We start from the raw sequence: 57,671 nt of genomic DNA, 5'->3' as shown, positions 1-57,671 counted from the left end.
CAGGCGTGCACCCGCTCCTGCAGGCCTTCATGGCTCCCCCCCGCATTTCATTCGGTTTTCCGAACGCACTACCCCTCAATGATTCGGCTTTCCGGCCCGAGCATGTCGGCCCGACCCTGATTAAAAAATATAACTCTTTTAAAATCATAAACTTAGACTTAAGTTTCGGGTCTGGCACGACTCATGCTCTACACTCAGAGCCGAATGCTTAAACAGAGCGTTTAGCCTGTTGAGACGTTCTGAGTACAAAAGGGCCCACAAACGGGTTCAATAAAAAAAACAATGTCGAGGAAACATCGATGCGCATCGTTCCGCAACTTTTGGGCGCAGCAATTGCTGCAGCTCTGATTAGCACTCCAGTTTTTGCAGCCGAATTGACCGGCACACTGAAGAAAATCAAAGAATCCGGCACCATCACCCTTGGGCATCGTGACTCCTCCATTCCGTTCTCCTACATCGCGGACGCATCCGGCAAGCCGGTTGGCTACTCCCACGATGTACAGCTGGCAATCGTTGAAGGGCTGAAAAAACAGCTCGACATGCCGGACCTGAAAATCAAGTACAACCTGGTTACCTCCCAGACCCGCATCCCGCTCGTGCAGAACGGCACCGTTGACGTTGAGTGCGGCTCCACCACCAACAACGTTGAACGCCAGCAACAAGTCGACTTCTCGGTCGGCATCTTCGAGATCGGCACACGCCTGCTGTCCAAAAAGGACTCGCCTTACAAGGACTTCGCTGACCTGAAAGGCAAGAACGTCGTGACCACCGCCGGCACCACCTCCGAGCGCATCCTCAAGGCGATGAACGCCGACAAGCAGATGGGCATGAACGTGATCTCGGCAAAAGACCACGGTGAAGCCTTCAACATGCTGGAGTCGGGCCGTGCTGTCGCGTTCATGATGGACGACGCCCTGCTGGCAGGTGAAATGGCCAAGGCCAAGAAGCCAACCGACTGGGCCGTGACCGGCACTCCACAGTCTTACGAAATCTATGGTTGCATGCTGCGCAAGGGCGACCCGGACTTCAAAAAGGCCGTGGATGACGCCATCGTTGCCTATTACAAGTCGGGCAAGATCAACGACACCTACAAAACCTGGTTCGAGTCGCCAATCCCGCCAAAGGGCCTGAACCTGATGTTCCCCATGAGCGATGAGCTCAAGGCGTTGATTGCCAACCCTACCGACAAGGCAGCAGACGACAAGCCGGCTGAAGAAAAGAAATCCTGATTTCAGCCGTCTGAAACTCCCGGGCGCGAGCCATTGCGCCCGGGGGTGTCGACCACCTTTGGACTAAGCTTCTTATTGCATTAGAGAGCACTCGAACCGCTGGTTATCGAGCGGGTTTTGTGTGCCCGGCGACCCTGCCGGGTGAGAACGGATTCCCTGCAGCAAGTGCTTGTTTATAGACCCACCTGAGGGGAGACCCTGCATGAATTACAACTGGGACTGGAGCGTGTTCTTCAAGTCCACCGGCGTAGGCAGCGAGACGTATCTCGACTGGTTTATTTCCGGCCTGGGCTGGACCATCGCTATTGCTGTTGTCGCCTGGATTGTCGCGCTGATCCTGGGTTCGCTGCTGGGCGTGATGCGCACCCTGCCGAACCGCTTTATCGCGGGCATTGCCACGGTTTATGTCGAAATTTTCCGTAACGTTCCGCTGCTGGTGCAGCTGTTTATCTGGTACTTCCTGGTGCCCGATCTGCTGCCGCCCAACCTGCAGGAATGGTACAAACAGGACCTCAACCCGACCACCTCGGCCTACCTGAGCGTTGTCGTGTGCCTGGGCCTGTTCACCGCCGCACGGGTTTGCGAGCAGGTACGCACCGGTATCGAGGCGCTGCCGCGCGGCCAGGAAGCTGCGGCCCGCGCCATGGGTTTCAGCATGGCGCAGATCTACTGGAACGTGCTGCTGCCCCAGGCCTACCGGATCATCATCCCGCCGCTCACCTCAGAGTTCCTCAACGTGTTCAAGAACTCGTCCGTGGCCTCGCTGATCGGTTTGATGGAACTGCTGGCACAAACCAAGCAGACCGCCGAGTTCTCCGCCAACCTGTTTGAAGCCTTCACCCTGGCCACACTGATCTACTTCACCTTGAACATGAGCCTGATGTTGCTGATGCGCCTGATCGAGAAAAAAGTAGCCGTACCCGGCCTTATGTCTCTGGGGGGCAAATAATGGACTTCTTCGATTTCAGCGGGATTGTCCCTGCCCTGCCTGGCCTGTGGAACGGCATGGTCATGACCCTCAAGCTGATGGTCATGGGCGTAGTCGGTGGCGTGGCGCTGGGTACCGTACTGGCCCTGATGCGCTTGTCGTCAAGCAAGTGGATGGCCAACCTGGCCGGCGCTTATGTGAACTATTTCCGTTCGATTCCGCTGCTGCTGGTGATTACCTGGTTCTACCTGGCGGTACCGTTCGTGCTGCGCTGGATCACCGGCAAGGACACCCCGATCGGGGCTTTCGAGTCGTGCCTGGTCGCATTCGTGATGTTCGAAGCGGCGTACTTCTGCGAAATCGTTCGTGCTGGCGTACAGGCCATCCCGAAAGGCCAGATGGGTGCCGCCAAGGCCCTGGGCATGAGTTACGGCCAGGCCATGCGCCTGATCATCCTGCCCCAGGCCTTTCGCAAAATGACCCCGTTGCTGCTGCAACAGAGCATCATCCTGTTCCAGGACACCTCGCTGGTGTACACCGTAGGCCTGGTGGATTTCCTCAATGCCTCGCGTTCCAGTGGCGACATCATCGGCCGCTCCAATGAGTTCCTGATCTTCGCCGGTCTGGTGTATTTCATCATCAGCTTTTCCGCCTCGCTGCTGGTCAAGCGTCTGCAAAAAAGGTTTGCCGTATGATCTCGATCAAGAACATCAACAAGTGGTACGGGGACTTCCAGGTACTGACCGATTGCAGTACCGAAGTCAAAAAAGGCGAAGTGGTTGTAGTCTGCGGGCCGTCCGGCTCGGGCAAATCGACCCTGATCAAGTGCGTCAACGCCCTTGAACCGTTCCAGAAAGGCGACATCGTGGTTGACGGCACATCCATTGCCGACCCGAAGACCAACCTGCCAAAGCTGCGCTCGCGGGTTGGCATGGTGTTCCAGCACTTCGAGCTGTTCCCGCACATGACCATCACCGAAAACCTGACCATTGCCCAGGTCAAGGTATTGGGCCGCAGCAAGGCCGAAGCCACCAAAAAAGGCCTCGAGCTGCTGGAACGCGTCGGGCTGTCGGCACACGCCCACAAGCACCCAGGCCAGCTTTCCGGTGGTCAGCAGCAGCGAGTAGCGATTGCCCGCGCCCTGGCCATGGACCCGATCGTCATGCTGTTTGACGAACCTACCTCGGCCCTCGACCCGGAAATGGTCAACGAAGTGCTCGACGTGATGGTGCAACTGGCCAACGAAGGCATGACCATGATGTGCGTGACCCACGAAATGGGGTTTGCGCGCAAGGTGGCCAACCGGGTGATCTTTATGGACCAGGGCAAAATCGTCGAAGACTGTGAGAAAGAAGAGTTCTTCGGTGATGTATCGGCCCGCTCCGAGCGTGCCCAGCACTTCCTCGCCAAGATCCTGCAACACTAAACACCCGCTCAGCTCCCACCGGCTTGGGTGGGAGCGGGCTTGCTCGCGATGGCAGCGATCCTGTTTAACTGATCAACCGCGCCGCTCCCATCGCGAGCAAGCCTGCTCCCAGTGGATCTCCGTGAACGGTCAACCACTGCACAGTGGTTGACTCAAGGCATCTGTGATGAAATGCGACCCCACTCTTTATCGCGGTGCTCCGCCCTCACTTGCCGTGAAACCCCGTCTGCTCCGTCATTTCCTGCTGCCGCTGCTGATCATCCTGCTGACGATCGGCCTGGGTTACGCGGGCTATCGCATCAGTGAACACTTCGGTATTCGCACCCTGAGCGAAACCGGCGAACGCCAGTTGGAACTGCATGCCCGCACCGTCGAGAGTGAACTGGGCAAATACACCTACCTGCCCAGCCTGCTGGAGCTGGAATCCAGCGTCTCGCGCTTGCTGGCCGACCCCTCCGTGCAGAACCGGGTCACCGTCAATCAATACCTCGAAGGCCTCAACCGCCGCAGCCGCAGCCGGGCCATCTATGTGCTCGACACCACTGGCCGCGTAATGGCCACCAGCAACTGGCGGGATACCGACAGTTACCTGGGTGAAGACCTGTCATTTCGCGCCTACTTCCAGGATGCCGTGCGCGGCCAGCCCGGACGTTTCTATGGCATCGGCAGTACCTCGGGCGAACCCGGCTACTACCTGGCCCACGGCCTTGAAGAGCAGGGCAAGATCATTGGCGTGGCCGTGATCAAGGTGCGCCTCGAGGCCCTTGAAGAACGCTGGCAACGCGCCCGTCTCGAAGCCTACGTCAGCGACGAGAACGGCATCATCATTCTGTCCAGCGACCCGACCCGGCGGCTCAAGTCAATCCGCCCGCTCAGCGCCGACACCAAGGAGCGCCTGGCCCGCAGCCTGCAGTATTACTGGTGGCCACTTAACGAGCTGGAGCCGCTGGAGCGGGAAAACCTGGCCGACGGTGTCGAAAAAGTCACCTTCGCCAGCAGCAGCGAAGTGGTGACTGACCACCAGGAAGTCAGCTACCTGGCGCAAAACCGCAGGCTTAACGACACCCCCTGGGACATCACCCTGCTCACCCCCCTGCAGGACCTGCGCCGTGAAGCGGCGAATCAGGGAACCCTGGTGGCGGTGGCCTTTGCCTTGCTGGCCTTTTTGCTGATTGCCTGGAACGAGCGGCGCAAAGTGATCGCCACCCGCCTGGCCGCACGCGAAGCCCTGCAAGAGGCCAACAACCAGCTGGAACGCAAGATCACCGAACGCACTACCCACCTGCGCGCCAGCAACGAACGGCTCAAGGGGCAGATTCGCGAACGGCGCCAGGCTGAAGACACGCTGCGCCGTGCCCAGGATGAACTGGTGCAGGCAGGCAAACTGGCCGCCATCGGGCAAATGTCCACCAGCATTGCCCATGAACTGAACCAGCCGCTGGCAGCCTTGCGCACGCTGTCAGGCAATACCGTACGCTTTCTTGAACGGGGCGATCTCAAGGTTGCCGCAGACAACCTCAGCACCATCAACAATCTGGTCGACCGCATGGGGCGTATCACCGCCAACCTGCGTTCATTTGCCCGCCGTGGCGACGATCAAGGCCAGGCCAGCCTGGGCAAGGCTGTCGACGCCGCCCTTCAACTGCTTGCCAGTCGCCTGGAAGAGTCGGGAGTGCAACTGCATCGCGACTTTACTGATGTGCAGCTCAAAATTGATCAGACCCGGCTTGAGCAGATCCTGGTCAACCTGATTGGCAATGCCCTGGACGCCATGCAGGGCCAGGCTACGCCGCCGCAACTGTGGCTGACGGGAGAATTCAGCGACGCCAAATACCGCCTGCGTGTGCGCGATAACGGCCCCGGCATCGAGCCGCAAGCACGCAAGCATCTTTTCGAACCCTTTTTCACCACCAAACCCGGCGAACAGGGCCTTGGCCTTGGCCTGACCTTGTCGGCCAGCCTGGCCGCTGCTGCCGGCGGCAGCCTGAGCGTCGAGTTCCCGGTCATTGGTGGTGTCGCATTTGTCCTTCTTTTACCGCTGGTGCAACCCGCCAAGGCCGAGCCGATATGAATAACGACCTGACCGTCCTGATTGTTGAAGACGATCCCCATGTTCTGCTCGGCTGCCAGCAGGCGCTGGCACTCGAAGATATTCGCAGCGAAGGCGTCGGCAGTGCCGAACAGGCCCTGGCGCTGGTGGGCGATAACTTTCCCGGCATCGTTATCAGTGACATTCGCTTGCCCGGGATGGACGGTCTTGAGCTGCTCAAGCAGCTCAAGGGCCGCGACCGCACCCTGCCGGTGGTACTGATTACCGGGCACGGCGACATTTCCATGGCCGTTGGGGCCATGCGTGATGGCGCCTATGACTTCATGGAAAAACCGTTTTCGCCCGAGCGCCTGGTGGACGTGGCCAGACGTGCGCTGGAGCAACGCAGCCTGGCGCGGGAAGTCTGGTCGCTGCGCCGTCAGCTGGCCGAGCGCGACTCCCTGGAGGGACGCATAATCGGTCGCTCGCCAGCCATGCAACAATTGCGCGAATTGATCGCCAACGTCGCCGATACCTCGGCCAACGTGCTGATTGAAGGCGAAACCGGCACCGGCAAGGAGCTGGTTGCCCGCTGCCTGCACGACTTCAGCCGCCGCCAGCCCCAGCAGTTTGTCGCCCTGAACTGCGGCGGCCTGCCAGAAAACCTGTTTGAAAGCGAAATTTTCGGCCACGAAGCCAATGCCTTTACCGGCGCTGGTAAACGCCGTATCGGCAAGATCGAACACGCCCATGGCGGTACGCTGTTTCTCGACGAAGTCGAAAGCATGCCCCTCAACCTGCAGATCAAACTGCTGCGGGTATTGCAGGAGCGCACCCTGGAGCGCCTGGGCTCCAACCAGAGCATCGACGTTGACTGCCGGGTGATCGCGGCGACCAAGTCCGACCTCGACCAACTGAGCAAGGCCAGCCAGTTTCGCAGCGACCTGTATTACCGCCTGAACGTGGTCACACTGGAGCTGCCACCGTTGCGCGAACGTCGCGAAGACATCCTGCAACTGTTCGAGTACTTCCTGCAGCAATCGTCCCTGCGATTCGACCGCACCGCCCCTGAGCTGGACAACCAGACGGTCTCCAGCCTGATGAGCCACGACTGGCCGGGCAATGTGCGCGAACTGCGCAACGTGGCCGAGCGCTTCGCCCTGGGCCTGCCTGCTTTCAAAAAACCGGGCAGTAACGCTGCCCAGGGCCTGGGGTTTTCCGAGGCGGTGGAGGCCTTTGAACGCAACCTGCTCACCGATGCCCTGCAACGCAGCGGCGGCAACCTGACCCAGGCCAGCCAGGAGCTGGGCATGGCCAAGACCACCCTTTTCGACAAAGTCAAAAAATACGGGCTGACACACTAATGGACCTGATACTCAAAGCGGCCCTGGGCGCTGGCGTGGTGATCATTCTGGCGATGCTGGCCAAGACCAAAAACTACTACATTGCCGGCCTTGTGCCGCTGTTCCCGACCTTTGCCCTGATTGCCCACTACATTGTCGGCAAAGGCCGATCGGTGGACGACCTGAAAACCACCATTGTCTTCGGCATGTGGTCGATCATTCCCTACTTTGTTTACCTTGCCGCGCTGTATGTACTGGTCGACCGCATGCGCCTTGAAGCGTCATTGGCGCTGGCCGCGGTGGCCTGGCTGATGGCGGCGACGGTACTGGTCAGTGTGTGGGTGCGCTTGCACTGACAGCCACCCCATCACCTGCGGGGCAGCGTTAGAACTTGTAACTCACTGCCGTTTGTACTGCTCCCTGATTCACCTCCCCGACCTCTTTGACAATGCTGCTCTGCGCCGCCGAACCCAGCAGATGGGTCAAGCCGGCGCTGGCCACCAATGACCAGTGTGGCGCCAACGGGATATTAACGTTCTGGGTCAGGGTCAAACTCTGAAAGCCACCCCCCGCCTTGCAGGCTGAAATACCCGACGCTTGCGCCTCACTGTCACTCACAGCAAAGAATGTCGACATCTGCCGCCCATCCGCAAAGTGCGCTGCCAACTGGCTGCTGCCGACAATGCCCCGCCCCAACGGGTAGCCCAACTCCCCGCCCACCTGCCCCAACAACCCGCCCTGACCGCCTGCACCACCCACTGCCTGGCCAAGCTGCGCGTACACACGCCAATACTCGGCAGGGCTGTACTGCACAAAGCCGCCGACCTGCGCCATGTCCGGCACATCACGCAACCCGCGCAACGAACCATTGGCATTGCGGCCCGACAGGTAGTTGAGAAACGGCCCCGCGCTCCAGCCATCAACCTTCAGGGCGCTCCAGGTCAGGCCATCATCGGTATCGAGGCTGACATCCCCCCAGTCCACATCGAAGTACGGCAGCGGCACTGTCTGATAGCGACTGCCACTGGGATCGTAGGGCTGATAGCCAAGCCCAACCCCCGCCTCACCACGCGGGCCGTCCGCAGCATGGGCACCGGCCCCCAACACTGCGAGCAACAAAAAAGCACAGACAGAGGTTTTCATGGCCAGGGTTCCACAGGGATTCATGCGCGCATCAATCCCTTTTTCATACGCTTTGCGCAAGCACTGATGTTGTTTGTAGCAAGCTACAAATTTTGTAGCTTCACCCGCCGAAATATTCGTGAAAGCCCGTAAACAGGGGGCCTGGCCGATTGGCACAGTCAATGCAATGACCTGTCGCAAGCGCAAAAAGGCGCGTCTTTTCGACAGGACAATGCAGATGATGCAATGGCATATCGTGTGTGATTTCGACGGGACCATTACCCGCACCGACGTCATCGACAACATTCTTCAACGCTTCGCCGCCCCCGACTGGGAAGCGATTGAAGAACAATGGCTGCAGGGTGAAATCGGCTCGCGGGAATGCCTCAGTCGCCAGCTGTCGCTGGTCAAGGCTACGCCGGCCGAGCTGCTGGCCTATTTCGACACGGTCGAGATTGACCCCGACTTCCCGGATTTCGTCGACCACGTGATTGGCCTGGGCGCCTCCCTCGAAGTGGTCAGCGACGGCATCGAGCAAGGTATCGCCCGCATCCTGGCTCGCAACTATGTGAGCCTGCTGCCGATCCTGGCCAATCGCCTGCGCCAGGTCGACCACAACAGCTGGCGCATCGACTTCCCCTATTCCAGCGACGCCTGCCGCGCGGCCTCGGGCAACTGCAAATGCAAGTCCACCCCCGGCGGCAAACGCGTACTGGTTATCGGCGATGGCCGCTCCGACATGTGCGTGGCCGCCAGCGCCGATTTCGTCTTTGCCAAGGACAGCCTGGCCGAGCACTGCGAGCGCAATGGCATCCCTTACGCGCGCTTCGACTCATTCGCCGAACTCCCGGCCCTGCTCGCCAAATTGCCGAGCCACGCCGCCAACGCTCCCCACTATTCTCGTGAACAGCAGGAACTCTTCAATCATGTCTGATATTCGAATCGCTACCCCTGAAGACCAGATTCTTCTGGAAAAAGAAGCCAAGTATTGCTCCTACGGCGACACCGTTCACTACATCGAACCGCCACGTATTTTCAGCCGCTGCGAAGGTTCCTACGTCTGGGACACCGAAGACCAGGCCTACCTCGACCTGCAAATGTGGTACTCGGCGGTCAACTTCGGCTATTCCAACCCGCGCCTGAACAACGCCCTGAAACAACAGATCGACACCCTGCCGCAGATCGCCAGCCAGTACCTGCACAAGGGCAAGATCGAGCTGTCGGAGCGCATCGCGGTCGACGCCAAGAACAAGTTCGGCCTCGACGGTCGCGTGCATTTCAACGTCGGCGGCTCGCAGTCCATCGAAGACTCGCTCAAGGTGGTGCGTAACGCCAGCAACGGTAAAAGCCTGATGTTCGCCTTCGAAGGCGGCTACCACGGCCGTACCCTCGGCGCCTCGTCGATCACCTCCAGCTACCGCTACCGTCGGCGCTACGGCCACTTTGGCGAGCGCGCCAATTTCATCCCGTTCCCGTACCACTTCCGTGGGCCAAAAGGCATGACCAAGGAAGAATACGGCAGCCACTGTGTGCAGCAATTCGCCCGCCTGTTCGAGACCGAATACAACGGTGTGTGGGACCCGAAAGTCGGCCAGAGCGAATACGCAGCGTTCTACGTCGAACCGATCCAGGGCACCGGCGGCTATGTGATTCCGCCGATGAACTTCTACAGCGAACTCAAGCACGTGCTGGATCAGCACGGCATCCTGATGGTGGTCGATGAAATCCAGATGGGCTTCTGGCGCACCGGCAAGCTGTGGTCGATCGAGCACTTCGACGTCAAGCCCGACGTGATCGTGTTCGGCAAGGCGCTGACCAACGGCCTCAACCCGCTGGGCGGCATCTGGGCGCGTGAAGAGCTGATCAACCCGAAAGTATTCCCGCCAGGCTCGACCCACTCCACGTTCGCCTCCAACCCGCTGGGTACCGCTGTGGGCCTGGAAATGTTCAAGATGACCAGCGAAGTCGACTATGGCGCGATGGTCATGGCCAAGGGCAAATACTTCCTCGACGGCCTGCAAGACCTGCAGAAACGTTACCCGATCATTGGCGACGTCGACGGTCTGGGCCTGGCCCTGCGCTGCGAAATCTGCGGCCCGGACGGTTTCACCCCGGACAAGGCGACCCTCGACTTTATGGTTGAAGAAGGCATGAAGGGCGACATCGAAATCGACGGCAAGCGCCTGGGCCTGATTCTTGACGTGGGCGGCTATTACAAAAACGTGATCACCCTGGCACCGTCGCTGGAAATCAGCTACGCCGAAATCGACCTGGGCATCGCCCTGCTCGATCGCCTGCTGGCCCGGGCCATGAAACGATGAACAGCGCCGAGATCGATCTGGGCGAAGGCGACGCCGGTTTCGTTCTCGGCACGGGTGAGGTCGGGGTCCTGTTGATCCACGGCCTCACCGGCACCCCGACGGAATTGCGCCGGGTGGCCCAGGGCCTGGCCAGGGACGGGACATGTACGGTGTACGTCCCCACCCTGGCCGGGCACTGCGGTGACAACAGCGACCTGCAAGCCACCGGCTGGCGGGACTGGTACGAGGGGGTGCGCAAAACCTTTGCCGGGATCCGCCAGCGCCACCGGCAGGTGTTCGTCGGCGGGCTGTCGATGGGCGCTGTAATGTCGATGTATCTGGCATCCGAACACCAGGGCCAGGTCACCGGGTTGCTGATGTACTCCACCACCTTGCGTTACGACGGCTGGAGCATCAACAAACTGGCCTTTATGACCCCACTGCTGATGAAGATCCCCTTTGGTGTGCACCTGTGCAGTTTTGCGGAAAAACCGCCGTACGGCATTAAAAACCAGCGATTAAGAGCCATTGTCGAACGCCAGATGAAAGCCGGTGAAAGCAGCAATGCCGGGTTGTTGACGATGGAAGGCATCACCGTGCGCGAATTGCACCGGATGAACGCGGTGGTGAAAAAACGCATGCCGTCCATCACCACCCCGGCACTGGTTGTGCACTCCATCGAGGATGACATCACCAGCCGCTGGAACGCTGATTACGTCGAACGCCATCTGGGCGGGCCAGTAACCAAAGTGCTGCTCGACAACTGCTACCACATGATCACCGTCGACCTGCAATACCGCCGCGTGATCGAATTGAGCGATGCCTTTATCAAGAACAACAGCAGCGTGGCCACTGCCCGTCTCCCGGAGGTTGCGCATGCGGTCTAGACTCGACGGGCACCTGCGGATCAATACACACTGTTGATCCGCCCTTGCGGCTGCACCCAGAGATCATTGATGCCCAATACCCCAGACCCATCACGCCAGCCCTTCAAAGTGTCGCGCTGGACCGTACAGCGCAAACTGGTGCTGGCGTTCTGGCTGGTCAGCGTGATCCCGACCATGATCGCCGCCGAACTGGCGGCGACCACCCTGTCGCAGATTTTCGACAGCAACGTGCGGGTCTGGCTGCAGGAGTCGACCAAAATCGTCAAGGACGAGATCAGCGAGACCCTTGCGGACAACGCCCGTGCCGCCAAGTTGTTTCTGCAATACACCCACCCGCCTTCCTCAAGCAAAGCCGTGCGCCATGACCGGCTGAGCACAGATATTGCCGACGCCATGGGCATCGACGTGGTGGCACTGATTCGCGACAGCGACCACAAGGTGGTGTACAGCACCGTCAGCGACAATATCGTCGGGCAGATCAGCCTTGCACCCAACGCTGTGCTGCAAACCATCGATGTGGACGGCGTACCTACCGGCACGGTGGTATCAACCTTTGCCACCCGCCAGGATGGCGAGGACTATCAACTGCTGGTCGCCACCTACATGGACAGCAGCTTCCTGACCAGCGTGGCTGACGTGCATTCCCTCGACTTGCGCCTGTACCTGTCCAACCCCAAGGGCTTTGCCGAAATATTCTCCAGCCAGCGCTTCGAAGACCGCCAGCCCGTGGTGCCCCATGCCATCGAACAAATCCTGCGCACCACGCGCCAGCCCAGCGAGCAGTTCACCAGCCGCTACAGCGGCTTGTACTGGCCGATCCTCAACGACACCGGCGAGCTGCAAGGCGTGATCTACAGCGGTTTGCTACGCCATACCAGCCTGGTGGGGCTGGTCAACCAGACCAACCTGTTCGCGCTGATCTTCCTGCTCGGCTCGGTGCTGTCCCTGACTGTTGGCTGGCTGGTCTCCGAGCGCCTTACCCGGCCGTTGCGCGGTCTGTCCGAAGGCGTGCGCGCGGTGATTGCCGGGGACTACAACCAGCGCGTGGCAGTGTCGGGCAACGACGAGTTGGCCGAACTGAGCAGCACCTTCAACCATATGACGGCGCGTCTGGGCCAACTGCATCATCTTGAAGCCCAACTGCGCCGCCGCGACCGCCTGCATGCCCTGGGCGAAGTGGCTATGGGCCTGGCCCATGAAATCCGCAATCCGCTGGGCATTATCAAAACCGCGACCCAACTGCTGCACCGTCGTGCCGACCTGGGCGAAACTGACAAGCGCCATCTGGAATATGTGGTCAGCGAAGTGACCCGTATCAACGACCTGATTACCGAGTTTCTCGACTTCGCCAAACCCAGCGCCCCAGTGCGTGCGCAGCAGGCCGCACGGCCTCTGGTGGAAGACATCCTGGGCTTCTGCAAACCGGAGCTGGAAAGCCACAGCATCGAGGCCCATATCGACGATCAGGCACCCGGTGCCACCCTGTATGCCGATGCTGGCCAGTTGAAACAGGCGTGCCTGAATCTGATCCTGAATGCCATCGACGCCATGCCCGACGGCGGGCACCTGACCGTACGCATCAACCGCGAAGATGACTACACGATCATTGGTATTGCCGACACCGGAGAAGGGATCGCAGCCGATATGCTTGAACGTATTTTCACCCCCTTTGTAACCACCAAGGCCTCAGGCACAGGCCTGGGGCTGGCCAAGGTCTTTTCCATCATGGACAGCCATGATGGCCGTATCGAATGCATCAGCGAAAAAGGCGCCGGCGCTACCTTCAACCTGTATATCCCGGCCCACGGAGGGGATCAGACATGAGTCATAACGTGCTGGTGGTCGACGACGAACCGAAACTCTGCGACCTGCTCAGCTCGGCACTGAGCCAGAACGAGATCGAGGTTTATACCGCAGGCAACGGTTTACAGGCACTGGCCATTCTGGAGCAGGAAGCTATCGACCTGGTGATCAGCGACTGGCGCATGCCCGGCATGGATGGCCCGCAGCTGCTGGCCGAGGTCAAGCTGCGTTACCCCCATGTGCCAGTGATCGTAATGACGGCCTACAGCACGGTAAAAAATGCCGTGCAGTCCATGCGGAACGGTGCCTACGACTACATATCCAAACCCTTTGATATCGACGAACTGGATATCACCGTCAGCAAGGCCCTGCAGTTTCGCGACATCCTGTGCGACAACGCGCGCATGCGCGCCGAACTGGACGAACACCAGCACATCGACAGCCTGGTGGGCGACAGCGCCAGCTTTCGTCGGGTGCTGCAGGCCATCGACTCGGTGCGCGAGAGCAATGCCACCATCCTGCTGACCGGCGAAAGCGGCACCGGCAAAGAGATGGTCGCCCGCGCTATCCACAAACACGGCAGCCGCGCCGACAAACCTTTTGTCGCGGTCAACTGTGCGGCGATTCCTGAAGGGCTGCTGGAAAGCGAGATGTTCGGCCATCGCAAAGGCGCGTTTACCGGAGCGGTGGCGGACCGCGTCGGGCGCTTTATGCAGGCCGACAAGGGCACGCTGTTTCTCGATGAGGTCGGCGATATGCCCCTTGCGTTGCAGGCCAAGATCCTGCGGGCGCTGCAAGAGCGGGTGATCGAACCCGTGGGCGACCCGCGTGAGCGCAAGGTGGATGTGCGGGTTATCGCGGCCACCAACAAAAACCTGCTGCAGGCGGTGGCCAACAAAGAGTTTCGTGAAGACTTGTACTACCGCCTGAACGTATTCCCCATCCCCCTGCCCGCCTTGCGCGAGCGGGTCGAAGACATCACCCCGCTGGCGCGGCACTTTGCCCACAACCTGGGGGCGACTGCGGGCAAGCGCATCAGCGGCTTCAGCCCCAGCGCCCTGCAGGCGATGGCCCGATACCACTGGCCGGGCAATATTCGCGAACTGCAAAACTGCGTCGAACGCGCCATCATCGTAGCCACCAGCAGCACCATCCAGGACAGCGATCTGCCGCCCTACCTGTTCAGCGCACAACCTGGCCAGGGCAGTGCCCTGCTCGCCCCGGGGCCGGGCGTTCCCCCCGATCTGGAGGCAGCCCTGGCCGAAGTCGAAAAAGCCTACATTTTAAGCGCCCTGCAACAAGCCAATGGCGTACAGGCGGCGGCAGCGCAACTGATCGGGATTTCAGAACGCAGCTTCTGGTATCGCCTGAAAAAGCTCGACATTCATGTCGATAAAATCGTGCGCTAAACCCAAAAAGAGTGGGAGCGAACCTGCTGGCGAAAAGCTCGCCGCGGTTATCTGGTTGAACCGCGGTGTTCCCGTCGCGAGCAAGCACGCTCCCACATGAACAGCGTTTACAACCTTTGCCCTCCTGTATTTGCGGTTAACGAATCGTGTAATTAATGTGCAGAATAATGTCGTTCAAACTGAGCAACATCGCATTCTGGCTACTGTGAGCATTTGGAAATATCAGAGAAAACGTGCCGGTATTGATCGGTAAGCCTTCAAACGGCAGGTACTGCCCATCGTTGAAGTCCAGCTGAAACTGCCCGCTGTCATCCAGACCATGGGACAACGCCACCGCCTTGCAGCCGTTTGCCAACTCTGTGCTGCTGTTGTAACGCAACAGCGCCTGCACGTTTTCATAAGGGCCCAGCAGTGCTGGCAGGGACACACTGATGCTCTTGATCAAACGGCTATTGCCCAAGTTGAGGCTCAATGGGTAGTCAGCCTGGATGTTCAGGTCATCAAGCCTGAAGGTCAGCACCAGGTTATTGGTGCTGTCCCGTTCAACCACCACAAACTGAGCGGTTTTTTCAGCGGCCATGAAGGCCACACTATCCGACGTCAGCAATTGTTTGATGGTATCGATCAGCGTGGGCTCCAGGGTTCGCAGCGAAGCCGTTTTACGCACTTGCAGTGCACGCTGATCCCAATTCAGGTATGCCACTTCCATCTGTTGCAGGCTAAGCAACAGGCTCTCACCTGCCAGCAAGCCTTGATACAGGTCGCTCCAGTTGCCGGGGCGCAGGTATTTACGGTTGTCACCGGTTTCCCAGCCATAACTTTTTTGGGCCTGAGAGCACAGCGAGGACACCGTGTCGTAAAGCTGGTAATACAGCGTGGACATGCGCCCGGCCTGCCAGTTGAACAGCGCCTGACCGGTGAAGCGGGTGGTCATTACTTCAAGCACCGCATCGCTGTAGGCCTGTTCCATCTCGGTTTGCTGGCGTTGTTTATCTGCCATCGCGATCTGCTCGTTGAGCGAGTCGATCTGAGTGCTGATGACTTCACCTTCACGCCGCGCCTGGTCGCGCTGCAAGTCCCATTCCTGGCGCCGGCGCCGGTACATCTCGGACGTATCTATCTTGGCCGCCTGGCCCTGGTTCATGCCTGCCTTTACACGCAACACATCGCTGCAGGCATCGACAAGGCCACCTACTTCACCCCATCCGACAGCCACCCCGGCCACATTAGGCAGCAGATTCAGGCTCCCGGCGACCACCCGCAAGACGCCCGCCGAGTCCTCGAGGAATGTCGCCTCACTGCGCAAATCCATTGCCAGTTGCTCTTGCACGGAAATATTTTCCAGGTACAGCGCATCATAATGTTGCTGACGCGCAAGGGTCGTGGCTCGGGTGTTTTGCAACCCGCTCAGGGTGTGTTGCAGCGAGGCCACATTGGCCGAATGAGCTTCGCCCATCAAGGCCAGCAATCCGCCCTGCTGGGTTTGTTGAAGCACGCTCAAGGCATCGGCGTCGCGGCGCTCAAGTACACCCTGCAAATTGGAGCCAAACTGGATCACCTGCTGCACCGCATTACGCGCGCGCTCGAGCAACACCATAAAGCGTTGCGGCCACAGGGCCTGTGTACCGTCTGCCTGCATGCCACCTGCGCCATCTCCGGCCTGACGTGCCAGTTGCAGCGCTTTGGGGTCCGCAGGGGCCTCGAATAACTCCAGCGCCAGCGGTTGACCATCAATGGACAGATGATGTCGCAGGTTGTAGAGCCGCCCTTCAAAACGATCCCAGTAGGCCAGCACCGCAGTATCGACCGGTGGACGAAATGGCCCGTTGGTAATGGCTATCTGCCGGGGGGAAGCGGGGGCAAGCACAGCCAGTTGCTCTTCGGCCACGCCTTCCAGATCAAGCAGTCGCACATTGGACGTAGTGCTTGCTGCCTGCAGTGTCGGTGCGTTCCATCCCTGCGCTAACGGAAGTTCAGGGCGTACCCCGAGCAATTGCAGGGCCTGCACGTACCACATTTTCGCCTCGCTCAGGCTGTCACGGGTTTGCTGGCGATACAGCTGGTCACCGCGTGCTGCCAACAGCTCCAGTCCGCGCAGGAACACCGCCAATTTGTAATTCATCGGGTCGGCCGTAGCGATCGCGTCCGGGTCATCGGTATCGATCGGGGATGACGAGCCCCAGGCCACGTCGTTCTGCAACGGTTTTACATTCCAATAGCGCGTGTTACTGCCAACTTTTTGCAATACACCGTCAGCATTTCGATAACCCGCCGGGTCGAAAATACGCTTGAACCAGAGATCGGCCTCGGCGAAGCGTTGCTCGGCCAACAGGCGGTTGGCAATCAGAAACGGCGCATGGAAGAACAGCTCCCAGGTATAGAGCCCCACACCGCCCTCAAAGCTGATAGCACGATCTGTTGTCCCTCCTGCGTACCCGTTCGGATCGATCAGCACCTGCTGCACATCCCATGACAACAGTGAATCCACACCATTGAGCATTTTTTGTTCGAGCATTGGACCGGCCAGTGTGGTGAGCACGTACTCCTTAGCATTGGCAGGTTTCGTATATAGCATTTGGGTGCGGCCGACACTGTTATAAGAAGTAGGTATCCACAAGTTACGGGTGGCGTCGAAGCTGGTAACTGCTGCAGGAGTGCCAGGACTGCTCCTTAGCAGAGGAATATCATCTGAAAATGCGGCTAAAATATAACGTACACTGTATTGAGTATTTGTCACAAAATCAGCAAACAAAAAGGGAGAGTGAATTTCATAGTCGTTTTCGCTTGAGGCTGCATTGACATAGCGGCTATAAATCCTAAAGCCAGATATGTAAAAGCCAATCGCAATGGGCGGGTAAACACTTCCACTTTGAGCCGCCAGCACCTTAACAGTAACTTTTCCGTTGTTACTGATAAAACGCACATTTTTAAGTTTAACAAAAGAATTACCAGTCGACGACTCAAAGGAAAATGTACTCGTCACAGCAAATACACCGGGGGGTACCGGAGGTTGCCAAACTAACGGTTGCAATACAGGAATATCATAATAATTACCAAAATTTTTATTATCATAGGAAACACCCGAAATGGTTATATTTTTAGGTGAATCTATTACTTGCAAGATTTTGCTGAAACGAATTAAATTTATGCCCTCTGATGTACGAGTAAAAACACCTAACCTGGGGTCAGGGTCTTGAAGGTTATTGCGCAGTTCGGCCGCAATAACCCTGTCCACATTAATTCCAACTGGCCAATTCCGGATATCCCACTGACCATTGGGCCTAAGTGTAGCGATCTGCAGCTCCCGTATATTTTTCGCCTGAGCCAGAGTCCCAAGCTCGGAGCCGACGTTAATGGCGTCACTGGGATATTCATGGATGCACAAAACATGCAAGCGATTGGCAAAGTACACAATCGACGGCACGGTGCCTTTCATCGGTTGCAGCGGCGCATCAATCTTCAGCCATTGGCTCCACGAGGCCGGATTTCGAACCCTTGAATTGTTGCCGTAATCGGTTTTATCAACACGCCGCCAATAATATTCACCGGGGATGCCAGGAATACTGCCCAGGAAATACGCCACGCCCTGCTCACCGGCAGGCTCAACTTGATAGCCCGCGTCATAGCGGATATCCAGCACTTTGCGCAGGCCGCTGACATATTGGCTGAACGCTTGCTCGACTCGTTCCTCGGTGATCCGGCCTTGATTGATGGCAGTCTCAAGCTCTTCAAACAACTGGGTTTTGCTGTAGCGCAGCTCGGGATCGATATAACTTGCCGGGTAGTACAACAACCGCTGCAAACCGGCCCATGTTGAATAACGCTTGTTATAGGCATTCCAGCGACTGAAATAACCGTTTTCCCGTGAAGCGTTCTCCATCGCTGACTGAACCGTTTCGGGCTCCAGTTGCTCGCGGCAACGGTGCAAATACAGTTGGGTACTGGCCACGGCTTCAGCAATGCGGCTGGTCTTGATCTGGCCAGACACCTTGGGGTCGAGCAACAGGTATTCGTATAAGTCCTCGGCAGTCTTGATTTTGCTCGCCTGAGCGCCCAGGCCACGCCCGGGGATCACATGATGAAGGTAATAAGGCATCAAAGCATCACGTTGGGCTTCGTTAAGACCGGCCAGTAATTTCTTGTTCATAGCGGTTTCTCCCGGGTTAGCCGTGTGCGGCGGCCATGACTTTGGCGGCGATCAAGGTGAGCGTGGCCTGATCAACAGTGGCAGATTCAGTGAGTTTGCCGACCCAGGACAAATCGCTCGGGGACAGGCCAAGGCGCTGGCCTAGTTGCATTTTTTGCAGCAAGGGCAATAGCGCCGCAAAGCTGCGCGGTACGTTGCCATTCATCAACACAAGGGTTTGCGCCACATCCCAGCCATGCAGATCGCTGATCTGTTGTGCAGCGACGTCCAGGGTCAGCGTCGGGTCCAGGGCCGCGGCGCGCTGCAGATAACTGCGGGCCTCGGCGGTGTCTGCGACCTGCGTGCGCAACCACTTGCTATAGCGCGACAGCAACAGCAACAACGCCAGGGTCAAGGGAGGGGATTTCTGTTCGCCCGTCAGCGCAGAAGGAATGGCAGAGCTCACGGGCAGCAACACGCCCAGATCCTGCTCAGCCAACTGTGCCCAGTGGCACACCTGAGCCAATTGGCGCATCAGGTAGGCGTACTGGACGGCCCGGGGCTGGCCGTCCAGTGTCGTCTCCCCTTGGCAGATACGTTCAATATCTGCCCAGAAGCTCATCAAGTCATAACCCTCAAGGGTTGGGGCCATGTCCTTGGCAACCGCATCGACCCAAAGCAGGGCAGCAGCGGCGATATTGGCCTTGAGGTTAAACTCGGCACCGATATGGCGCGCCATAAGCGCCCGCAGTTCGGCGATCTCGCTGGCCTGGCGCGCCGCATCCACTGGCGCGCGGCCGGTCAGGGTGCTGTAGATATTTTCGATAAACACTTTGAGTTCAGGTGTGCCCTGCACCGGGTAGCGACGGCTGGTCAGGGCGACCAGTTGCCCCGGTTCCAGCTTGGCTGTGTGCATCCAGTCCACCAGATAACCGGTGCGGATCAACACACCCAGGGCGATCTGGTTTGGTCGCGGCTCGGCCAGCGCGCGGACAATCGCATCGGGTGCGGCGAACAAATCCCAGAAATGCAGGGCCTCGGCCACACTCAAGCCGAACAGGCGAGGGATGGCTACTATCCGGTACAACGCCGAAATCTGCTCCAGCCCCAACATTGCCAGCACCCTGTTGGCGTTCATGCCTGGCAGGAACTGCGCCAGTACGATCAGTGTGCCATCGTCAATCTTCAATCCTTGGCACAGCTGTGCCCGTACGTGCAGTGATGCCGGGCTTTGTGTGGTTTGATGGAAGTCGACATCGGTCTGGCCGATCAGGTCACTGCTACCAAACAAGGAGGTATAGAACGAGGCTTTGCCAGCGCTGTGAAAGGTGTTAAGCACGCCCAGGCAGGCGCCGAAATTGTCAACTGTCATGCCATAGCGCTGGCGCAGAGGCAGGTAAACCGCCAGAGCTTGCAGGGGTTTTGTCAGCGAGTATTGACTGATATCGGTACAGGCTTGAGCGATCAGCCAGTCCAGCTCCTCGAAAGACAGCACATTCACATGACGGTGCAGGCGCAGGATACGATTAAGACGATCATAGGCCGCATTGGTGCGGTTGAACAAATGACTGTCCGCAGGGTTATTGACCGGACGCGGTACTGGATGCCCCAACGTGGCGCCTATATACCAGTACAATGGTTTTATCGTTTGATCGCCACCAACCCAACCGTTGATATAACGAGCGCCATAAACCTGGGGTGAAACAATCTCCGGTGAAGCCCCAGACTGATTAGAGACATCATAGTAAGGCCCTGCCCCCAACACTTTCAGAATGGTATCCGTCGGTAGCTTAACGGCATCACGCAGATCTGCTTCTCTTAACATGAATTCAGTTTTGGATTTTCCATAGTAACGACCGACACTTTCGTAACTACCATAGAATGGCCCATAGAGGATTAGGAACAACTCTGGCGACATCCCCAGCGCATTCTGCGCATAAACAGCGGGCATTAAGTCTGCCCAACGGTTCAGGTTATTATCCTGCCTTAGTGCCTGCCCCTCGAAATCACCCAGCACCGACCACAGTTCAGCAGAGCTGCTTTTGCGAGCTTGCAACCCTTGGCGGATTTGTTCGCTTACATGGTTGTAAGGTAAGCCCATCGGATATACAGACGTGCGCAGCAACTCGTCAACGTTGCCCGTGACACCGGCTTTCAACACTTCAAGGGTCAATTCCAGTGTGCTGATTTCTTCATTCAGATTGGCATCACTGAGCACCAGCGCGCCCAGATCCGGGCGTCGCTGGTTCAGTTGCAAGCCGTTAGAAGACGGGTGCAGCGGCTTGGCAGCGCGATACAGATCGGTCAGATAACTGGCCGGGGAAAACAAGGAGCCCGCCGAAGCCGGATGGGAAAAGCCGTCGGGGCTGGTTCTGCTAAACCACTGCTCATAACTGCCGCCACTGCCCAGGGAGCGTGCTACCGGGAGGGTGTCATCCACGGGGGCTTCAAGTTTGGCCACCGAGCATACGGCAGGATCGCTGCGCGCGCACAGTTGCGTATAAAGCCGGGTCAGGCCCGCGGCACGAGCCTCTGCCTGATTAAAGAAAGTGTTTGCCTCTTCCTCCGTTATTGTCAGCCCCGTCTGCTCTTGTATTCGAGCATTCAACCCTGATGGGCCATCTCGGACGACATCGAACACGGAGCTGAAACCGAAACTTGCCAGCTGTTGATGCAGCGTAAGCAAGGCCTCGCGCGCGGCGATATCGCTTTCATTTTCCAGGTCTTCAGGCGGCTCATCGCCCACGGGAGGCTTGTCGTCGACAGGTGGTTCATCGCCGATCACGATGACCTCTGGCACAATTTCCTCCTCGGGCGATTTGGGGACGTTACTTGTGTCGTCCGCGCCTGGGGGGCTATCAGTTGTATCGGAAGATTTGTTGATTGCCATGACCATAACCTCAAGCTAATTGCTGATTCGCTGTACCAGGAACCAATCCAGCCATCCGCCACGGCAGTGGGCAGATTTCCGGGGTTTATTGAGCCAGGGACTGGCTCTGTTGAGGTCAATTACGCGCTTGGAAAGGGAGGTTGCCTACTGTCATAACTGACAGAGATGAAGTCCGCTTATCAGAAAACACCGGCGAACTAGTAGGCATTTATGGCAATGAAAAAAGGAGGAAGGGCACGAAAAAAAGCTGCAAGCCGCAGGTCAATACCTGCAGCGTGCAGCTTGTAGAGGGTTAACTTAAATCGCCGTTCAGGCTGCTTGCGTGCGTAACTGCCGTGCCGCCGCGACCATGTTGACCAGCGCTGCTTCCGTCTCGGCCCAGGCGCGGGTTTTAAGGCCGCAGTCGGGGTTGACCCACAAGCGTTCGGCCGGAATGCGCCGGGCAGCCTTGCTCAGCAACTTGACCATTTCAGCCGTGTCCGGCACCCGCGGTGAGTGGATGTCATACACACCCGGGCCGATGTCATTGGGGTAGTCGAACGCTTCAAAGGCCTCCAGCAGTTCCATGTTCGAACGGGAGGTTTCGATGGTGATGACGTCGGCGTCCATTTCGGCAATCGATTTGATCACGTCGTTGAACTCGCTGTAGCACATGTGGGTGTGGATCTGGGTTTCGTCACTTACACCTGATGCGCACAGGCGGAAGGCCTCTACCGCCCAGTCCAGGTATTCCTGCCATTGTGCTCGACGCAGCGGCAAACCTTCGCGGAACGCAGCTTCGTCGATCTGCACAATCTTGATGCCGGCTTGTTCCAGGTCCACCACTTCATCGCGGATGGCCAGCGCCAGTTGTTGCGCCTGCACCTTGCGTGACACGTCTTCGCGGGGGAAGGACCACATCAGCATGGTCACCGGGCCGGTCAGCATGCCCTTCATCACCTTGTCGGTCAGGCCTTGGGCGTATTTGATCCACTCCACGGTCATGGCCTGCGGGCGGCTCAGGTCGCCGAAGATGATCGCCGGTTTAACGCAACGCGAACCGTAGCTCTGTACCCAGCCGTATTGGGTAAATACATAGCCGTCCAGCTGCTCGGCGAAGTACTCGACCATGTCATTGCGTTCGGCCTCGCCGTGTACCAGTACATCCAGGCCCAGACGCTCCTGTACCTGGACGGCATTGCGGATTTCGCTGTGCATCGCGTCGGTGTATTCGCTGGTCGACAATTTGCCTTGTTTGTAGGACTGACGCGCCAGACGAATCGAAGCAGTCTGCGGGAATGAACCAATAGTGGTAGTCGGAAAAGCCGGCAAATTCAGACGGGCACGCTGCAATTCAATGCGCGTGGCAAACGGCGACTGGCGCTGGCTGTCGGCCTCGGTGATGGCGTCAAGCCGGGCCTGCACGGCTGCCTTGTGAATGCGCGGCGAGTTGGCCCTGCTTTGCTGTACGGCGCGGCTTTGGGCCAGGGCCACTTGCACGTTCGGGGCTTGCGGGATATTCAGGGCATCACGCAGCACGGCGATTTCCGCACACTTCTGTTTGGCAAAGGCCAGCCAGCTAATCAGCTCGGCATCCAGTTTGGTTTCGCGATCCAGATCCACCGGGCTGTGCAACAGCGAACAAGAGCCCGCCACCCACAGGTTGTCGCCAAACCGCTCTTCGGCTTCCTGCAGTTGCGCCAGGGCGTTTTCCAGGTCGCAGCGCCATACGTTGCGACCATTGACCAGGCCCAGGGACAGCACTTTGTAAGTAGGCAGACGATCTAGAATGGCATGCAACTGGTCGGGAGCCCGCACCAGGTCTACATGCAGGCCATCGACCGGCAGGCCCACGGCCAGGCCGAGGTTGTCTTCCAGGCCGCTGAAATACGTGGCTACCAGTTTCTTCAGTGGCGAGTACTGAAGGATGTGATACGCACGCTCGAAGGCGTTTTTCCACTCCTGGGGCAGGTCAAGCGACAGGATCGGCTCGTCCAGCTGTACCCATTCCACGCCCTGCTCCGCCAGACGGGAGAGGATGTCCGCGTACACCGGCAGCAGGTTTTCCAGCAGCTCAAGCTTGTCGAATGCATTGCCCTTGGCCTTGCCCAGCCACAGGTAGGTGAGCGGGCCGATGATCACGGGCTTGACCTTGTGGCCCAGGGCCAGGGCTTCGGCGGTTTCTTCGAACAGCTCGTGCCAGCTCAGTTCAAAGCGCTGGTCGAGGCTGAATTCAGGTACCAGGTAGTGGTAGTTGGTATCGAACCACTTGGTCAGCTCCTGGGCGTGCTGGCCTTTGCCGTGCTCACCACAGCAGCTATGGCTGGCACCGCGGGCCATGCCGAACAGGGTGTCCAGGGTCGGGCGGCGCTGCTCGTCGAGGGTGGCGACGAAACGCGGAGGGATCACGCCGAAGGTCAACGAGTGGGTCAGCACCTGGTCGTACCAGGCGAAGTCCCCCACCGGCAGCAAGTCGATACCGGCGTCTTTTTGCAGTTGCCAGTGTGTGGCACGCAATTGGCGGCCAACGTCTTTCAGCGCGGCCTGGTCGATATCGCCTTTCCAGTAGGCTTCGAGGGCTTTTTTCAGCTCGCGGTCTGCGCCGATGCGGGGGAAACCAAGATTGTGTGCCAGGGCCATAACGACATTCCTTCGTGTAAGTAATGACGCAATTATCGACAGCCACAGCAACATGAGACAAACTCAACGTTTTCGTGTTGATCATCAAAATTACTCATGGAGCCACTGTGCTGGAAATTCGTCACCTCAAAACCCTGCACGCGTTGCGCGAATCAGACAGCCTGGTGGAAGCAGCCGAGCGCCTGCATCTGACCCAGTCCGCGTTGTCCCACCAGTTCAAAGAGCTTGAAGAGCGCATGGGCATGCCCCTGTTTGTGCGCAAGACCAAACCGGTACGCTTCACCAGCGGCGGCTTGCGCCTGCTGCAACTGGCCGATGCCATGCTGCCGTTGCTGCGCGGGGCCGAGCGTGATATCGCCCGCTTGGTGGGCGGTACGGCCGGGCGTCTGCATATGGCGATTGAATGCCACAGTTGCTTTCAGTGGTTGATGCCGACCATCGACCAGTTCCGTGATGCCTGGCCTGAGGTGGAGCTGGATCTGGCGTCCGGCTTCGCCTTCGCCCCGTTGCCGGCACTGGCCCGGGGTGATCTGGACCTGGTGGTGACGTCCGACCCGCAGGAAATCGCCGGGCTGACCTATGTGCCGCTATTTACCTACGAAGCCATGCTGGCAGTGGCCAATCAGCATCCGTTGGCCAGCAAGCCGTTTATCGTGCCTGAAGACCTGAGCACTGAAATCCTGATCACCTACCCGGTGGAGCGCGATCGCCTGGATATCTTTACCCGATTCCTGGAACCGGCCGATGTGGAACCGGCCCAGGTTCGTACCTCGGAGCTGACGGTGATGATGATGCAGCTCGTAGCCAGCGGCCGAGGGGTATGCGGGATGCCGCACTGGGCGCTGCATGAATACAGCTCGCGCGGTTATGTGAAAGCCAAGCGCCTGGGCGAGAAAGGCCTGTTTGCGACGCTATACGCCGCAATCCGCGCCGATATGCTGGATGCCCCGTACATGCGCGACTTCTTGCTGACCGCCAAGGACACCTCGTTCTCGACGCTGGATGGGGTGAGTGCGGTGCGTTAACCAGACCTGACCGAAGCCCCTGCATCGCGGGCAAGCCCGCTCCCACCGATTAAGGGGCGCCCACTCAATCCTCTGCCAAGCCCAATCCCCTGTGGGAGCGGGCTTGCTCGCGATAAGAGCGCCGCGGAGCAACAGGTGCCCCCAGGTCTGGCCATCGCAGGCAAGCCCGCTCCCACCGATTAAGGGGCGCCCACTCAATGCTCTACCAAGCCCAACCCCCTGTGGGAGCGGGCTTGCTCGCATAAGAGCGCCGCGGTGCAACAGGTACGTCCAGTTCTGGACATCGCGAGCAAGCCCGCTCCCACCGATTATGGTGCGCCCACTCAATCCTCTGCCAAGCCCAACCCCCTGTGGGAGCGGGCTTGCTCGCGATAAGAGCGCCGCGGAGCAACAGGTGCGCCCAGGTCTGGCCATCGCAGGCAAGCCCGCTCCCACCGATTAAGGGGCGCCCACTCAATGCTCTACCAAGCCCAACCCCCTGTGGGAGCGGGCTTGCTCGCGATAAGAGCGCCGCGGTGCAACAGGTACGTCCAAGTCTGGCCATCGCGGGCAAGCCCGCTCCCACCATAAGCCTCGGTCAGTTCTCTTCTACATTAACCAACCGACGCATATGCACGCGGTCGTAGTACGCCTCCCCCACCCGGATCGCACTGTCTTCCAGACCCGACTGCTCAAACCCGCAGCGCTGGTACAACGCCAGCGCCGCATCGCTGCCGGCACTGACGGTCAGTTCGATCACCTTGATTTCAGGCTCTTGCTCAGCCAATGACAGCACCGCCTGCACCAGATCCTCGCCCAGCCCCTGGCCGCGAAAAGCTCGGGTCACATACAGGCCAAACAACGTGGCCTTGTGCCGGGCATCTTCCCAGGGTTCGAAGGCCAATCCGACCATGCCCACCAGTTGCGAATCGACAAAAGCACCAAACAGGGCGCTGAGTTCATCATCCAGTTTGGCTTCCCACCAGCTCAGGGGTAATTGCTCGCGTCGGGCAATGGTCGACACAAATGCTTCAGGGTGCAGCGCATAAGCCTCAAGCATCAGGTGGCGATATGCCTTGGCGTGTGAGGGGTCAAGCAGTTCTATAGCCATTACGGGTCCAGGTCATACGATTTTACGTTGTTCCAGCATCAGCCTCACGGCCAGTGCAGCCAGCACTGCGCCCATCACATAACGCTGCACGGCCAGCCATAGCGGGTTGCGCACGAACCACACGGCGATACCGGAGGCGAACAGGGCGATCAGCAGGTTGACCGTGAAGCTGACGCTGATTTGGGTCAGGCCCAACACAATACTCTGGGTAAACATCGAACCGTGTTCCGGGGTGATGAATTGCGGGAAAACCGATAGATAGAACACCGCCACCTTGGGGTTCAATACGCTGGTCATAAAACCCATCATCATCAATTTCGAGGTGGAATCGGGCGCCAGCTCCTGAGCCTGAAACGGCGACCGGGCTCCCGGACGCACCGCTTGCCAGGCCATCCACAACAGGTACAGGGCGCCGGCCCACTTGAGCGCCTCATAGGCCATAGGTACAGCCATAAATACAGCCGTCAGCCCCGCAGCGGCGGCAAACATGTGCACGAAAAAACCCGTAACCACACCGATCAACGACGTGACCCCGGCCCTGCGGCCCTGACAGATCGAACGCGAAATCAGATAAATCATGTTCGGCCCCGGCGTCAGCACCAGCAGCAGGCAGGCCGCAGCAAAAATCAGCAGATCATGGGCTGGAATCATCAGGCCGTCCGGGTTTGCAAGGTTTGGCGATAGAACGGCAGGACCAGATCCCGGGTCAAGGGCGCCAGAACCAGGCCGCCATCGCCTTGAGGATCAATCCACTGCACCTCTTCAATTTCTGCCGTGGCCACTACTGGCTGACTGATATGCACCAGAAACAGCTCGGCCTGCACTTCAAAACCTGGCTCATTGACCGCTGGCGCGGCGAAATGGCCCAGCCAGGTGGCGCTGGCAGGGTCGATCACCAGCGCCAGTTCCTCTTCCAGCTCGCGGGCCAAGGCTTCAACCGGCTGCTCACCGGCATCGATCTTGCCGCCGGGCTGCATAAAGGCCCGGGTGCCGCGTTTACGCACCAGCAGGGTTCGGCCATCGGGGCCGATCAATACGGCAGCGGCAATACGGATGATGTTGCAGGTTACAGGTTCAAAAGAAGTCACGGATGTCGGCCAACAGAACAGGAAGGCCTGGAAGGATTGCATGACCCGAGCCCCCTGAAAATACACAGATGTCACTTTTACCCGAGCCATCTGTATGAAGTGCCCGACTTTGGTCGGGATGCCACCACAGATGAAATCCCGTTCAATGAATAATCTGACAGGGAGTTGGCATTTGCGTGATAGATGACCAACACTCCCCCTGCAAACCTCCGACCTGAAGAGAGGGTGCCAATGTCCTTTTTCTGTTCTTGACCACGTCAGGCATCGCCGCCTGACGGAACAGACCCGCCTGAAACAGGAAACCGTATGAGCCTGTCACTGCTAAGCCGTTATGCGTTTTTTGCATTCTGCGTCATCTTCACCCTCGCCAGCCTGCCCTTTATGCACCACGAGTGGTTATGGCCCTTTACCGCCATCACTCTGGCCTTGAGCCTGCTAGGGATTTTCGACCTGCTGCAAAGTCCCCATGCGGTACGCCGCAACTACCCGATCCTGGGCAACATTCGCTATCTGGTGGAGGCCGTCCGCCCGGAAATTCGCCAATACCTGCTGGAGTCTGACAGCGACGCGCTGCCCTTCTCACGGGCACAACGCTCGCTGGTGTACTCCCGCGCCAAAAACGAAAGCGCCGACAAGCCTTTTGGCACTCTGGTTGACGTGTACCAGCCGGGTTTCGAATTTATCGGCCACTCCATGCGCCCGGCCCCCTTGACCGACCCCGCCAGCTTTCGCGTGGTGGTCGGTGGCCCGCAATGCAGCCAGCCGTATTCGGCGTCGATTTTCAATATTTCGGCCATGAGCTTTGGTTCATTGAGTGCCAACGCGATCCGCGCCCTGAATCAGGGTGCAAAACTCGGTAATTTTGCCCACGACACGGGTGAAGGCAGTATCAGTTCCTATCACCGCGAACATGGCGGCGACCTGACCTGGGAACTGGGCAGTGGCTATTTCGGCTGCCGCACCTCTGACGGGCGTTTCGACCCTGAGCGCTTTGCCGCCCAGGCCCGCACCCCGCAAGTGCGCATGATCGAAATCAAGATGAGCCAGGGTGCCAAACCGGGCCACGGTGGCATCTTGCCCAAGCACAAGGTCACCCAGGAAATCGCCGAAACCCGCGGTGTACCGATGGGCGAAGACTGCATTTCGCCTTCGCGCCACAGCGCATTTTCGACCCCCATCGAACTGATGCAATTTATCGCACAGTTGCGTGAACTGTCGGGTGGCAAACCCGTAGGCTTCAAGTTTTGCCTGGGCCATCCGTGGGAGTTCATGGGCATTGCCAAGGCCATGCTGGAGACGGGCATCCTGCCGGATTTTATCGTCATTGATGGCAAGGAAGGCGGCACCGGCGCCGCGCCCGTAGAGTTCACCGACCATATCGGCGCACCGCTGCGCGAAGGTTTGCTGTTCGTGCACAACACCCTGGTGGGCCTGAACCTGCGGGACAAGATCAAACTCGGCGCCAGCGGCAAGATTGTCAGTGCCTTCGATATCGCCAGCGTACTGGCCATTGGTGCGGACTGGGCCAATTCGGCCCGCGGTTTTATGTTCGCCATTGGCTGCATCCAGTCGCAGAGTTGCCATACCAATAAATGCCCCACCGGCGTGGCCACCCAGGACACCTTGCGCCAGCGCGCCCTGGTAGTACCGGACAAGGCCCAGCGAGTGTTCCAGTTCCACCGCAACACCCTCAAGGCCCTGGCCGAAATGCTCGCGGCGGCAGGCCTGGAGCACCCGGCGCAGCTCAAGGCCAAGCATCTGGTGCGACGCATGTCGGCCACCGAGATCAAACTGTTCTCGCAGTTGCATGTGTTCCTCAAGCCCGGTGAACTGCTGACCGGCGAGGTGAATGGCGAGTTCTATTCGCGCATGTGGCAAATGGCCAGGGCGGACAGTTTCGAAGCCAACGAAATCGCCGCCGCCTGACAAACCGCCCCTGGCAGCGCTGCACTACGGTGCTGCCAGGCAACCTGCCAACGCCTTACACCCTTAAACTGATCCAACAACACTACATAACTAATACTTGCACTTGAATAACCGTTGCTTCTGCTCTTTCTAGATCAAGTTTTTGAACTTTCAGCGCAACTTCATCCTTTCTAGACTGAGTCTGGTATTCAACTCAAGGATGTTATTCCATGCCCACACCCTCACTGGCCGAGTCTGCTGCGAACTTGCATGAACTCGGCATTCATCATGACTTTATAACCAGCCGTTCCAGCGCAACATTACCGGCGCTGTCTGCAGACTTCGCCCGGCGCTTGAGCAGCCATCAGTTGCAACTGCCGGACTGGTATACCGACGCACCACTGGCGCAGCGCCAGGCGTTGCATGCCTCCCGCGCCCTCAGCCAGCAGTCCCTGCAAGCGGTGCAAAAGGTGCTGGAGCAGATCGGTTCGGTCGAGTCATTTGCCGTGCCCTTGCTGGAGCAGGCACTGCTCAAGGAGTTCGGCATCGCCTGCAACGTCAGGCAGAACGTCATCGGCCTTACCACCCTCAATGCCTTTACCGACGAGGTAGAGCGCACAGATACCCTGACCCTGCTGCAGGCGGCCTTGCACAACTTTGCGCAGGAGCAGGCCAGCCCCGGCGGCATCCCCCGGGGTTCGTACCTGTGGAGCCATCAATCCAACAGCTTTCGCGACCCGCTGCCCAGAACCCTGGCCATCGAGCCCACGGCCTTTGCCAGCCTGTGCCGCAGGCTGGATATCGGCGGGCGCTACCAGCAGCACCTGGAATCCATCTTCAGCCCGCCCAGAGTCGTGGATAAGTACCGGCTGGACCAACTATTCATTCAACATGAACGCAATACGCTGCGGGTGCAGGCCGATATTGCACTAATGAAAAACCATATAACTGCCAGCACCCACGCCACATTGGTTGATTATTGCCGGGGCAATGAAGGCGCACTGTTCAATGGCCGGGCGCTGGCCTTTGAGTCCATGACCCTGGACGCCATTGAATTGAACGCCCTGGTCATTCTGCACGCCCCTGCACTTGAAGAGGATCCGCGCTGTGTGGTGTATATCCCCGGCGATCCCGTCAGTTGCGTCAAGCAATACGCGTCCCTGCGTGCCGCCGGCGCCGATCTGAAGGCAAAAATGCAACTGGACGGTTATCGGCAGTTCTTTCTCCATCTGGCGCCCCAGGCGCAAAAACTGGCGTTGAAAAAACGCCTTGATGCAGGGTTCCGGGAACTGGCCGCTGACCCGTTCTATATGCAACCCTCGCCGATCCAGGGCAGCCTGTTCCAGCACCTGCATGAGCGCAGGTGCCGCCAGTTGCTGGCCGATGCGCAATTTCTCGCCGTGCCCACCGCGCAGATCAATCGCCTGACGCTGCTCGACCGGCTGGAGCACTATCTGGATGCCGCCCTCACCATCCTCAATGTCGAGGCGTTGTTTGTGCCAGGGCTAGGCGAGGTGATGATGGTGGTTTTTGCGGCGCAAATGATGACCGAGATTTATCACGGCATCGAAGCCTGGGAACAATCGGAAAAAGGCCTGGCCTGGGGCTACACAAAGGACGTGCTGTTGAACCTGGCCTTTACCGCAGCAGCGGGCAAGCTGGCCAGCGGTGTGCCCCGGCCGGCGCCGGTGGCGGTGTCGCCATTTGTCGAGGAACTGCAGCTAATCGAGTTGGCGGATGGCCGTAAACATTTGTGGAAGCCCGACCTCGGGCCTTTTGAAAGCGCCATCCACTTCGAACCATCAGCCAGTGCCGATGCAATGGGCCTGCTGACCCGCAACGGCGAATCCTGGCTGGCGCTCGAAGGCAAGCACTACAAGGTGCAAAAGAGCGCAGACAGCCGCTGGCGCCTGCCACACCCTACCGACCCAGGCCACTATGCGCCGCATATCGCTACCAACGGCCACGGAGCCTGGATCCATGAAGCCGAAGAACTCGCACAATGGCCCGACACCAGCTTTGTCCGTCGCCTGGACCCGGCTCTGCACGGCCTGAGCGACGAACAGGCACATGCCCTGCTGTTTGCCAGCGACACTGACCTGTCGCACCTGCGCCGCACCCACAGCGAACTGGAACCGCCGCCCGGCTTGCTGGCCGACGGAATCAACCGCTTCAGGGTCAACCGCGACCTGGACATCTTTATCGACAAAATGCAGGCCCACGATGGCTCCGCCGACCCGTTGCTGCAACTGCAAGTGCTGGTGGATGTCGAGTTCTGGCCCGCGTCCAAGGCCTTGCGCTGCCTGGACAGCGAGGGCCGGACCATCATCGAATACGTTAATGGCGGCACCGCCAAGGTGCCGGTGATTCAGGTGCTCGACAGCCAGGTCCAGCGCGGCGAGCTGCTGCAGACCGTGCTCCAGGCCCTGGACGAACACGAGGTAGAGGCACTGATTGGCCGTGATTTTGCCGATACCCTGGCGCAGAAGGCGCAAAAACTCGGCAGCAAAATTGCCCGGCGTGCCCGGCAGCAGCGCGAGCAACTGTTCGGTGCCCACTATGCCAGGGCCAACCGCAGCCACGACCCGCTGGTCAGGCAACTGACCACGGCCTGGCCGAACCTGCCCGCCCCTGCAGCCAGGGAAATAATCGATGCCGCCACCTCGGCCGAGCGCGAAGCCTTACAGGAGGGCGTCGGCATTCCGTTGCGGCTGGCCGAGGAAGCCCGGCGCCTGGTCGACCAGGCCCGCCTGGCCCACGCCTATGACGGCTGGTTTTTTGATTACGGCATCAGCCCGGATACCCAGAAGCTGATCATGCACAGTCTGGAGCGCATGCCCGGGTGGCCGGCAAACACCCGGATCGAGATCCGCGAGCACACCCCGGGCGGCCTCTTGCTGGATCACATCGGTGCGCAGGATGCACCGATCCGCAAAGTGCTGGTTAAGCAGGGCAGCCACTACCAGACCTACAACGGCCACGAGCAGATGCTGCACGGGCTGGACGATATCTACGCCTCGGTGCTGCATGCCTTGCCGGACCCGGAACGGGCAGCGCTGGGCTTCCCCCATACCGGCCAGGGCCGGGCGCTCAAGGATGCGCTGTTGCAACGGCCCGCCAATCGCCAGGCGCTCCGAGCCCTGCTGGGCATGCCCGAACCCCGTGGCCCCTCGCCTTTGCGCCTGGCCCAGGGCCGCCCGGGTTATCCGCCCTTTGCCCGCGAAGCCCGGCTGTGTGCCCGCGCGCCCATCGGCTGCCTGCAATCGAAGCCGCGCAGGATCCGCTACCTGCTGCAAAAACTGTTTCCCATGCACCACCCCCAGGTGGTGGAGGACTTTCTGGGCCTTGAAAACCTCAACAGCCGCGCTGGCATCGCGCGCCTAGAAGCACTCAACCTTGAGTACAAAACCCAGATTGGCCTGCTCAGGCAATGGATCGCCGAGCCCCTGGAGCTGATCCGGGTTTCCGAGGGCCACTCGCGCCCCGTGCATATTCGCGACAAGGAGCGGGTGGCACAAAAACTGATGAAATGCTGGCGGCGCTCTGTCGAGGGCGGCCAGTTATCCGTGGATTACGCACTCAACCTCAGCGGTTTCAATCTGGGCCGGCTGCCCGCCCTGAGCGCCGATTTCAGCCATGTCACCTCGCTGCACATCAGCAACGTATATCTGGACGCCAGCATTGGCGCATTCCTCAGCCACTTCCCGAACCTGAAAGTGTTGCGCCTTGAGTCGGCGTACCTGCGCCAGCTCCCCGAAACCCTGTTCGACCTGGAACACCTGCAGCAACTGCATCTGGGCAACAACCGTTTGCGCCTGACGCCCCGGGTCGCTGCCAGGCTGGGTGAAATGACCCAGCTTAATGTGATCGACCTGAGCCGCAACACCCTGACCGCGGTTCCGGACTTCACCCGTTTCGCCCAACTGCGCAACCTCAACTTGCGCGATACCGGGCTCACGCAATGGCCTGCGGGGCTTGAGCAACTGGCGCAACTCAACTCGCTGGACCTGCGCGACAACGCCATTGTCGCGCTGCCCGACGGCTTTTACACAATGCCCCGCGAGCGCCTGGCAGGTACCCGGCTGCACGATAATCCGCTGCAGGCCAGCAGCGCCGAGCGGGTGGACGAACTGCGCGAGCGCCTGGGCCTGCCCCGGGAGATACGCGACCACGGCGCGCCTGTGGCACAACCGGTGAACAACTGGCTGAGCATCGATTTGCCTGCACCCCAGCGCGCAGCCAGGACGCAACTGTGGCATGCACTGCAAGCCAGCCCCGGCCACACGCCGTTTTTCAGGGTGATCAATGATCTGGTGGCCAGTGCCGATTTTGTCCACGACCGCCAGGTACTGACCGACAAGGTCTGGCGCATCCTCGAAGCCGCCCGGGACGAGGAATTTCGCGAAGAGCTGTTTGTCGGCGCCACCCAGCATGACAACTGCGTTGACCGCGCGTCCACGGTATTCAGCCGCTTCGGTTTCAAGCTGCTGCTGCGAGAAGCCGAATCATTGCAGGGCGCAGCCAGGGAGGCTGCATTGTTGAAACTCATGAAAGGCCGGGTGCGCCTGCTGGAGCTGGATGACATCGCCCGCAGCCAGTTCGATCTGCAGACCCTGGCCTACCACGAAGCCCTGGCCAACCCCGAGCTGACACAGGCGCAGCGCTCGCGGCTCAAGCCCGACCTGCTCGAAGTGCAACTGATCTATCAAGTCGACCTGGGGCAACGCCTTGAGCTGCCCTGGCAGCCGACCCATATGCAGTTCCGTGCCCAGGCCATGACCTCGGCGCAACAGGTCGAAGCGGCCTGCCAGATTGTGCTCAACAATGAATCCCGGCCCGGCTACCTGGCCAATAAACTGGTGCAGGAAGGCACCTGGCGCGACTATCTGGAATCAGCCTACAACGACGAGATCCAGCGTGATAACGCGCCCTACACGCAACGCTACGAAAACATCGAGACCCTGCAGGAAAAACAGCAAGCCTGGGCTGACACCCACGACAGCACCGATACCCTGGCCCGCGAGCGCCTGCAGGGCGAGCTTCAGGCCCTGGCCCGCACGCTGGATATCGATGAGCAACAAATCTTCACCGGCCAGCCCATGACCGAAGCCACCTACCAGCAAGAACTTGTCCAGATAGAACGCATGAAAAGGCGCACCCTGGAGCTGATCACCCAGCGGATTCTGGAGCGCAAGGCCCTGCCGGGCAGCCCCGGGCAGTAGTTGAGACATTATGTAATAGCCAACCTTTGCATTTGCTCCGCAATACCCGCACCCTGCGCGCCGCCGATACCCGGCGCGCAACCTCTGCTGCGCCATTCGGTCTTAATTAAACCTCTTGTTTGAGTACTCGCCGTGATGCAGACCGGACGCGACCAGCGCATTGATTTTTTTCGCGGGCTGGCGCTGATTTTTATTCTCTGGGACCACATCCCGCACAACCCGCTGGCCGAATTGACCGTGCGCAATTTCGGCCTCAGTGATGCGGCGGAGATCTTTGTGTTTCTGGCCGGTTATGCCGCCGTGCTGGCCTACGGCAAAATCGCCCGGCGCGACGGTTTCCTGCTCGCCAGCGTAAAAATCCTGCGCCGCGCCTGGGTGCTGTATGTGGTGCATATCTTCCTGCTCGCGGTGCTGATGGGCATCGTGTTTTTTGCCAACAGCCACGTCGAAACCCGTGACTTGGTGCAGGAAATGGGCTTGCAGTACTTCCTGAGCAACCCGCAACAGGCGCTCACCGACGAACTGCTGCTGCGCTTCAAACCCAACCTGATGGACCCGCTGCCGCTCTATATAGTGCTGTTGCTCGGCCTGCCGCTGGTGCTGCCAATGCTGCTGCGCAAGGCGGGCTATGTGGTTGCCGTGTCCCTGGCCCTGTACTTGCTGGCGCCGGTGTGGAACCTGGCCGCGCAGGAAGGCGGGGTGTGGTTTTTCAACCCGATGGCCTGGCAGTTCCTGTTTATTCTGGGCGGAGCGGCGGCGCTCCATGCGCAGCGGAGCAATGCGCCTGCAAGCCGGCCGTTATGGCGCCAGCCGCTGTTTGTGGGGGCCACGGTTTATCTACTGATCACCGGATTGCTGGCGTTGTCATGGCGATGGCCGCAACTTCACGATGCCATCATGCCGCTATGGCTGGGCGAACACCTGTACCCGATCAGCAAGACCAACCTGTCCCCGGTGCGCTTGCTGCATTTTCTGGCGCTGGCCTATGTCGTGGCCAAGGTGGTGCCCCACGGCGACTGGCTAAACAACTGGTTTGCCCGCCAGGCTTGCCGCATGGGTCGGTATTCGCTGGAAGTGTTCTGCCTGGGGGTGATCCTGGCACCGCTGGCCGACATGCTCAATGCACTGGGCGGTGACAGGTTGGTGATGCAAGTGTTCAGCGCCCTGATGGGCGTCGGGATCATGGCCGTACTGGCGGCCTGGCTGGACTGGAACAAGCGCCTGAACCGCAAATAGCGATAGCTGTTGTGGGAGCGGGCTTGCTCGCGATAGGAACGCCGAGGTGGGTCTGCCCCACCGCGGTGTCTTTATCGCGAGCAAGCCCGCTCCCACCTGATCAGTTGGTCTGTGTGCGCTGAGTCGGTTGCAACTTGAACACATAGAACAGCACGGTCAGCAGAATCAAAAAGGCCGGGCCGACGAACAAGGCGATTCGGGTTTCCTCGAAGTAGGCCATCAGACCTACCACCATCAGCAAGAACCCCAGAGCCGCGTAGGAACTATACGGGTACAACCACATGCGGTACTTCAGGGCTGCGGCTTCCTGCGGGCTCAGGTTCTTGCGAAAGCGCAGTTGCGCCAGCAGGATCATCAGCCAGGTCCAGATCGCGCCGAAAGTGGCAATGGCCGTCACCCACACAAACACCTTCTCCGGTGCCATATAGTTGAGCACTACGCCCAGCAACAGCACGGCGATCGACAGCAGCAAGGCCTGACGCGGCACCCCGTTTTTCGCGGTGGTGGCGAAGTTGGCCGGGGCCTGGCCGTTTTGCGCCAGGCTGTAAAGCATGCGCCCGGTGCTGAAAATACCGCCGTTGCACGACGACAGGGCCGCCGTAATCACCACAAAGTTGATGATGCCGGCCGCGGTCTTGATGCCCAGACGCTCGAAGGTCATCACAAACGGGCTGCCCGAAGTGCCGATCTCGTTCCACGGGTAGATGGACAGAATCACGAACAATGCGCCGACGTAGAACAGCAGAATGCGCCAGAACACCGAGCCAATCGCACTCGGGATGGTCTTTTGCGGGTTCTTGGCTTCGCCTGCAGTCAGGCCGATCATCTCCACGCCCAGGTAGGCGAACATCACCATCTGCAGGGACATCAACACGCCCTGGATGCCATTGGGCAAGAACCCGCCGTGGGTCCAGAGGTTGGAAATACCCAGCGCGACGCCGTCATTGCCGAAGCCGAACGCGATAATGCCGATACCGCCGAACACCATCGCAATGATGGTGACGATCTTGATCAGGGCAAACCAGAACTCGAACTCGCCAAATGCCTTGACCGCGATCAGGTTGATCGAGCCCATGCTGATCAGCGCCGCCAGGGCCCAGATCCAGCGCGGTACATCGGGGAACCAGATGCCCATGTACACCGCCACGGCGGTAATTTCTGCGACGCAGGTCACCAGCCACAGGAACCAGTAGTTCCAGCCGGTCAAAAACCCGGCCAACGGGCCGAGGTAATCCTGGGCGTAGCGGCTGAACGAGCCGGCCACAGGGTTGTGCACGGCCATTTCGCCCAGTGCGCGCATGATCACCAAAATGGCCAGGCCACCGATGATATAGGACAGCATGATGGCCGGGCCGGCCATTTCAATAGCCTTGGCCGAGCCCAGGAACAGGCCTACGCCGATACAGGCGCCAAGTGCCATCAGGCGAATATGGCGCTCGCCCAGTTCACGCTTGAGTGGGCCGCCTTGCACGCTGTCTGCGTGGGGCTGGTGGTTGCCGACTGGCATAAATGTACAACCTCGTATTGTTATTGGGTATACATCAACAAAGCGTTCGAAAAGACCGGCGGATCACCCGTCCTGCCTTTTGATCAGCCCTGGCTTTGTAGGCCGTTGGATCAAAAGAGAAATGCCCTGCTGAGATCGGCGGCGAGTATTGCACAGGGTTGGTGCACAGTCATGCCCCTACCTAGGACCTATTTACCCACCGTAAGGGCTCTATTCCTGCACTTACACGCAAATGCCCCGCGAGACCTGTACCTCGGTTTTGCAGGTTTGAGCCTTACTCAATAGACCTTGCTTACAGAATTATCAGATAAGCCCCACAAATTTTTCGCCTGCATCCGCCAGCGTCTACGCTTCTATCAAGCGCAACCAATATGCGTACGTGGATCTGTCGACTATGGGCGTACAGTGGAATTCCGGCACCAGCAAGACAAGGGCAGCATCAGCAACCAAGGACGATTCTGTACCGACGCCCAACGTGCCAAAACCCAGGCGTTATGGCTGGTTTGTGTTCGGCATGATCGTGCTCGGCGCACTGGTTGTGCTGGGGTTTGTGATTGCCCAGGAGGTGCGCAGCTCCAGACTGCAAGCCCGCGAGTTCAGCCGCTTTGCCGCGTCCCTGAGCTACTCGATGCATGCAGGGCCCAGCGATGCGATGTTTTACCCGGGCGAAGGCCCCTTCGATAAACGCTTGGGTTACAGCGCTCTGGGCGACTTTCTGCCGCGCCTGCAAAAACGTGACTACGTCATCACCGAACAAAACCGCTTTTCACCAGCGCTGATGAGCTATAGCGAGAAAGGCTTTTTCGTACCCTATCCAGAAAAAATTCAGACCGGACTATCGATCACCGACTGCGCAGGCAGCGCGCTGTATCAGTACAACTACCCGCAGCAGCTTTATTCGAGCTTTGCCAGCATCCCCCCGCTGGTGGTGCACAGCTTGCTGTTTATTGAAAACCGCGACCTGCTCGACCCCCAGCAACCGCAGGCCAACCCTGCCGTGGACTGGCCGCGCTTTGCAGTAGCAGCCTACTCCCAGGCGGCAAAACTGCTGCACCTGCCGGGGCAATCTGCGGGCGGCAGCACCCTGGCCACCCAACTGGAAAAGTACCGGCACTCCCCCGATGGCCTGACCCTGTCGGGCGGTGAAAAATTGCGCCAGATGATTTCGGCCAGCGTGCGCGCCTATCAGGGCGGCCCGCAAACCCTGCCCGCCCGGCAAAAGGTGGTGCGTGATTACCTCAACAGCGTGCCGCTGTCGGCTGTGCCCGGCCACGGCGAAGTCCACGGCATGGCCGAAGGGTTGCGGGTGTGGTACGGCGCCGACTTCAATCAGGTCAATGAACAGTTGAGCAGCACCGCCACGGATGCCAAAAGCCTGGCGTCAAGAGGCCTGGCCCTGCGCGAGGTGCTGTCGCTGATGATCGCCCAGCGCAGGCCGTCACACTATCTGGCCAAGGGCCGCGAGGAACTGGCGCAACTGACCGACAGCCATATCCGCCTGCTGGCACAAAACAATGTGATCGACCCGCCACTGACCGCCGCCGCGCTGGCCAGCCGCGTGACTTACCGTGACTGGGCGCAAGCGCCCACCCTTCAACCCAATGAAACCAACAAGGGCATCAGTGTGGCCCGCAGCCGTCTTTCGGTGCTCCTCAAACGCCCCCTGTATGACCTTGACCGCCTTGACCTGTCAGCCACCAGCACCTTGCAGGGCGACTTGCAAAGCCAGGTCAGCGACTATCTGCGACAGCTGGCAGATCCCGCTTTTGCCGGGAAAATCGGCCTGCTCGGCCCCTACCTCCTGACCCCCACCAGCACAGCACAGGTACGCTACAGCTTCACCCTGTTCGAGCTGACCCCGGACGGCGCAAGGGCCCGGGTGCAGACCGACAGCACCGACCAGCCCTTCGATATCAATGAAGGCAGCAAACTGGAGCTGGGCTCCACTGCCAAGCTGCGGGTGCTGACCACCTATCTGCAGATCATTGCCGAACTGCATGACCGCTATGGCGGCCAATCCAGTGCCTCGCTGAAAAAAATCACCGCCACCAACCAGGACCCGATCACCCGCTGGGCGCTGGCGTACCTGCTCGAAAACCCCAAGGTACAACTGGCCCCCATGCTGGATGCCGCGCTCAACCGCCAGTATTCCGCCAACCCCGGCGAAGGTTTTTTTACCGGTGGTGGCATGCATCACTTCCACAACTTCCGCAGCCAGGACAACAACCGCGTTGCCACGTTGCGCGATGCCATCCGCGAATCGATCAACCTGCCGTTTGTGCGCCTGATGCGCGACGTGGTGCGCTACGCCAGTTATCAATCACCGAGCAACAACGCCGACCTGCTCAGCGACGACCGCAACCCGCTGCGCCAGGAATACCTGAGCCGATTCGCTGACCGCGAAGGCACCACATTCATGCTCAAGTTCTGGAAGAAATACCGCGGCAAGGACTCCAAGGCCCGCCTCGACACATTCCTGGACAGCATGCACCCCACCGCCATCCGCATGTCGGCAGTGCATCGCTACCTCTTCCCCCATGCCGACCAGGCCACCTTCAACCGCTTTGTTCGCTCGCATTTGACCAGCGACAAAATTACCGACGAGCGCCTGACCAAGCTGTACCAAGGCTATGGCCCCGGCGCCTACAACCTGCCTGACCAGGGCTATATCGCCAAGGTCCATCCGCTGGATCTGTGGCTGCTGGGGTATTTGCTCAATAACCCGCAGGCCACTTTCCAGCAAGCCGTAAGCGCCAGCGAACATGAACGTCAGGAAGTTTACAGCTGGCTGTTTAAAAGCCGGCACAAGAGCGCCCGCGACAGCCGCATCCGCACCATGCTGGAAATCGAAGCCTTCCTGGATATCCACCAGCGCTGGCAAAAGGTCGGCTACCCCTTTGACCACCTGGTACCTTCCCTTGCAACGGCACTGGGCAGCTCGGGAGACCGTCCGGCGGCGCTATCCGAACTGATGGGCATCATCCTCAACGATGGCGTGCGTTTGCCGGTATTGCGCATTGATACCCTGCATTTCGCCGCCGATACCCCCTACGAAACCCGCTTGATCAACGACCCCGACGCTGGCGTGCGGGTAATGCCCAGCGAAGTGGCCACAGCCCTGCGCGAGGCCCTGTCACAAGTGGTGGATGCCGGTACGGCGCGGCGGGTGTCGGGCAGTTTCAAACTCGATGACGGCACACCGCTGGCCATGGGCGGCAAAACCGGCACCGGCGACAACCGTATCGAAAGCATGGGCGCTGGCGGACGTATCCTCAGCTCCAAATCGATCAATCGCACAGCCACATTCGTGTTTTATATCGGCGAGCATCACTTCGGCACCTTGACCGCGTTCGTCCCGGGGCGCTCGGCCGAGGCCTTCAAATTCACTTCTGCCCTGCCGGTGCAAGTGCTCAAGGGCATGGCCCCGATCCTCACACCCTACCTGCAACCGGGTACCAACACCTTGTGCCAGGCGCCAGCGCCGGTAAAAACCGCAGCAAAATAGCCAACCTGTGGCAGCTGGCTTGCTCGCGATCCAGGCAGCGCGGTATTTCAGTTAAACCGCGTCGATGCCATCGCGAGCAAGCCCGCTCCCACAGTTTTTAGCGCCTGATGAGAATCATTACCGTTCGTCGATTGGGTTTTTACATTTCTTAAGATATATCTTAAGTTATGTCTAACTTAATGAGAGAGCGAAAAGACAATGAGAGACCATCATCCCCATCACCGCGAACATGGCGCGGGTCAAGACGGCTTCGAGAAACGCCCCGGTCGCGAACGCGGTGGCCGCGGGCCCCGGGTCTTTGCCCCGGGTGATTTGAAATTGCTGCTGCTGGCGTTGATCGCCGAGCAGCCCTGCCACGGCTACGACCTGATCCGCCAGATCGAAGGCCTGTTCGACGGCGCCTACAGCCCCAGCCCCGGTGTGATCTACCCCACACTGACCTTCCTTGAAGAGAGCGAGCTGATCCAGGGCGACGCCGAAGGCGGGAAAAAACGCTACACCGTGACCGACGCCGGTCGCCAGTTCCTCAGCGATCAGGCCGTGGCGCTGGACGGCGTGCGGATGCGCATCGATGTGAGCAAGCGCTCCCTGCGCGGCCATGACCGCCCGGCCGAGATCCACGAAGCCATCCACAACCTGCGTCACGCCCTGCAAATGCACCACGGCCGCTGGAACCCGGCCGAAATCCTGCGGGTGCGCGACTTGCTCAACAACACCGCCAAAGCCATCGTCGACGGCCCCGCTGCCGCCCAGGAGAACGCGCAATGAATGCTGCCAACCCCCAGGTCATCCATCGGGTCATGCATGAAATCAAACGTCGTAAACTTGAAGTGCTGCGCGTGGTCGACCTGACCCCGCGCATGCGCCGCATAACCGTGGGTGGCCCGCAATTGGCGGGGTTTGTCAGCCTGGGCAGCGATGACCATGTGAAACTGTTTTTCCCCCAGACTGCCGAAGAGCAAACCGCGCTGGAAACCCTGGAACTGGGTGCCGGGCAAAAGGGCAACATGCCACCGATGCGCGACTACACCCCGCGCCGCATTGACCTGGACACTCTTGAACTGGATATCGATTTCGTATTGCACGGTGACGGCCCTGCCGCCACCTGGGCCGCCCAGGCCACGCCCGGGCAATACCTGCATATCGGCGGGCCGCGGGGCTCGATGGTCGTACCGGACATCTTCGACAGCTACCTGCTGATCGGCGATGAGACCGCGCTGCCGGCCATCGCCCGTCGACTGGAAGAGCTGTCCGCCAATCGCCGCGCTTTAGTGGTGGTAGAGGTGGAAAACGCTCTTGAGGAGCAGCCCCTGCACAGTGCCGCGTCGGTCGAAGTGATCTGGGTACATCGTGATGTGCCGGGCGAGGACCTGCTCAAGACCGTCGAACTGCTGAGCATTCCTGAGGGTGAACTGTACGCCTGGGTAGCCACCGAAAGCGCACTGTCGCGCAAGGTGCGCCGGGTATTGCTCGACACTCATGGTTTGAATGAAGAGTTCGTCAAGGCTGTGGGCTATTGGCGCCTGGATGACAGTACCGAAGAGTAAGACACACCGCTAAATCCCGTGGGAGCGGGCTTGCTCGCGATGGCAACAACCCGGATTGCCTGATGCGCCGGGGGGATGCTTTCGCGAGCAAGCCCGCTCCCACAAAAGCTGGAAGCATCAAGATCGCGCCCCCCGCCAGCGATCCACCGCCACCACCGCCACTGCCACCGCCACAAACCCCGCCAGAATCCCGCCCGCATTGATAAACGTCTGCCCATAACCCAGCTTTTCGACATCGACAAACGGATACGGGTACACACCCAGCAGGTGCCCGCGCAGCAGGATGTAGGCGAAATACAGCAACGGATACAGCACCCAAAGCCCGATATGACTCAGGCGCAACAGCCCCTTGGGCACGCAAAACCACCAGTAAAACGCAAACAGCACTGGCATCACGTCATGCAGTATTTCATTGGCCAGCCACTGCAGGCCTTCGGGTTGCCAGAGTTGACGCAACAACAGGCTGTACGCCGCGCCCACCACGATAATGCTCACGGCAATACCGCTACTGACCCACGGCTGCAAGAAAAACGCCCTGCCTTTTGACGGGCGGTTATCTGCCGCATAAGTCAGCACGCAGGCAGCCAGGGTATTGGTCAAAATGGTGAAAAAGCTGAAGTAACTCAGCAGCCCGCCCACCACACTCGCCCCGCTTTCCCAACGGGCCAGCAGCACCAGCTCAAGCTGAATCGCCAGGCCAGTCCAGCCCAGGATCGCCAACAGCAAGCAAAGCCGGTGCTTTGACAAAGCACTCATCGGCCGATCACAGCTCGCGTTTGGTACGCGCGTATTTCACATAGAGTTTTTCGACCTTTTCCCGCGCCCAGGGGGTTTTGCGCAGGAACGTCAAACTCGACTTGATGCTCGGGTCGCTTTTGAAGCAACGAATATCAATGCGCTCGGCCAGCCCCTGCCACTCGTAATGCGCCACCAGCGCAGTGAGGATCTGTTCCAGCGTCACGCCGTGCAATGGGTTGTTGTTGGGTTCAGTCATGACGGGCCTTTAAAGCAAAAGAGAGAAAGCCGCGCACCTTAGCCGAGCACCTGCTCAGGGGGAAGTGCATTTGCAATCCAGCAAGTCTAGCCGTGACCCGGGGTCGAAATGAAAGTTCCGCTTTGCCAGATTAAAGTGATGTTATATTGTAACTATTACTGTCCAATCGAAGAGCGCTCAGCGCCACTTTCTTTCGTCACCTTGCCAAGGAACTTGCAATGTCCTCCCCTGCCTTCCCGCGTCACTTGCGACGCCTTCGTCTAACGCCGCTCGCCACCGCACTGCTGCTCGCCTCCCCGGCCTACGCCCTCGACCTGCCGGAGCAAGTTATTACCGGCAACCCCTTGGGCAACACCCAACTGGCGTCGCCCACCACCGTACTGGAAGGCGACGACCTGACCCTGCACCAGCAAGGCAGCCTGGGCGAAACCCTCAATAAACAACCGGGCGTGTCTTCGTCCTACTTCGGCCCGGGCGCCAGCCGACCGATCATTCGCGGCCTGGATGGCGACCGCATTCGCATCCTGCGCAACGGCGTCGGGGCGCTGGATGCCTCGTCGCTGTCTTACGATCACGCCGTGCCGCTGGACCCGGTCAACGTTGAGCGCATCGAAATCGTCCGTGGCCCGGCCGCCCTGCTGTACGGCGGCAACGCCATCGGCGGCGTGGTCAATACCTTTGACAACCGCATCCCCACTGCCGCCATCGACGGCATTCACGGTGCAGGTGAACTGCGCTACGGCGGCGCCGACACCACGCGCAGCAGCGCTGGCAAACTGGAAGCCGGTGATGGCACCTTCGCCCTGCATCTGGATGCCAACGCCCGCGAGTTCAATGACCTGAAAATCCCGGGTTATGCGCGTAGCCGTCATGCGCCTGAAAGCGAAGACGCTGACGAGAAAAAAGGCCGTTTGGGCAACAGTAATGGTCGTCAGGACGGCGGTGCCGTGGGCGGTTCCTACACATGGGAGGATGGTTACGCAGGCTTGTCGTACAGCACTTACGACGCCAACTACGGTTCACCGGCGGAGCAGGATGTACGCATCCGCATGAAGCAGGATCACTACGCCTTTGCCTCCGAAATCCGCAACCTGCAAGGCCCGTTCAGCTCGCTGAAAATAGACGCCGGCTACACAGATTACGAACACCGTGAAATCGAGGGTGGCGAAGTTGGCACCACGTTCAAGAACAAAGGCTACGAAGCCCGCGTCGAGGCGCGCCATGTGCCGATTGGCCCGGTTGAGGGGGTGATTGGCGCGCAGGTCAATCGCAACGAGTTCTCGGCCTTGGGCGAAGAAGCCTTTGTGCCGCAGACCGACACCAACAGCGGCGCCCTGTTCGTGCTCGAAGAGCTGCAAGCCACTGAACGCCTCAAGCTCAGCCTCGGCGGGCGTCTTGAACGCACCGTGGTCGACCCGGATGCCAAGGGCAACGAACGCTTTGCCGCGGCCGACCGCTCCAAAAGCTTCACCGCGGGCAGCCTGTCTTCGGGTGCCGTATTTACCCTCACCCCGATCTGGTCGCTGGCCGCCACCCTGGGCTACACCGAGCGCGCCCCGACGTTCTACGAGCTGTACGCCAATGGTGCCCACGTCGCCACCGGCACCTATGAAGTGGGCAACGCCAACCTGTCGAAGGAAAAAGCCGTGTCCAGCGACCTGGCCCTGCGCTTTGACAATGGTACCCACAAAGGCAGCGTCGGCGTGTTCTACAGCCATTTCTCCAATTACATCGGCCTGCTGGGCACAGGTCGTACACTGAACGACGAAGGCGAACCTGACGCAGACGGTATTCCGGAATACACCTACTCCGGGGTTAGGGCACGCTTCACCGGCTTTGAAGCCAAGGATCACTGGAAGCTCGGCGAAAGTGCCTACGGCAAATTTGCCCTGGAGTTGTCCGGCGATTACACCCGCGCCACCAACCTCGACACCGGCGAAGCCTTGCCCCGCATTGCCCCCCTGCGACTGAGCAGCGGCCTGCTGTGGGAATTAGAGCGCTGGCAGGCGCGCATTGATGTCGAGCACGCCAGTAATCAGGGCCGTGTTCCGGCCAACGAATCGGGCACCGATGGCTACACAACCCTGGGCGCCAGCGCCGGCTATCACTTCGATGTGGGCAGCAGCCAGTGGCTGGCGTTTGTCAAAGGCGACAACCTGACCAACCAGACCGTGCGATATGCCAGTTCTATTTTGCGCGACATCGCCCCCGCACCAGGACGCGGTATTGAGGTCGGCCTGCGCACCACGTTCTAAGCTGCACAGCAGTAAATACGCGGCCTGCAACCAAGGTGGGGCGCGACAAAAGAGCCCTGGGACGAACCGTCGCAGCACACTGTTACGGAATCAGAAATGATCCATGTCACTTAAAGTGCTGTTTCTAAACGTTTCGGGGCTTTATCATTTCCGCATAAAGGGCTGAAACGATTCATTCTGCCCTTATCCTGAAGGGTTAGTCCTGCCTCTCAAGACAGCGCTACCCACTGCCACAGCCATACCTATAAAGACTTGCATCTCGACCTATGTCCACATTCCTGAATATGCGCAAACACAGCGCGATGCTTCCTGTTGCCGGGCAAAAAGCCCTGGCGCTGATCGGCGGCATTACCGCTCTGGGCCTGGCTACTTGCGTGCAGGCGGCCCCCGCTTTTGACGCCGACTCCAAATGGATGCTCGGCGATTGGGGCGGTACCCGTAGTGAACTGGAAAAGCAGGGTTACTCCTTTTCCCTCGACTACGTAGGCGAAGTCGGCTCCAACCTGCACGGCGGCTATGACCATGATCGTACGGCGCGCTACAGCGACCAGTTCGGCCTGGGCACGCACCTGGATCTGCAAAAGATCCTGGGTTGGGACGACGCTGAATTTCAGCTGACCATTACCCACCGCAGCGGTAACAACATCAGCAACGATCGCATCAACGATCCGCGGGTGGGCGGTTTCACATCGGCCCAGGAAGTCTGGGGCCGCGGCCAGACCACGCGCCTGACGCAAATGTGGTACCAGCAGAAGTTCTTCGACCAGAAGCTCGACATCAAGGTCGGCCGCTTTGGCCAGGGCGAGGATTTCAACACCTTCCCTTGCGACTTCCAGAACCTGGCGTTCTGCGGCTCGCAGGTCGGTAACTGGGCGGGCAGCATCTGGTACAACTGGCCCGTCAGCCAGTGGGCCCTGCGGGTCAAGTATCACCTGACCCCCGAGCTGTACGCACAGGTCGGCGCCTATGAGCAAAATCCGTCCAACCTGGATCGCGGCAACGGCTTCAAGCTCAGCGGCAGCGGCACCCAGGGCGCGGTGCTGCCGATCGAACTGGTGTGGACGCCAAAAATTAATGGCCTGCCAGGGGAATACCGCGCGGGTTACTACTACAGTAATGCCAAGGCAACAGATGTTTACAAAGATGCCAATGGCCAGCCCGCCGCGCTGACGGGTGAAGCGTATCGCAGCAGTTCAAGCAAACACGGAATGTGGCTGGGTGTGCAACAGCAGCTCACAACCCGCGCCAGCGATCAGTCGAGGGGCTTGAGTGTGTTCGCCAATGCCACTATGCACGACAAGAAAACCAATGCCGTGGACAACTATGTCCAGGCGGGCGTCGTCTATAAAGGCGTGTTCGATGCACGACCAAAAGACGACATCGGCTTTGCCATGGCCCGCGTGCACGTCAACCCGGCTTACCGCAAAAACGCCCAGGCCAGCAACCAGGCCCGGGCCATCTACGATTTCGACAACCCTGACTACCTGCCACCCCAGGACACTGAATACAGCGCCGAGCTGTACTACGGCGTCCATGTGACCAACTGGCTGACCGTTCGACCGAACCTGCAATACATCCGTCACCCGGGCGGTGTTAGCCAACTGGATGACGCGCTGATTGGCGGTCTGAAAATTCAAAGTGCGTTCTGACAAACGGACTGCAACGGCAACCTTGAAGGTTGCTATCAAGCACCTATTTAGCTGATTCACTCCCGTGCCAGTTCGTCCCTTAAAGACCCACTCTCGCGGGAACACCTCTAACGTAACGGAGAACCACACTATGAGCACTGAAGGTGCTTTCAGTCGAAGCCGCCTGCTACCGAGCCTTCTCGGTATCTTGCTGCTGCTAATGGGCCTGGCCATGTTGGCCGGGGGTATCAAGCTGGTCACGCTGGGCGGGTCGTGGTACTACCTGCTGGCCGGGATCGGTTTTGGCTTGTCGGGCGCACTGCTGATTGCCGGGCGCCGCGCTGCACTGGCTCTATACGCGCTGACGCTGTTCGCCAGCACCGTATGGGCACTGATGGAAGTGGGTCTGGACTGGTGGCAATTGGTGCCGCGCCTGGCCATGTGGTTCGCCATCGGTATCGTTCTGCTGCTGCCATGGTTCCGTCGTCCGGTTCTGCGCGGTCAGTCGGCACCTTTGGCTACCGGCGCACTGAGCGTTGCCGTGGTTCTGGCAGGTGCTGCTGCACTGGCCAGCCAATTCACCAGCCCGGGCGAAATCAAAGGCCAACTGGATCGTGATGCCGTACCCGGCATGACCAACGCCGCACCGGCCATGCCCGATGGCGACTGGCAGTCCTACGGCCGCACCGCTTTTGGTGACCGTTACTCGCCGCTGAAAGAAATCACCCCTGAGAATGCCCACAAGCTGGTTCCAGCCTGGACATTCCGCACCGGTGACATGCCAGGTGAAGGCGATCCCGGCGAAACAACCGCCGAGAACACCCCGCTGAAAGTCAACGGCATGCTGTATGTGTGTACCCCACACAGCCAGGTAATTGCCCTTGACCCGGACACCGGCAAGGAAATCTGGCGTTACGATCCGAAGATCAGCACGCAGAACGCTGAAAACTTCAAAGGCTGGGCACACATGACCTGCCGCGGCGTGACTTATCACGACGAAAATGCCTACGCCAAAGCCAGCACTGAACAAAGCGCTGCCGAGCCTGCTGCTGCCACTTCGAGCAACTCGTGCCCGCGTCGCCTGTTCCTGCCGACTGCCGACACCCGTCTGATCGCCTTGAACGCCGACACCGGCAAACCTTGTGAAGACTTCGGTGACCACGGTTCGGTAGACCTGCGTCACAACATCGGCAGCTTTGCTCCAGGTGGTTACTACTCCACTTCGCCACCTGCCGTGACCAAAGACTTGGTAGTGATTGGCGGCCACGTGACCGACAACATCTCCAACGACGAGCCGTCGGGCGTGATCCGTGCGTACGACGTACGTACCGGCAAGCTGGTCTGGAACTGGGACAGCGGCAACCCGGAGAAAACCACTCCGATTGCTGAAGGCGAAACCTACACCCGTAACTCGCCAAACATGTGGTCGATGTTCGCTGTCGACGAAGACCTCGGCATGCTGTACCTGCCGATGGGCAATCAGACTCCTGACCAATTTGGCGGCGACCGTACCGAAGATTCCGAGCGTTATGCCGCTGGCATCACCGCTCTGGACATCAACACTGGTAAAGTCCGCTGGTACCGTCCGCTTACTCACCATGACCTGTGGGACATGGACGTAGGTGGTCAACCAACCCTGATGGACCTGAAAACCGCCGATGGCGTGAAACCGGCCCTGCTGGCTTCCACCAAACAAGGCAGCATCTACGTCATGGACCGTCGCACTGGCGAAGCCATTGTGCCGATCACCGAGATCCCTGCACCGGGCGGCGCTGTAGAAGGTGACCACACTGCACCGACACAGCCTCGTTCGGACCTGAACATGATCCCGCCGGTGCTGACCGAACGTGACATGTGGGGCGTGACTCCATTCGACCAGATGCTGTGCCGGATCAACTTCAAATCCCTGCGTTATGACGGCATGTACACCCCGCCATCGCTGCAAGGTTCGATCGTTTATCCTGGCAACTTCGGCGTGTTTGACTGGGGCGGCATCTCGGTTGACCCGGTTCGCCAGATTGCCTTCCTGAACCCGAGCTACATGGCGTTCACCTCCAAGCTGGTTCCGCAGGCCGACGTGGCTGCAATGGGCCCGCGCAAAGGCGAAACCTCCGGCGTTCAACCGAACAAAGGCGCACCTTACGGCGTGATCCTGGAGCCACTGTTGTCGCCACTGGGCCTGCCTTGCCAGGCACCGGCGTGGGGTTATGTTGCTGCAGTCGACCTGACCAACAACGAAGTGATCTGGAAACACAAAAACGGTACCGTGCGTGACAGCTCGCCGGTTCCGATCCCGTTGTCCATGGGTGTTCCAAGCCTGGGCGGGACCTTCACCACCGCAGGTGGTGTGGCCTTCCTGAGTGGTACCCTTGACCAGTACCTGCGTGCTTACGACGTAAGCAACGGTAAAGTACTGTGGGAAGGTCGCCTGCCTGCTGGCGGCCAGACCACCCCGATGACCTACACCGGCAAGGACGGCACTCAATATGTGCTGGTCATGGCGGGCGGTCACGGCGGCCTGGGCACCAAAAAAGGTGACTATGTCATGGCGTTCAAACTGGCTGAGTAAGCTTTACAGCGGTTTGTGAAAAAGGCGGCTATCGAGAGATAGCCGCTTTTTTTGTGGGCGGCAAAACAAGACAAACCTCACATGACGCCCCGCCCCCTAGGGCGTGTCATAACAACAATCAGTTATGTCCTACTCAAAAAAAACCGTTCTCCCGCATACACGCTGACCACAAGAAGCTGAAAGTTGCTCCCTTGGCATGCGAACAGCATCCCGACACCGTTGTAGGCCATCTGTTCTGCCCTAACCCGCCAGCCATAAACTTCATCAAGAGCAACACAGATGCCCAACCTGCACCTGCCTTTGTTGACCTGCATCTCCTGCATGGCCGTTCTTTTGGCGCAATTGGGCATGATGATGTACTTGCCTGCGCTACCGCTCATTGCCCAATCACTGAACACCACCCCGAGCCTGGCGTCTTTATCGCTGCCTGTGTATCTGCTGGGCATGGCTTTGCCGATGTTGCTATGGGGCAAGTGGGGAGCTGCCTGGGGTATCAAGCCGGTCTTGATTGCCTCGCTCTTGCTGTTCAGCGCATGCAGTCTGCTGCTGACTTTTTGCGCACAACTCGAGAGCTTTCTCACCCTGCGATGTGTGCAAGGCGTCGGCGCCAGCGGCATGTCCGTAATGGCTCGATCGCTGGTAGCCCAACACTTCAAGGGCGACACACTCGCCAAAGCACTCGCGTGGTTATCCATCGCTTTCGTTGTTTCGCTCGGGATCGGGCAATTCTTCGGGGCGGTTTTAATAAGCGCCTTTGGCTGGCCCACCACCTTCTGGTGCCTTGCGATTGGCGCAATTATTCATGCTGGGGTTGTTTACCGTCATTTGCCGGATTTTAACCCGGCAAACAATACCCCGGCCCGCTGGCGGCACTACCTGACGATAGTCCGTCACGCAGGGTTCCTGCGACCGGCATTGACCGGCGGGTTGGGCTACGGGGTCATTGTCGGCTTCAATACGGCAGCCCCTTCGGTTTTCCAAGCAACTTATGGCTGGTCGACAAGTGATTACGGCACTTTAGGCTGGGCGATCAGCCTTGCCTATGTATTGGGGTCACTGAGCGTCAATCGCTATATGTTGAGCCGTGGCCAATCTCAACTGAGTGCCATCGCTACAAGCATTATGGTGCTTGCCGGTATCGTCATGCTGCTGGGGGTCATTAGCGACCCCACGCTCGCCGGGCTGTTGTGGTTGCCGTACTGCTTTATCGTTTTCGGCCAGGCCATCAACTATCCCGTAAGCCTGTCAGAAGCCAGCGGCAACTCCCCTGTTGATGGACCGTATTCAATGGCACTCTGCGGATTGATTCATCAGTTGGTTGCAGCCTGTGTTGGCGTGATCATCAGCTTGATCGGTGTGCACAACCCGCTCTATCTGGCCATTATCTGCCTGCTGCTGGCCGCTGCAGTGCGGGGGTTAAACATCATCAAGCCCACCCCGTGAACAGCTCGGCCAGCCATTTTTTGCAGCGCGCGACCAACCGATCAGACCGTAGCCCGCAACTCCCACACCCAGGCCTCGAACGCCACGGCATCCATCGGCCGACTGATCAGATAGCCCTGAGCCGTATCACAGTGCCAGCGCTCCAGCAGTTCAAGGGTATGTTGATACTCCACGCCTTCCGCCACCACCTTGAGCCCCAGGTTGTGGCTCATTTCGATGGTCGAGCGCACGATCACCGCGTCTTCGCTGGTTTCGTCGAGGTTGCGGATAAACGACTGATCGATTTTCAGCTCCTGCACCGGCAGGCGCTTGAGGTGCGCCAGCGACGAGTAACCAGTGCCGAAGTCATCCACCGACAAGCTGATCCCCCCGTCACGCAGCTTTTCAAGCACGCTGAGCGAGTGTTCGGGGTCGCGCATGGCCGTGCTTTCGGTGATTTCGAAGATCAGTTGCTCGGCCGACAACTGATAACGCTTGAGCACGCGCTCAACGGTCAGCAACAGGTTTTCACCGTGCAAATCCTCCGCCGAAATATTCAGCGACAGCTGCAGGTGCATACCTTTGCGGTTCCACTCGGCCAACTGGCGAATACCTTCCTCGATGACCCAACCCGTGAGCAGGAACATGCTGCCCGTGCGCTCCGCCAGGGGGATAAATTCCGCCGGTGAAACCATGCCCAGTTCCGGGTGTTGCCAGCGCAACAACGCTTCGGCCTGACGCACATGGCCACTGCGGATATCCAGTTTGGGCTGGTAATGCAACTGCAACTGGCCTTCGCTGGCGGCACTGCGCAAATCCCTGATCAGCTGGATGTGCCGCTGATGGGCGAGGTCGCGGTCCTGCTGGTACACCTGCAAATAACCCGGCAAGGCAGCGGCATCGCGGCAGGCAATTGCGGCCCGGTTGATCAGTTCTTCGGCGCTCTGCCCATTGAGCGGGTATACCGCAATGCCCATGCAGACCTCCAGCGCCACCTCATGCCCGTCAATGCTCAGCGGACGCTTGAGCAATGCGTACAAACGATCAGCCATCGCCACGCCCACATCGATCTGGGTGCTTTCAAGCAATAACAAGAACTCGTTGCCGGTGATGCGTGCCGCGGTATCGCGTTCACGCAGGGCGTCGAGCATCACGCGGGCGGATTCGCGCATGATCAGCTCCACCCCCTCGGGGCCGAAGCCTTCATTGATCACCCGATAGTTTTCGATCCCCAGGTAAATCAGTACCACACTGCGCCTTGCACTGATGGCGCTGCCCAGGCGCTCCATGGCCAGGGCACGGTTGGGCAAGCCGGTCAGCGGGTCGTGCAGGGCGTTATGCGCCAATTGCTGTTCGCGTACGGCAATCCCGCTTTGCATGGCGTTGATCGCCCGGGCCAGAAACCCCAGTTCGTCCCTGCGTGTGAGCTCCACCCGTGTTTCGTAGTTGCCCCGACCAATGCGCTGCGCTGCCTCCGCCAGCAGGCTGACCGGGCGCGACACTGCCCGTGCCAGCCACAAGGCACCTAACAATGAAGCCAGCAAGGCCCCCAGGGATATCCACAGAAACTTGCGATCCAGCGAGTTGAAGGCCTGCATCGTCTGATCCAGCGGGCTTTGCAGTACCGCCATGACCTGGCCGTTGTCCGGGTCGCCGGAGTTGGCCAGTTGCAGCATCTGGCCCAGAAAGCGCTGGCCGTTGAATTCACTGAAGTGGATCGCCGCGCCCGGCGTGTGCTCCTGCACGAATTCAATGATGCTGGCGCTCATAAAGTCCGGCTGGGTGCTGCTCAGTATGCCGCTTTCACCTGGCTTGACCGTCATGAACGACACTTCAAGGTTGCTCAGGGAACTCAACTCATGGGCAAACACGTCGTCCATCGGCATCCCCGAGACCACGCGCACCACGGGCAAAGGCGCCAGTACCACCCCTTGCACCAGCATGTAGGGGCGCCCCGCGAGGATGCCGATGACCATGGTTTGCGTATTGCGACGGGCCAGCCGCAGGGCCTTGGCATAAGGAAACGCCTGACCGGGGGGCAGGCCCTTGAGGGTGCTGGTGATGATATTGCCGTCCAGGTCCAGCACAAACAGCTCACTGCCATGCAGGCTCGACTCGAACTCCTGCAGGGCGCGCTCTATAAGCGAAGGGCTGCCATTGATGGTCGCCTCACGAAAATCCGAGTCATTGGTCAGCCAGTTGAGGCCGTACTGGATACGCCGCCAGCGCAGATCGATAAACCGTTCGAACACCCGGGTACCGGTCTTGAGCTGCTCTTGCGCCTGATCGCTGGCCACGGTAATGGTCACGGCTTTAACGGCGAAGTACACCGCACCGATAACCAGCAACAGGAGCAAGGCAAGGAACAGGCTGATACGCGCCTGAAAACTGTTGCGCAACTTCATGCTGCGCCCTCAATCCATTGAGTGAAGCTCAACTTCCACATAAGCATTCCCTCTGCACCCTGACAAAAGTCAAATAAATGACTTTCAGTTCCATCTTTTTATTTTTTGGTTATAGCCCAGTTGCAAAACAGAAGATCACCTAATAAATGCTGGCCGTCTACAGTCAAGATATTGGCGACAACCCCCTAGCGCACGGGGGTTGCCGGGCATGTAATCCTTGCAGCCGCTACCAGGCAGATTCTGCTTACACATGAAAATCTGTTCACCATTGAAACCACTGGCACCGCGCCCCATCTAAACCACATACCCAATTGCGCAGGTGCCCCATGAGCGACCAGCAAGCGTTTCCGGACAATACAACCGAGTACACCGATGTAGAACACACTGAATCCGAACACCAACCCCATTCTGGAGGGACTGAATTGGCATTGCCGGAGCAGAATCTGCCGGACAAGGTTTACATCATCCCGATCCACAATCGGCCGTTCTTCCCGGCACAAGTGCTGCCGGTCATCGTCAATGAAGAACCCTGGGCCGAAACCCTGGAACTGGTCAGCAAATCCCCTCATCACTCCCTGGCGCTGTTTTTTGTCGACACGCCACCTGATGACCCCCGGCATTTCGATACCAAAAGCCTCCCTGAATACGGCACGCTGGTAAAAGTGCATCACGCCAGCCGCGAAAACGGCAAACTGCAGTTCGTGGCCCAGGGCCTGAGCCGCGTGCGTATCAGCATGTGGCTCAAGCACCACCGCCCGCCGTATCTGGTTGAGGTCGAATACCCGCAGCAACCCAAGGAGCCCACCGACGAGGTGAAGGCCTACGGCATGGCCCTGATCAATGCGATCAAGGAGTTGCTGCCGCTCAACCCGCTGTACAGCGAAGAGCTGAAAAACTACCTCAACCGTTTTAGCCCAAATGACCCGTCGCCGCTGACTGATTTCGCAGCGGCGCTCACCTCGGCCACCGGTAACGAGCTGCAACAGGTACTGGATTGCGTGCCGATGCTCAAGCGCATGGAAAAAGTCCTGCCCATGCTGCGCAAGGAAGTCGAGGTTGCGCGCCTGCAAAAAGAGATTTCAGCCGAAGTTAACCTCAAGATCGGCGAACATCAGCGCGAGTTCTTCCTCAAGGAACAACTCAAGGTGATCCAGCAGGAACTCGGCCTGACCAAGGACGACCGCAGCGCCGATATCGAGCAGTTCAAGCAGCGCCTTGAAGGCAAGACGCTGCCGGCCCAGGCGCAAAAGCGCATTGATGACGAGCTCAACAAACTGTCGATCCTGGAAACCGGGTCGCCGGAATACGCCGTTACCCGCAACTATCTGGACTGGGCTTCGGCGCTGCCGTGGGGCGTGCTGGGGCAGGACAAACTTGACCTCAAGCACGCGCGCAAAGTGCTCGACGCCCACCACGCGGGGCTCGATGACATTAAAGAGCGCATCCTCGAATTCCTCGCTGTGGGTGCCTACAAAGGCTCGGTCAGCGGTTCGATCGTGCTGCTGGTGGGCCCGCCGGGCGTGGGTAAAACCAGTATCGGCAAGTCGATTGCCGAATCGCTGGGCCGTCCGTTCTATCGCTTCAGTGTCGGCGGCATGCGCGACGAGGCCGAGATCAAGGGCCATCGCCGCACCTACATTGGCGCCCAGCCGGGCAAGCTGGTGCAGGCGCTCAAGGATGTCGAAGTGATGAACCCGGTAATCATGCTCGACGAGATCGACAAGATGGGCCAGAGCTTCCAGGGTGACCCTGCCTCGGCCCTGCTCGAAACCCTGGACCCGGAACAGAACGTCGACTTCCTCGACCATTACCTCGACCTGCGCCTGGACCTGTCCAAAGTGCTGTTTGTGTGTACCGCCAACACCCTGGACTCGATCCCCGGCCCGTTGCTCGACCGTATGGAAGTGATCCGCCTTTCGGGCTATATCACCGAAGAGAAAGTCGCGATCGCCAAGCGCCACCTGTGGCCAAAACAGCTCGAAAAAGCCGGTGTGGCCAAAGACAAGCTGAGCATCAGTGACAGCGCCCTGCGCGCCGTAATTGACGGTTATGCCCGCGAAGCCGGGGTGCGCCAGCTGGAAAAACAGCTGGGCAAACTGGTGCGCAAGGCCGTGGTCAAGTTGCTTGCCGACCCAAAAGCCGTGATCAAGATCGGCCCCAAAGACCTCGAAGCCTCGCTGGGCATGCCGGTGTTCCGTAACGAACAGGTGATCAGCGGCACCGGGGTGATAACCGGCCTGGCCTGGACCAGCATGGGGGGGGCGACGTTGCCAATCGAGGCAACCCGCATTCACACCCTCAATCGCGGCTTCAAGCTGACCGGGCAACTGGGCGAAGTTATGAAAGAGTCAGCTGAAATCGCCTACAGCTATATCAGCTCTAACCTGAAGCAATTTGGCGGCGATCCCAAGTTCTTCGATGAAGCCTTTGTCCACCTGCATGTGCCTGAAGGCGCTACGCCGAAAGATGGCCCAAGCGCGGGCGTGACGATGGCCAGTGCCCTGCTGTCGCTGGCGCGCAATCAGCCACCGAAAAAGGGTATCGCCATGACCGGCGAACTGACCCTGACCGGGCATGTATTGCCAATTGGTGGCGTGCGCGAAAAAGTAATTGCGGCGCGCAGGCAGAAAATCAACGAACTGATCCTGCCGGAACCGAACCGCGGTCACTTCGAAGAACTGCCCGATTATCTGAAAGAAGGCATCACCGTACACTTTGCCAAGCGCTTTACCGATGTGGCCAAGGTGCTGTTTTAAAACTGTTTGTTGGCCCTGACTGGCCCGGGATGGCTTCACCGCGATCCAACAGGCCAGTCGGGCTGCCTGCTTCGGCACTCGCACATTGGATCCAAAATACCGTGCAAGTCGCCAACTAGACACGTCTACTGTCATTTATGACAGTAGACGATTGCCGATTTCCCATCCTTAATAGAGACAATTCCCACAAAAATAATGCAGGAAAAGAATATGGCACTTCATCATCCTGTATATGAGAACCCGGATGTCCTGAGGCTCAAGGAGTCAGGACAAAAAATCTTCAATCCCAGAACCCGGGGAGAACTCAAGGCCGAGCTGCTGGACCGTCCTGCTTTTACCGCGCAGGAAATGACTTTTGCCAGCAGCCAGAAAAAAATCGTCATTACCGGCGAGTTCGATGACTTTGGCTCAACCGCTTATCGCGCGGTGGCCTTCACGCTGGATATCAATATCCAGTCAGGCATCTACCTGTTCAAAAAAGACGAGCACGGCCCCATCCAGTCCATGTCCTATATCGAATGTGTTGAAGTCGATGGCCGCCAGGTCTATCACTTGAACCAGGCCGATGTCGGCACCCTGCACCTGAGCGTGGTCGAGAGTTGCTACAGCGCCCGCCTGTTCACCATGGAAGGCCTGGACCACAACGGCAACAGCATGGAGATGTGCGGCGACTTCAGCATCAGCCCGCCCCACGCGTCTTTTTAGCCGGCCGAGGACAAATGGCACAGCACCCGTCATGGGGTATGCTGCGCCATTGTGTTTGCCCGACCGGAGCCTTCAATGCCCCCAGTACGCCTTATCCCCCTGCTCGCCCTCAGCCTGCTGACGGCCTGTGCGCAACAGCCTGCACACAACGTTACCCTCGAAGACCAAAGCGACTGCCCCCAGCAACTGCATGTGGGCCAACAGCTGATCGTGTCACTGCCGAGCAACCCCACTACCGGTTACCGCTGGTCTATTCAGGACTCTGCTGGCGGCGTGCTGCGCAGCCTGGGGCCGGAGGTCTACACCAGCAGCGACAACGGCCAGCTACTGGGCAGCGGCGGCCAATCGACCTGGCGCTTTCAGGTATTTGCCCCTGGCAGCGGCCGCCTGCGCCTGACCTCTCAGCAACCGTGGGAACCTGAAGCCGAACCGGCACAGGTGTTCGACTGCCCGATCACGGTGAACTGATATGACGTGGCTGATCCTTGCGATCTTGGGCGCTGCCACCTACCTCTATGGCGTCAGCACGCACGCCATAATGCTGTGCCTGCTGACCAAGCCCGTACCGGTACTGGCGTTGCTCGGCTGGCTGCACAGCGGACCTGTCAGCCCCTATCGACACTGGATCAGCATTGGCCTGGGATTTTCCCTGCTGGGCGACATCCTGCTGGCCTGGCCACAAGATCTGTTTGTATTTGGCC

At 59.2% G+C, this 57,671-nt stretch carries 38 protein-coding genes (1 of these 38 only partly in view); 27 read left to right on the top strand and 11 right to left on the bottom strand.

All coding sequences use genetic code 11. The features are described 5' to 3' along the window. Positions 1–299 precede the first annotated feature (299 nt). From AB3G35_RS07940 to AB3G35_RS07910, 7 genes are all read left to right on the top strand, one after another. A complete protein-coding gene (locus AB3G35_RS07940; protein ID WP_016779684.1) occupies positions 300–1,229 on the top strand; it encodes a glutamate/aspartate ABC transporter substrate-binding protein in 930 nt (309 codons plus the stop codon). Between the two features lie 202 nt (positions 1,230–1,431). Then, the gene (locus AB3G35_RS07935; RefSeq protein WP_016779683.1) at positions 1,432–2,178 is read left to right on the top strand and encodes an amino acid ABC transporter permease; all 747 of its coding nucleotides are present in this window, start codon (positions 1,432–1,434) and stop codon (positions 2,176–2,178) included. After that, complete coding sequence (locus AB3G35_RS07930; RefSeq protein WP_016779682.1) at positions 2,178–2,852, top strand: amino acid ABC transporter permease; 675 nt, start codon at positions 2,178–2,180, stop codon at positions 2,850–2,852. Before AB3G35_RS07935 ends, AB3G35_RS07930 begins: the two co-directional genes overlap by 1 nt. After that, positions 2,849–3,583: an amino acid ABC transporter ATP-binding protein gene (locus AB3G35_RS07925; RefSeq protein WP_016779681.1), complete on the top strand. Its 735-nt coding sequence runs from the start codon at positions 2,849–2,851 to the stop codon at positions 3,581–3,583. The genes AB3G35_RS07930 and AB3G35_RS07925 overlap by 4 nt, the downstream gene beginning before the upstream one ends. Before the next feature lie 166 nt (positions 3,584–3,749). Further along, positions 3,750–5,654 (top strand): ATP-binding protein, encoded by a 1,905-nt coding sequence (locus tag AB3G35_RS07920; RefSeq protein WP_134049419.1) that lies wholly within the window; start codon positions 3,750–3,752, stop codon positions 5,652–5,654. Then, entirely contained in the window at positions 5,651–6,976 is a 1,326-nt protein-coding gene (locus tag AB3G35_RS07915) for a sigma-54 dependent transcriptional regulator (protein WP_086795954.1), read from the top strand. The genes AB3G35_RS07920 and AB3G35_RS07915 overlap by 4 nt, the downstream gene beginning before the upstream one ends. A gap of 8 nt (positions 6,977–6,984) precedes the next feature. After that, positions 6,985–7,311: a GlpM family protein gene (locus AB3G35_RS07910; RefSeq protein ID WP_169844883.1), complete on the top strand. Its 327-nt coding sequence runs from the start codon at positions 6,985–6,987 to the stop codon at positions 7,309–7,311. A gap of 28 nt (positions 7,312–7,339) precedes the next feature. Here the strand turns inward: AB3G35_RS07910 and AB3G35_RS07905 are convergent, their stop codons facing one another. Next, the gene (locus AB3G35_RS07905; RefSeq protein WP_324708209.1) at positions 7,340–8,098 is read right to left on the bottom strand and encodes a MipA/OmpV family protein; all 759 of its coding nucleotides are present in this window, start codon (positions 8,096–8,098) and stop codon (positions 7,340–7,342) included. A 217-nt stretch (positions 8,099–8,315) separates the two neighbouring features. Between AB3G35_RS07905 and AB3G35_RS07900 the strand changes: the two genes are divergently transcribed. The 5 genes from AB3G35_RS07900 to AB3G35_RS07880 all read left to right on the top strand — a co-directional run bounded on the left by AB3G35_RS07900 (position 8,316) and on the right by AB3G35_RS07880 (position 14,476). Next, the gene (locus AB3G35_RS07900) at positions 8,316–9,011 is read left to right on the top strand and encodes an MtnX-like HAD-IB family phosphatase (protein ID WP_106116225.1); all 696 of its coding nucleotides are present in this window, start codon (positions 8,316–8,318) and stop codon (positions 9,009–9,011) included. Then, positions 9,004–10,398, top strand: a complete 1,395-nt coding sequence (locus AB3G35_RS07895; protein WP_095001417.1) for an aspartate aminotransferase family protein — start codon at positions 9,004–9,006, stop codon at positions 10,396–10,398. Before AB3G35_RS07900 ends, AB3G35_RS07895 begins: the two co-directional genes overlap by 8 nt. Next, positions 10,395–11,264, top strand: coding sequence for a carboxylesterase (locus AB3G35_RS07890; RefSeq protein WP_134049415.1), 870 nt, complete (start codon positions 10,395–10,397; stop codon positions 11,262–11,264). The genes AB3G35_RS07895 and AB3G35_RS07890 overlap by 4 nt, the downstream gene beginning before the upstream one ends. Before the next feature lie 69 nt (positions 11,265–11,333). After that, a complete protein-coding gene (locus AB3G35_RS07885) occupies positions 11,334–13,088 on the top strand; it encodes an ATP-binding protein (protein ID WP_369782468.1) in 1,755 nt (584 codons plus the stop codon). Then, positions 13,085–14,476: a sigma-54 dependent transcriptional regulator gene (locus AB3G35_RS07880; RefSeq protein ID WP_086795949.1), complete on the top strand. Its 1,392-nt coding sequence runs from the start codon at positions 13,085–13,087 to the stop codon at positions 14,474–14,476. Before AB3G35_RS07885 ends, AB3G35_RS07880 begins: the two co-directional genes overlap by 4 nt. Positions 14,477–14,612: 136 nt before the next feature. Here the strand turns inward: AB3G35_RS07880 and AB3G35_RS07875 are convergent, their stop codons facing one another. The 3 genes from AB3G35_RS07875 to metE form a co-directional block, all read right to left on the bottom strand. Next, positions 14,613–18,623, bottom strand: a complete 4,011-nt coding sequence (locus AB3G35_RS07875; RefSeq protein ID WP_369782467.1) for a neuraminidase-like domain-containing protein — start codon at positions 18,621–18,623, stop codon at positions 14,613–14,615. Between the two features lie 16 nt (positions 18,624–18,639). Next, the gene (locus tag AB3G35_RS07870) at positions 18,640–21,402 is read right to left on the bottom strand and encodes a Tc toxin subunit A (RefSeq protein WP_166672937.1); all 2,763 of its coding nucleotides are present in this window, start codon (positions 21,400–21,402) and stop codon (positions 18,640–18,642) included. A 399-nt stretch (positions 21,403–21,801) separates the two neighbouring features. Beyond that, complete coding sequence (metE, locus tag AB3G35_RS07865) at positions 21,802–24,111, bottom strand: 5-methyltetrahydropteroyltriglutamate--homocysteine S-methyltransferase (RefSeq protein WP_106116232.1); 2,310 nt, start codon at positions 24,109–24,111, stop codon at positions 21,802–21,804. Between the two features lie 107 nt (positions 24,112–24,218). Here metE and metR point away from each other — a divergent pair, with 107 nt between their 5' ends. Further along, positions 24,219–25,136, top strand: coding sequence for a transcriptional regulator MetR (gene metR, locus AB3G35_RS07860; protein ID WP_016779668.1), 918 nt, complete (start codon positions 24,219–24,221; stop codon positions 25,134–25,136). A 577-nt stretch (positions 25,137–25,713) separates the two neighbouring features. On the opposite strand, the gene AB3G35_RS07855 is transcribed toward metR, so the two are convergent. From AB3G35_RS07855 to AB3G35_RS07845, 3 genes are read right to left on the bottom strand one after another with little or no spacing between them, the layout of a single operon-like run. Next, positions 25,714–26,226 (bottom strand): GNAT family N-acetyltransferase, encoded by a 513-nt coding sequence (locus AB3G35_RS07855; protein ID WP_134049407.1) that lies wholly within the window; start codon positions 26,224–26,226, stop codon positions 25,714–25,716. Positions 26,227–26,238: 12 nt separating this feature from the next. After that, positions 26,239–26,877, bottom strand: a complete 639-nt coding sequence (locus AB3G35_RS07850) for a LysE family translocator (protein ID WP_095004970.1) — start codon at positions 26,875–26,877, stop codon at positions 26,239–26,241. Further along, complete coding sequence (locus AB3G35_RS07845) at positions 26,877–27,356, bottom strand: NUDIX domain-containing protein (RefSeq protein WP_369782465.1); 480 nt, start codon at positions 27,354–27,356, stop codon at positions 26,877–26,879. Before AB3G35_RS07845 ends, AB3G35_RS07850 begins: the two co-directional genes overlap by 1 nt. Positions 27,357–27,620: 264 nt before the next feature. Here AB3G35_RS07845 and AB3G35_RS07840 point away from each other — a divergent pair, with 264 nt between their 5' ends. The 3 genes from AB3G35_RS07840 to AB3G35_RS07830 all read left to right on the top strand — a co-directional run bounded on the left by AB3G35_RS07840 (position 27,621) and on the right by AB3G35_RS07830 (position 35,677). Then, positions 27,621–29,240, top strand: coding sequence for an FMN-binding glutamate synthase family protein (locus AB3G35_RS07840; protein WP_016779664.1), 1,620 nt, complete (start codon positions 27,621–27,623; stop codon positions 29,238–29,240). A gap of 209 nt (positions 29,241–29,449) precedes the next feature. Next, the gene (locus AB3G35_RS07835) at positions 29,450–34,441 is read left to right on the top strand and encodes a dermonecrotic toxin domain-containing protein (protein WP_369782464.1); all 4,992 of its coding nucleotides are present in this window, start codon (positions 29,450–29,452) and stop codon (positions 34,439–34,441) included. 135 nt (positions 34,442–34,576) lie between these two features. Further along, a complete protein-coding gene (locus AB3G35_RS07830; protein ID WP_169844884.1) occupies positions 34,577–35,677 on the top strand; it encodes an OpgC family protein in 1,101 nt (366 codons plus the stop codon). Positions 35,678–35,777: 100 nt separating this feature from the next. On the opposite strand, the gene AB3G35_RS07825 is transcribed toward AB3G35_RS07830, so the two are convergent. Continuing rightward, positions 35,778–37,184, bottom strand: coding sequence for an amino acid permease (locus AB3G35_RS07825; protein WP_016779661.1), 1,407 nt, complete (start codon positions 37,182–37,184; stop codon positions 35,778–35,780). A gap of 394 nt (positions 37,185–37,578) precedes the next feature. Here AB3G35_RS07825 and AB3G35_RS07820 point away from each other — a divergent pair, with 394 nt between their 5' ends. The 3 genes from AB3G35_RS07820 (at position 37,579) to AB3G35_RS07810 (ending at position 42,236) form a co-directional block, all read left to right on the top strand. Beyond that, positions 37,579–40,689 carry a transglycosylase domain-containing protein gene (locus AB3G35_RS07820; RefSeq protein ID WP_369782462.1) on the top strand — a complete coding sequence of 1,037 codons (3,111 nt, stop codon included), beginning with the start codon at positions 37,579–37,581 and terminating at the stop codon, positions 40,687–40,689. Between the two features lie 198 nt (positions 40,690–40,887). After that, the gene (locus tag AB3G35_RS07815) at positions 40,888–41,457 is read left to right on the top strand and encodes a PadR family transcriptional regulator (protein ID WP_016779659.1); all 570 of its coding nucleotides are present in this window, start codon (positions 40,888–40,890) and stop codon (positions 41,455–41,457) included. Continuing rightward, a complete protein-coding gene (locus tag AB3G35_RS07810) occupies positions 41,454–42,236 on the top strand; it encodes a siderophore-interacting protein (protein WP_016779658.1) in 783 nt (260 codons plus the stop codon). The genes AB3G35_RS07815 and AB3G35_RS07810 overlap by 4 nt, the downstream gene beginning before the upstream one ends. Before the next feature lie 117 nt (positions 42,237–42,353). Here AB3G35_RS07810 and AB3G35_RS07805 read toward each other — a convergent pair whose 3' ends face one another. Further along, entirely contained in the window at positions 42,354–42,992 is a 639-nt protein-coding gene (locus tag AB3G35_RS07805; RefSeq protein ID WP_169910802.1) for a Pr6Pr family membrane protein, read from the bottom strand. Between the two features lie 7 nt (positions 42,993–42,999). Continuing rightward, the gene (locus tag AB3G35_RS07800) at positions 43,000–43,230 is read right to left on the bottom strand and encodes a VF530 family DNA-binding protein (protein WP_016779656.1); all 231 of its coding nucleotides are present in this window, start codon (positions 43,228–43,230) and stop codon (positions 43,000–43,002) included. A 218-nt stretch (positions 43,231–43,448) separates the two neighbouring features. Between AB3G35_RS07800 and AB3G35_RS07795 the strand changes: the two genes are divergently transcribed. From AB3G35_RS07795 to AB3G35_RS07780, 4 genes are all read left to right on the top strand, one after another. Next, complete coding sequence (locus tag AB3G35_RS07795) at positions 43,449–45,485, top strand: TonB-dependent receptor (RefSeq protein ID WP_169869497.1); 2,037 nt, start codon at positions 43,449–43,451, stop codon at positions 45,483–45,485. A gap of 266 nt (positions 45,486–45,751) precedes the next feature. Then, positions 45,752–47,134 carry a carbohydrate porin gene (locus AB3G35_RS07790; protein ID WP_269213989.1) on the top strand — a complete coding sequence of 461 codons (1,383 nt, stop codon included), beginning with the start codon at positions 45,752–45,754 and terminating at the stop codon, positions 47,132–47,134. 130 nt (positions 47,135–47,264) lie between these two features. Then, a complete protein-coding gene (locus tag AB3G35_RS07785; protein WP_016779653.1) occupies positions 47,265–49,682 on the top strand; it encodes a glucose/quinate/shikimate family membrane-bound PQQ-dependent dehydrogenase in 2,418 nt (805 codons plus the stop codon). 279 nt (positions 49,683–49,961) lie between these two features. Further along, positions 49,962–51,125 carry an MFS transporter gene (locus tag AB3G35_RS07780; protein ID WP_369782461.1) on the top strand — a complete coding sequence of 388 codons (1,164 nt, stop codon included), beginning with the start codon at positions 49,962–49,964 and terminating at the stop codon, positions 51,123–51,125. Between the two features lie 41 nt (positions 51,126–51,166). Here AB3G35_RS07780 and AB3G35_RS07775 read toward each other — a convergent pair whose 3' ends face one another. Then, entirely contained in the window at positions 51,167–53,509 is a 2,343-nt protein-coding gene (locus AB3G35_RS07775; RefSeq protein WP_369782460.1) for a putative bifunctional diguanylate cyclase/phosphodiesterase, read from the bottom strand. Positions 53,510–53,835: 326 nt separating this feature from the next. On the opposite strand from AB3G35_RS07775, the gene lon reads away from it, so the two are divergent. The 4 genes from lon to AB3G35_RS07755 all read left to right on the top strand — a co-directional run. After that, positions 53,836–56,265 (top strand): endopeptidase La, encoded by a 2,430-nt coding sequence (gene lon, locus AB3G35_RS07770; RefSeq protein WP_086795939.1) that lies wholly within the window; start codon positions 53,836–53,838, stop codon positions 56,263–56,265. A gap of 210 nt (positions 56,266–56,475) precedes the next feature. Continuing rightward, positions 56,476–56,970, top strand: coding sequence for a hypothetical protein (locus AB3G35_RS07765; protein ID WP_016779650.1), 495 nt, complete (start codon positions 56,476–56,478; stop codon positions 56,968–56,970). 75 nt (positions 56,971–57,045) lie between these two features. Continuing rightward, positions 57,046–57,438 carry a protease inhibitor I42 family protein gene (locus tag AB3G35_RS07760; protein WP_016779649.1) on the top strand — a complete coding sequence of 131 codons (393 nt, stop codon included), beginning with the start codon at positions 57,046–57,048 and terminating at the stop codon, positions 57,436–57,438. A 1-nt stretch (position 57,439) separates the two neighbouring features. Further along, positions 57,440–57,671 carry the 5' end (the start) of a lysoplasmalogenase gene (locus AB3G35_RS07755; RefSeq protein ID WP_106116239.1) on the top strand. It continues 404 nt past the right edge of the window, so the window shows 232 of its 636 coding nt (coding positions 1–232); it begins with the start codon at positions 57,440–57,442; its stop codon lies off the right edge, out of view.

This window comes from Pseudomonas sp. WC2401, assembly GCF_041200115.1.
GTDB lineage: Bacteria > Pseudomonadota > Gammaproteobacteria > Pseudomonadales > Pseudomonadaceae > Aquipseudomonas > Aquipseudomonas fragi.
This window is presented reverse-complemented; position numbering and strand designations above follow the sequence as displayed.

Bases quoted from the DNA above. Each gene is read 5' to 3' on its own strand.
- AB3G35_RS07930 (WP_016779682.1), top strand. From the start codon at position 2,178: ATGGACTTCTTCGATTTCAGCGGGATTGTCCCTGCCCTGCCTGGCCTG.
- AB3G35_RS07905 (WP_324708209.1), bottom strand. From the start codon at position 8,098: ATGAAAACCTCTGTCTGTGCTTTTTTGTTGCTCGCAGTGTTGGGGGCC.
- AB3G35_RS07790 (WP_269213989.1), top strand. From the start codon at position 45,752: ATGTCCACATTCCTGAATATGCGCAAACACAGCGCGATGCTTCCTGTT.
- AB3G35_RS07925 (WP_016779681.1), top strand. From the start codon at position 2,849: ATGATCTCGATCAAGAACATCAACAAGTGGTACGGGGACTTCCAGGTA.
- AB3G35_RS07805 (WP_169910802.1), bottom strand. From the start codon at position 42,992: ATGAGTGCTTTGTCAAAGCACCGGCTTTGCTTGCTGTTGGCGATCCTG.
- AB3G35_RS07880 (WP_086795949.1), top strand. From the start codon at position 13,085: ATGAGTCATAACGTGCTGGTGGTCGACGACGAACCGAAACTCTGCGAC.
- AB3G35_RS07775 (WP_369782460.1), bottom strand. From the start codon at position 53,509: ATGAAGTTGCGCAACAGTTTTCAGGCGCGTATCAGCCTGTTCCTTGCC.
- AB3G35_RS07785 (WP_016779653.1), top strand. From the start codon at position 47,265: ATGAGCACTGAAGGTGCTTTCAGTCGAAGCCGCCTGCTACCGAGCCTT.
- AB3G35_RS07780 (WP_369782461.1), top strand. From the start codon at position 49,962: ATGCCCAACCTGCACCTGCCTTTGTTGACCTGCATCTCCTGCATGGCC.
- AB3G35_RS07855 (WP_134049407.1), bottom strand. From the start codon at position 26,226: ATGGCTATAGAACTGCTTGACCCCTCACACGCCAAGGCATATCGCCAC.
- AB3G35_RS07815 (WP_016779659.1), top strand. From the start codon at position 40,888: ATGAGAGACCATCATCCCCATCACCGCGAACATGGCGCGGGTCAAGAC.
- AB3G35_RS07795 (WP_169869497.1), top strand. From the start codon at position 43,449: ATGTCCTCCCCTGCCTTCCCGCGTCACTTGCGACGCCTTCGTCTAACG.
- AB3G35_RS07830 (WP_169844884.1), top strand. From the start codon at position 34,577: ATGCAGACCGGACGCGACCAGCGCATTGATTTTTTTCGCGGGCTGGCG.
- AB3G35_RS07890 (WP_134049415.1), top strand. From the start codon at position 10,395: ATGAACAGCGCCGAGATCGATCTGGGCGAAGGCGACGCCGGTTTCGTT.
- metE (WP_106116232.1), bottom strand. From the start codon at position 24,111: ATGGCCCTGGCACACAATCTTGGTTTCCCCCGCATCGGCGCAGACCGC.
- AB3G35_RS07810 (WP_016779658.1), top strand. From the start codon at position 41,454: ATGAATGCTGCCAACCCCCAGGTCATCCATCGGGTCATGCATGAAATC.
- AB3G35_RS07935 (WP_016779683.1), top strand. From the start codon at position 1,432: ATGAATTACAACTGGGACTGGAGCGTGTTCTTCAAGTCCACCGGCGTA.
- AB3G35_RS07895 (WP_095001417.1), top strand. From the start codon at position 9,004: ATGTCTGATATTCGAATCGCTACCCCTGAAGACCAGATTCTTCTGGAA.
- AB3G35_RS07915 (WP_086795954.1), top strand. From the start codon at position 5,651: ATGAATAACGACCTGACCGTCCTGATTGTTGAAGACGATCCCCATGTT.
- AB3G35_RS07820 (WP_369782462.1), top strand. From the start codon at position 37,579: ATGGGCGTACAGTGGAATTCCGGCACCAGCAAGACAAGGGCAGCATCA.
- AB3G35_RS07800 (WP_016779656.1), bottom strand. From the start codon at position 43,230: ATGACTGAACCCAACAACAACCCATTGCACGGCGTGACGCTGGAACAG.
- AB3G35_RS07845 (WP_369782465.1), bottom strand. From the start codon at position 27,356: ATGCAATCCTTCCAGGCCTTCCTGTTCTGTTGGCCGACATCCGTGACT.
- AB3G35_RS07850 (WP_095004970.1), bottom strand. From the start codon at position 26,877: ATGATTCCAGCCCATGATCTGCTGATTTTTGCTGCGGCCTGCCTGCTG.
- AB3G35_RS07760 (WP_016779649.1), top strand. From the start codon at position 57,046: ATGCCCCCAGTACGCCTTATCCCCCTGCTCGCCCTCAGCCTGCTGACG.
- AB3G35_RS07835 (WP_369782464.1), top strand. From the start codon at position 29,450: ATGCCCACACCCTCACTGGCCGAGTCTGCTGCGAACTTGCATGAACTC.
- AB3G35_RS07940 (WP_016779684.1), top strand. From the start codon at position 300: ATGCGCATCGTTCCGCAACTTTTGGGCGCAGCAATTGCTGCAGCTCTG.
- AB3G35_RS07920 (WP_134049419.1), top strand. From the start codon at position 3,750: ATGAAATGCGACCCCACTCTTTATCGCGGTGCTCCGCCCTCACTTGCC.
- AB3G35_RS07885 (WP_369782468.1), top strand. From the start codon at position 11,334: ATGCCCAATACCCCAGACCCATCACGCCAGCCCTTCAAAGTGTCGCGC.
- AB3G35_RS07875 (WP_369782467.1), bottom strand. From the start codon at position 18,623: ATGAACAAGAAATTACTGGCCGGTCTTAACGAAGCCCAACGTGATGCT.
- lon (WP_086795939.1), top strand. From the start codon at position 53,836: ATGAGCGACCAGCAAGCGTTTCCGGACAATACAACCGAGTACACCGAT.
- AB3G35_RS07900 (WP_106116225.1), top strand. From the start codon at position 8,316: ATGATGCAATGGCATATCGTGTGTGATTTCGACGGGACCATTACCCGC.
- AB3G35_RS07825 (WP_016779661.1), bottom strand. From the start codon at position 37,184: ATGCCAGTCGGCAACCACCAGCCCCACGCAGACAGCGTGCAAGGCGGC.
- AB3G35_RS07765 (WP_016779650.1), top strand. From the start codon at position 56,476: ATGGCACTTCATCATCCTGTATATGAGAACCCGGATGTCCTGAGGCTC.
- AB3G35_RS07840 (WP_016779664.1), top strand. From the start codon at position 27,621: ATGAGCCTGTCACTGCTAAGCCGTTATGCGTTTTTTGCATTCTGCGTC.